The sequence below is a fragment of the Microcoleus sp. FACHB-831 genome (genome assembly GCF_014695585.1).
Classification (GTDB): domain Bacteria; phylum Cyanobacteriota; class Cyanobacteriia; order Cyanobacteriales; family FACHB-T130; genus FACHB-831.
The window spans coordinates 115,344-173,014 of record NZ_JACJON010000077.1 but is presented as its reverse complement, the minus strand read 5'-3'; the positions used below and the strand labels follow the sequence as shown (position 1 = coordinate 173,014).

The following is a 57,671-nucleotide window of genomic DNA, read 5'->3' as shown; positions in this document are numbered from 1 at the left end:
ACGGCATCGCTTAAATCAATTTCTTGCCAAAACAGTGAACTTTTTTCATTTATAACCTGTACAGGTGTTTTAACTCCTGTTGGTTTTAAGAAATGAGTCCGGAGGATTTCTTGACGGCTGACAACTTGTTCTAAAGCTGATTTAAGGATATCTTTTTTTAGATTACCTTCTAAGAGAATAGCAGCTTGAACACAGTAAGCTAAACTGTCTTCTTGTAAAGACCAAACCCGCTTTTGTTGAGGGGAAAGACGAAAACCGTTAATGATTCTTTCTTGGACTTGCATTGTGTTATTTTACCTATTTATTAAAACCCCGCCGGCTTTTATCGTCAGTCCGCGCAGGCGAACTTTGTTTGTGTAGCTTTACCCTTAAGGGTTTGGGCTTATATTTGGCGCAACTTTTATATCTTTACTATTAACAATTTCGCCCATGGTAACAACAATTTTACGCTGCCCTACATAAGGATTTCGTGCGTGTGCAGCTAGCATATTGTCCAGCATAATAATATCGCCTTTCTGCCAAGTAAAAGCAACTTCAGCTTGCTTGTAAATAGCAGTGATTTCATCAATTGCTGATTGTTCAATTGGCGTACCATCACCGTAATAAACGTTACGTGGTAAGTTTTCTTCACCAAATAATGAAAGTAAAGATTCGCGTACCGATGTATCTAAATAAGCAATGTGATGCAACATGATTTGGTTGAAAAATACCCATTCGCCTGTTTTGGGATGTTTAGCGATCGCTTGCCGAATTTCTCTTGTTTTTAAACCGCCATCTGCTTTCCATTCCAACTCAATTCCGTTCTGATCGCAAAAGCTTTCAACTGCTGATTTATCGCTGGTATGGAAAAAATCTTGCCAACTTACATCTAATCCGTTGGTGTAGTTGCGAACATACATTAAGCCTTTTTTGGCAAATTTATCTCTAACTTTAGAGTCGAGGAGTTGATAAATTTTGCGACAATCAACTATTGGCGTTTCTCCCCGTTCCTGCGCTGGCTGTACACAGTAAAACCAAATTTTCATTGGCCATCTGTGCATATGTGAGCTTTCATTATGAAATAAAATTGCTTTATCGGCTGGATAAGGAGTAGAACCGTAAACTTTACCACCTACTCCTTCGCGGGGTAAGTCGCCATATTCAGCAAATAATTCTGAGCAAATAGCTTGAGCAAAGTTTTCAAAATCGGCAACCGCAGTTGCGTTAAATCCTCTGAATAAAATTGCGCCGTGTTTTAATAATTCTTGTTCAATAAATTGACGATTATTTTTAGCCCAATCTATTAAATCTATATCTGCTACATTTGGCTTAATCACCAAAGGTAGTTTTTGATCAGGCTGGAAATATTCAGACTTAATCAATTCTTCTTGGGGGAAGGCAACAACTTTGGGTTTAACAAATTTAAATTTCTTACGATTTGCTTCTTGTCGTTGTTGTTGTTCTTGAATTTGTGTCATCTTTTCTGATTCAGTAAGAAGTTCTAAGGTATTGATTCTGGCATCAGGTTGAGCAGAAATGCTAACTAATAAGGTCTCCAAATATTTAGATAAGCGAGAAATTGTGCTGCTGTTGAATAAATCTGTGTTGTATTTCCAAGTGCCGATGATTCCTGTTTCGGTTTCTTCAGCAAATAAAACTAAATCGAATTTAGCTGTTTCATTACCGACTTCTAGAGGAGCCAAGGTTAATCCTGGCAGTTCTAAAGCTGGCATCGGTGCATTTTGCAAGACAAATAACACCTGAAATAGGGGTGCTTGGCTTGATTTACGTTCCGGTTGAAGTAATTCGACTAGCTTATTGAAAGGTAAATCTTGATGTGCATAAGCTCCTAATGATTTCTCGCGTACTTGTTGCAATAATTGCCGAAATGTAGGATTGCCGCTTAAGTCACTGCGTAAAACTAAGATATTAATAAAGAAGCCAATTAAGGGTTCAATCTCGGCACGATTCCGGTTAGCAACATCAGTACCAATAGCAATGTCATCTGCACTTGTATAATGGTGTAGCAGCGTGTTTAAAGCTGCTAGCAATGTCATGAATAAAGTAGCGTTTTCCTGGCGGCTTAAAGTCTTAAGTTTAGTAGTTAAGTCAGCAGGTAAGAGGAAAGAGTGAGTAGCTGCTTGGAAGGTAGGCGTAGGTTTTGGAGGCAGTTGGTCGGGGAATTTGAGAACAGGTAATTTACTGCCTAATTGTTGCTTCCAATAATCTAATTGGGTTTGTAGGGGAGAATAGCCATTTTCTTGGGTAGTTTCTAGCCAATTTCGCTGCCAAACAGCAAAATCAGCGTATTGGATCGATAATTCTGTTAAAGGTGAAGGTTTACCAGCAGAGAAAGAGGTGTAGAGTGCTGCTAATTCTCGAACTAATACACCTATTGACCAGCGATCGCTAATAATATGGTGCATAGTAAATAGCACTACATATTCTGTTACATCTATCTGTAGTAAGGTAACTCGCAGTAAAGGTGCTTGCGCTAAGTTAAATGAACGTTGCGCTTCATGTGTAGCTAATTGCTGAATTTTTTGCTCGCGTTCACTTATAGATAGTTCTCGCAAGTCTACTATGGGGATATCTAGGGTGATAGATTCAGCAATAATTTGAATCGGTTGTGCTTGTGCAAAACCAAAGCTGGTTCTTAAAACTTCATGCCGTTTGATGATCTCATTGAGACTTTGCTCTAATACTGTGATATTTAACGCACCTTTAAGACGTACAGCAGCAGGAATATTATAAGCAGGATCTCCAGGTTTTAATCGATCTAAGAACCACAAACGCTCTTGAGCAAATGACAATGGTAGAGACGTTGTATACAACGTCTCTACATGGCGAGGGACGTGCTGAATAGCGGGAATTTCTAGTTTTTGCTGCGTGCTATTGCTGTTGATATATTCGCTTAAACCAGCGACAGTAGGCGATTCAAATAAACAGCGTAAGGGTAATTCCACCTCAAATGTTGCGCGTAGATGGGAAATAACCTGAGTTGCTAATAGAGAATGTCCTCCCAACTCAAAAAAGTTATCGTGAATTCCTACTTGCCGAACTCCTAAAACTTCCGTCCAAATATTAGCAATGATTTCTTCAACCTCAGTGCGAGGTGCAATGAAATTATTATCTAATTCCAGATTATTATTTTCAGGAGCAGGTAGAGCGCGACGATCAATTTTGCCATTGGGCGTGAGAGGCAATGCTTCTAACAGCACAAAAGCTGAAGGTATCATATATTCTGGCAATTTCTCTTTTAGAAATTGGCGTAGAGAATTTGCTGGCAATGCTTCGCCATTAGTGACAATATAAGCTACCAGTCGCTTATCACCTGGATGATCAATTGCAACAACTACAGCTTGTTGTACTTCTGGGTGGTGAGTTAGTAACGCTTCAATTTCACCTAATTCGATGCGGAAACCACGAATTTTAACTTGATGATCGATACGTCCGAAAAATTCAATTGTGCCATCAGGTAGATATCGGGCTAAGTCTCCAGTTTTGTAGAGTAGATTGGAACTATCAACTAAATTTTTTGCTTTATAGTTGCATTCTGACAAAAGTAACGGGTTAGCAATAAACTTTTCTGCTGTTAATTCTGGTCGATTTAAATAGCCTCTAGATAAACCACCGCCACCAATATGTAATTCACCAAATACACCTACAGGGACAGGTTGTAAGTAGCTGTCTAGTATGTAAGTCTGGGTGTTGGCAATTGGATGACCGATAGTTATTGGTTGATCTTGGTATTTAATTTCATGGATAGTAGACCAAATTGTAGTTTCAGTAGGGCCATACAAATTCCAAAAGCGATCGCTTCTTGCAAGTAATTGGTTTGCGAGTTGTTGAGGTAAGGCTTCACCACCACAAAGAATATTTAAGTTTTTGCTACCTTGCCATCCTGCTGCTAATAGCATTCGCCAAGTAGCTGGTGTAGCTTGCATAAATGTAGCACTACATTTATTTAATGTTTCTAATAACTGGATGCCATCAGCAGCTACTTCTCGACTAGCAATAACAACAGTAGCGCCAACAATTATGGGTAAAAATAATTCCAGTCCAGCAATATCAAATGATAAGGAGGTAACAGCTAACATGACATCTTTTGTTGTTATTCCTATTTGCTGACGCATAGAACATAAGAAGTTGACCACAGAAGCGTGGTTTATTTGAACTCCTTTGGGTCGTCCTGTGGAACCAGAAGTATAAATTACATAAGCAAGATTAGTGGGTTTTGCAAGGGAATTTATACTTTTAGTTTCTTGCCATTGCCAATTATCTAAACAAACAGTTTGGGCGCTATGGGATGGGAGAGTATTTAATAGATGTTTTTGGGTTAATAATACTGTAACTTCGGAATCTTCCAGCATCAAAGCTAAACGCTCTGGCGGATATGCTGGATCGAGAGGTACATACGCGCCGCCTGCTTTGAGAATGCCAAGCAGTCCGATTATCATTTCTAAGGAACGATCTACACAAATACCTACAGGTATCTCTGGTTTTACAGCTAACTTTTGCAGGTAATGTGCTAGTTGGTTAGCGCGTTGATTGAGTTCTTTATATGTAATCTTTTGGTCAGCAAATACTACAGCAATCTTTTCAGGGTATCTCTCTGCTTGCTGTTCAATTAACTGATGTAAACATTTATTTTCGGAATAAGTTGTTTGCGTATTATTCCAATCTACTAATATTTGCTGCTGTTCTGTAGCTGTCAGTAACGGTAATGTAGAAATAGGGCAATCGGGATTAGCAACAATGCTTTCTAGCAAGATTTGAAAATGTCTTGCGATGCGCTGTATTGTGCTGGCATCAAACAAATCTGTCCTGTATTCAAACACGCCATTAATGCCGTCAGCTTCTTCCCATAAATCTAGTGATAAATCAAACCGCGATGTTTTGCGTTCTAATTCTTCAGGTGTAAGAGTAACTTCGGGTAGTTCTAAAGTCGGCATTTTGATGTTACGCAAACCAAACAATACCTGAAAGATTGGGTTATGACTGAGGTTGCGATTTGGTTGCAGAACTTCAACTAGCTTTTCAAATGGTAAATCCTGATGTTTGTATGCGCCTAAAGCTGTTTCTCGGACTCGCGCTAATAAGTCTTTGAAGGTGGGTGTACCAGATAAATCGGTACGCATTGCCAAAGTGTTAGTAAATAACCCAATTAATTTTTCGATTTCTTGGCGCTGACGGTTGGCAATGGGAGTACCAACTAAAATATCTTCTTGCCCTGTGTAACGGTAAAGCAAGATATTGAAAGCTGCCAGCAGTGCCATAAATAAAGTTCCACCTTGTCGCTGGCTTAATTCTGTTAATGCTTGAGTGAGGTTTGGGGGTAGAACAAACTTTTCTACCGCACCTCGGAAAGTTTGCACTGCTGGACGCGGGCGATCGCTTGGTAAATTTAAAATAGGAAGGTCGCCACTTAGTTGCTTTTGCCAATATTCCAGTTGATTTTCTAATTCTTTTCCTTGTAGCCACTGGCGCTGCCAAACCGCAAAGTCAGCGTATTGGATATTTAATTCAGGTAGAGGCGTAGAGACGTTAGACGAAACTTCTTTACGAGCAAATGCAGTATATAACGTTGCTAATTCTTGAATAAATATCCCCGCAGACCAACCATCAGAGATGATATGGTGCATACAGAATACTAATAAATATTCTGCTTCATTTAGATGTAGCAAGCTGACTCGCAATAAAGACCCTTCTTGCAAATCAAAGGGGCGTTCTGCTTCTCGATTAACGAATAACTGTACTTCCTCATCACGCCGACTTTCAGGCATTTCCCTTAAATCAATTACGGGAATAGTTAATTTCAGGCTAGGAGCAATAATTTGTGCAGGTTGCCCATCGACTACTTTAAAATTTGTGCGTAATATTTCGTGCCGTCTGATGATTTCATTAAGGCTTTGTTCGAGTGCGATCGCGAAGTGCAGCGGCGAAGCGCAGATCGCATTCAATTTTCCAGTTACACGACCCACTGAACAAATATTGTATGTTGGGTTGCCAGGATCTAATTGGTCAAAGAACCACAACCGTTGTTGAGCAAAAGATAAAGGGAAACAGTTAGACTCGCGGCTTTGGCGAGTAATTTCTATGGGGTTGATATTTTCTTGTTTGTTATTCAGTCGTTCGAGTAATAAAGCGCGTTTTTCGGGAGAAAGTTCAGCAATACGATTAATTAAGTTACTCATTAGTTAATCCCTCCATTAGCAAGTATTTTTTGAACTTCCTCCTGGGAAAGTTGTTCTAGTTCTGCGACCATTTCAGCCATCATTTTTTCATCTGCTTGTTCAGATATTTTTTGGGCAATAACTACAGCTAAACCTGCAACAGTAGGCGCTTCAAATAAATGATGTAAAGGTAAATCAATTTGGAAAGCTTGGCGCAATCTGGAAATTACTTGAGTTGCAAGTAAGGAATGTCCTCCCAACTCAAAAAAATTGTTGTAAATTCCTACTTGTTCAATTTTTAAAACTTCTGTCCAAATAGCAGCTAAAGTTTCTTCAATATGGTTGCGCGGAGCAACAAAAGAACCTACTAAATTAGCTTGCTCCGGTGCTGGTAGAGCTTGCCGATCTACTTTACCATTGGCAGTTAAAGGAAAAGTTTTTAGCTGCACAAAAGCTGACGGAATCATATAATCAGGCAGCTTTTGTTGTAAAAATTCTCGTATAGGTTTCCCCTGTTGTAGAGAGGTTGTATGCAACGTCTCTACATTTTCTGAACTTGGAAGAAAGTAAGCAATAATCCGCTTTTCTCCAAGTGCGTCTTCTCGGGCAATTACTACTACTTGTTTTATATCTGGATGCTGTCTAATTGTTGCTTCAATTTCACCTAACTCAATGCGAAAACCTCTAATCTTAATTTGATTGTCAATTCTGCCTAAAAATTCAATATTTCCATCCGGTAAATAACGGGCTGCATCTCCAGTTTTATAAATGCGGGAATTAGGGCGATCGCTAAATGGATTAACAATGAATTTTTCTGCCGTTATTTCTGATTTATTTAGATACCCTCGCGCTAAACTATTGCCACCAATATAAAGTTCTCCTGTTACGCCTATTGGTACAGGTCGAAGGTGAGAATCGAGGATATAAATTTGCGTATTCGCTATGGGGCGACCTATGGGAACCGTCTCAGAAATATGACGTAGGTTATTATCGCTAACTTGATAAGTGAGTACTCCGACAGTTGATTCTGTTGGCCCATAGTGGTTAATAATGAGGCAATCAGGGGCGTATTTCTGAATGCGCTCGATTAAATCCCAATGGCTAGCTTCACCACCTAAAACTAAACGCTTACGAGGTAAGATTGATGCTGCTTTAGGAGAGGTTAATAAAGCTGCCAGATGCGAAGGGACAATTTTAAGGCAATCAATAGAATGATGCTCGAAATATGCTGCTAGTGTTTCGGGATCGGAGGCTACATTTTGAGGGATTATATGTAAGCAACTACCTGTACATAAGGCGGGGAAAATAGCGGTATTTCCTAAGTCGGCAGCAAAGGTTGAAACCATTGCAAAGCTAGAAACAACGGCTAAATCTAACCTGGGTAGGATGCCATATAGATAATTCAGTATTTGCTGATGTTCGACTGCAACTCCCTTCGGTTTGCCAGTAGAACCCGATGTATAAATTACATAAGCTAGATTTTCTGTTGTGGCTATACTGCTGCAATTTTGATTGCTTTCTTGAGCAATTTCATCCCAGTCTGTATCTAGACTAATTATATTAGGAGTGCAATCGCCTAATTTATTTACTAAACGCTGTTGCGTTAATAATACTGGCGTTTGTGCATCCTGCAACATCAGTTTTAAACGTTCCGTTGGCATTGCTGGATCTAGTGGTAAATATGCACCACCAACTTTAAGAATGCCTAGCATTGAAATGACTATTTCCAGGGAACGTTCAAGGCAAATTCCTACAATTACCTCTGGTTTAACTCCTCGTTTTTGTAAGTAATTCGCTAACTGATTAGCTCTTTCATTAAGTTCTTTATATGTTAATTGCTGATTTTCAAATACCAGAGCAATTTGATCTGGTGTACGTGCTGCTTGTTCTTCAAATAACTGGTGAATACATTTATCACTAAAATAATCGACTGATGTATTGTTGAAGTCGATTAATAGTTGTTGACGAGTAGCATCTTTTAATAACTCTAATTCACCAATAGTAAATTTTGGATTGTTAACAGCACTGATTAACAATATTTCAAAATATTCTGCTATCCGTTTGACATCTGTTAAATCATATAAACTGGCATCATAATACAATTGAAAATGAATTTCATCATTTTTTTGTAAACATGACAGTTTGATTTTAAATTTGGTAATGCAGGAATAATGCTTATATATTGAAAACGAAACGCCCGCATTACAAGATTGATTATCTACTTGCTTAAATTCAAAACAAATGGGTAGAAATGGCAATGTTTCTTCTTTGGAGATAAAATCATCCCAGTGAAAATATTCTTGCCATTTACACGCATCACTATCCGCTTGATGAACTTGTTGTAATAGTTGACTAAATGGTAATTGCTCGTCTAACTGACACTGAATTGGCACATATTTAGATAATAAACCTAAAGCTGGCTCTAATTCCTCATATTTCCTACCATTACAAGCGACTCCTACAACTAAATCGGACTGTGCCGTTAGTTTCCAGATTAATACTTGCCAACAAGCTAACACAAAAGTCTCATTTGATATTTCATGACTTTTTGCTAAAGCGGCTAAATCTTTAGATATAGTTGGACTCAGCTTTAAGCCTAACACTTTTGGCGCAAACTCTAAATTAAGAGCAGTTTTACGCTCAAAAGGCAAATGAATCCTGCTTAAATTACTAAGGTTAACTTTCTGCCAATATTCTTTACCTTGGGCTGTATCTTCGGTTAGTAATTCATATTGCCATTCAGCAATATCAGCATATTGAAGTGGTTGTTCCTCAATCTCTTTTCCTGCTAAAGTTGCTGAATAACAACTGCTAATCTCATCAACTAAATTAACCAGTGTAGTCCTATCAGCATTCATCGCCGATAAGCTTAATAATAATATGTGCTTGTCTGCTGACCAAGTTACTATAGATGCAGACAAAGTTGAGCCTTTTTCTAAATCCAAAGGCTGTTGGAGCATTTCCTGAAAAATAAAATCAGTTTTGTTTTCTTGAATTTCTAATTCTAAATTAGTTAAATCATGTTCATCAATTTCAAGTGGACAATAATCATTAATCACTTGTAACGGGATTGTCATCCCAGGTAAGCACTTAAAATTAGTGCGAAGAATTTCATTGATATTAACTACCTTTTGTAAAACTATATTTAAAACTTCTTTATTAAAATTTCCTTCAATCAGAATCCCAGCTTGTACGCGATAAGGTATGCTTTCAGTTAGTTGTTGTAATGTCCACAAACGCTTTTGTTGTGGGGAAAGTCTAAAGCCTTCTAATGTTTGATTTGACATCTCTAAAATTCCTTCCTTATTTAACTTCCACTCAACAACCAAAAGTCAGAACTGATTAGTTTACAAAAGGTTCAGCCATTCCTACAACAATTTTGCGTGTACCTGAAAATGGCATTCTTCCATGGGTAGCTAACATATTGTCTAATAACAATACATCTCCTTCTTTCCAAGGAAAGATGATTGTTTCTTCCTGATAAACTTGACGAATTTCTACTAATACATCATCTGGGATTGGAGTACCATCGCCGTAATAAGCATTACGCGGTAAATCTTCTTCTTTAAATGAGGATAAAAGCTCTTGACGAATGCTTGGTTTTAAACTGGAAATATGAAATAGATGTGCTTGATTAAACCACACCATTTGTGATGTTTTTGGATGTTGGGCGACTGCTTGACAAACTTGCCTTGTTCTTAAACCGTCATGTTTCCATTCAAACTCAATTTCTGCTTGCCGACAATAATTTTCTACTTCAGACTTGTTATCTGTATTGAAAACATTTTGCCAAGGTAAGTCTATCCCTCCTCCATAGTTTCGCACATACATGACACCTTTTTCTATAAATTTATCTCTAATTTTTTTAGAAATGCGGTTAAAGACTTTGTGGCTATCAGCTATTGGTGTTTCTCCGCCATATTGAGATTTTTTGACACAATGAAAAGCTATTTTCATGGGCCAGTTAAGAGAGTATGACATCTCGTTATGTTGCGGGATGATTTGATCGGCTGGATATTCTGTTGAGGTGTAGATATTGCCGCTAACTTGACTACGTGGGGTTGAGCAAAAAGAGTATTCTAGTAAGTCGCCAGCAATAGTTTTGATAAATTCTTCACAGCAGCTTATTCCATCAATTTTAAAGTTGCGAAGTAGTATGCCTCCATGCCATAACAGTTGTGAATTAATAAATTGCTGATTGTATTCAGCCCAAGTTACTAAATTTAACCCTTCTAGAGTTGGTGCAATTACTAAAGGTAGTAATTTACCAGTGTTAAGATATTCTGTGGTGATTAAGGATTCATGGGAGACACTAACAGCTTTGCGACGGCTGATGTTTCCTAATTTGCTGATTGAGGGTTTTCCGATTTCTGGGTTTGCCATGATTTGTTTTGTGAATTAAGTAGATTTATTGCAAGAATTATAGTTTTTTAGAACGCAGATAAAAGCAGATGCACGCAGATTAACGCCGATGATTTTTTGAGATAATTGTGCTGGTTTAAGCAGTTTAGCTGTGGATGGCTTTGCGTTTGATGCTTTTTAATTTTTGAATGTTAGCAGTTTGCATTTCTTGTTCTTGGCTAAGTTGTTGTTGTTTGTCAGTTTCAGCGATAATTGTTGCTAATTCAGATAAGTTACTGTTGGGTTGAATTACTACTTGGTGTAAAAGTGTTTGAAAAGATTGCGCTATTCGAGATATTGTCGCCCGATTAAATAAGTCTGTTTTGTACTCAAAGGTGCAGTGCCAACCTGATGCACTTTCCCAAATATCTAAAAGTAAATCATGCCTTGCTGTTGTGGTTTTACTATCTAGCAACCTCATTGTTAAGCCTGGAAGTTCTAAGGGTGGAGTGGGGGTATTTTGAAGTACAAACCAAGCTTGATATAAGGGGTTTTGACCGATTTTTCGTTCTGGTTGTAGTTCTTCTACCAGTTTCTCGAAAGGTACGTCTTGATGGGCATAAGCTTGTAAGCAAACTTGGCGCGATCGCACTAACAATTCCCTAAAAGTCGGATTTCCGCTTAAATTGGTTCGCAACACCAAAGTATTAACAAAAAAGCCAATTAAGCCCTCAAGTTCAACACGGCTACGGCTAGCAATCGGCGATCCCAATCTAATATCTTCCTGCTTTGTGTAGCAGTAAAGTAAAGTTTGAAATCCTGCCAGTAAAGCCATGAATAAAGTTACTTCTTCCTGCTGGCAAAGATTTTTAATCGCTTCAGTTAAGCTGAGGGGTATTACAAATAAATGCTGCGCCCCCTTAAATGTGGGAACAGTTGGGCGTATGTCTGTAGGTAACTCTAAAACAGGTAAAGCACCGCCTAATTGTTGTTTCCAATAACTTAACTGTTTATCTAGTTCTTCTCCTTGTAAATATTGGCGTTGCCAAACAGCAAAATCTGCATACTGAATAGGTAATTCAGGTAAATGAGAAGATTTAGCAGTACAAAAAGCTGGATAAAGTGCGGCTACTTCTCGGATGAGGACACCCATCGACCAACCATCCGAGATAATGTGGTGCATTGTAAATAGCAACACATACTCGCTGTCGCTTAGTTGTAACAACTTCCCGCGTAGCAATAACTCCTTGCTTAAGTTAAATGGTGTTTGTGCTTCTTCAACAGCTAAACGTTGAATTTCAGCTTGCTGTTTTGTATCCGCTAAAGCTTGTAGATTAATGATGGGCAGGGTAAAAGTAGCAGTGTCAGAAATTACTTGTACTGCTTCCCCATCTACCAGCGCAAAATTAGTGCGTAAAACTTCGTGTCGCTGGATAATTTCTTGAAAAGTTTGTTCTAACGCCGCAATATTTAGCTGACCTTTGAGAGATACAGCCGCAGGTAAATTGTAGGCGGGATTACCTGGAGATAGTTGAGCCAAAAACCAAAGTCTTTGTTGTGCAAAAGATAGGGGAGAAGGATTTAGTTGAGAACGTCTTGGAATAGTATTGGATTCTTCTGTAATTGCTGCTTCTTCTCGCAACGCTTTTAGAAGTAGTAACCGTTTCTCAGGTGAAAGATTTTTTAATCGTTCTAAGCGATTAGAGGTTGTCATCATTAACCTCCTCATTAAATGTAATCACGGGAAGCTTTGCGGCGGTTTTTATTTGATCGTTCAGTACTGCATCAATATCAGCTTCAGTAGTTAAAGGATTAGCCAGAACTACGCGCAATGCAACAATTGGTACTCCTGCACCATAGGCAGTGTTTTCTAATGTTGTGCGTGAGACGAAAGTATTACCAGCTTGGCGCTGGGCATTTTGCAACAACTCATTAAAGTCATTAATTGCTTGATTGTCAGATGTAGTTAATTTTCCTTGAGCAGTTTTTTGTCTAAATGGTTCTGGAATATAGCGGTATAGCAGAATATTAATTTCTGGTTTAAACAATAATTCAAATTCTGGCTTCCTGTTAATTTCATTAGCAAGGTATTGAGCTTTTTTAATGCCGGAATCAATTAAAAATTCATAACCTTTATGCCCAATGATATTTAATGCAGCTTGTAAAAATAAGCTCATTCCTGGGCGGGAACCTTCTAAGCTGCGTTTACCTAAATCCGGTGATTCTTTACGAACAGTATAACGGGCGGTTTTTTCAATATATTTTGCTAAATGGGGATTTCTTAAAATCACCATGCCTAAACCCATTGGCAAATACAGTTGTTTATGTCCGTCAATTGTGACGGAATCTGCTAATTCTATGCCAGCGAGTTTATGTTGATTTTGTTCAGAAAAAAGAACTGCGCCACCCCAAGCAGCATCGACATGAAAATTGATATTATATTCTTGCGCGATCGCACTCATTTCAAGCAGTGGATCTATCGCCCCAGAATCAGTAGTTCCAGCAATTCCAACTAAAGCAATAATTAATAGATTGCGTTGACGACACTCGGTTATTGTTTCTCGCAGTGCAGCTAGATTCAGCCGATGATTTTGGTCTGTGGGAATTTTAATTAAATTGCGATCGCCTATTCCTAATAATCCCGCAGCTTTCTCAAAAGAGTAGTGCATTAAGCTAGAGCCAATTATCACCGCGCCCTGATATCCATAAAAGTTTAACGCCGCAGCTAAACCTTCATTTTCTACACCACCAAAATCATCTTTTGCTCCTAACAAAGCATTCCGATAGCACCACATGGCGGTAATATTAGCCAGTGTTCCACCAGTTACCATCATCCCCAACGTACTCTCACTATTTTGAGTATGTTGAGTATAAAAATCATCACCAAAACCGTAAATTAAGCGGTGCATCATCGCCAAAGCTTGGCGTTCATAAGGGCTAAATGCTTTGGCGGTTTCCACCTTCACTACATTTTGGTTCATCGCTGTCATTAGCTTCCCTAATGGCTGGAAAAAATAGGGAAGCGAACTTGTCATGTGACCGATAAATCTGGGTGAAGATACATGGATCGAATCAGCGACAACATTAGTAGCTAAATCTTCTATATAACTATCTATGTCAGTTGGAAATAGAGGAAGTTTACTATCAGCAAATTTTTCAACAACTGATTCTAAATCTACGTCTCTACTAATTTGTTTAGCTTCTAAAAAGCTTTTAGTAATTAAGTCAATCCTGGTTTGTAATTCTGTTTCTGCACTTGATTCTTCAGTAGCAGAAAATAAATTAATAATTTGTTCTTCAAACCTGTCCTGCAAACCACCAGATGGTTGCCCACCTTGATAAATTTTTTGCACTTCTATTGTTCCTTCATTCATTTGCTTCACTTCCTAACTTCGGGAATTATCCGGTTACTTAAAGGTGCAATATTATTAACCGGACAGGTTCTCAGTTGATTTACTGCAAAAATCAGTTATTACATCTGTGTATATCTGTATCCATCTGTGGTTAGTTAACAAAAAAATTGCTGTACTAAAACCCTAGTAAATAACTTTTTGATTTTGATCTTATCTACCATTAGTAAGAGATAAAAGCTTCTGGACTTCTGCTTCATCAAGGTTTTCCATCTGGTCTAATAGTTCATCAATTTTTGCACCATTCGATTTAATCAAAATTTGTGTTTCCACTATTTCAGCTAAATCTTTAATAGTGGGAGATTTAAAGAACTCTGGCAAACTTACATCCACTCCAAAATTTTTCTTAACCCGCGAGATTAATTGAGTCGCCATTAAGGAATGACCTCCCAAATCGAAAAAGTTATCTTTAATTCCCACCTTGTCTAAACTTAAAACTGCTGTCCAAATTTCCGCAATTTCCTGTTCAATTTGTGTTTGAGGTGCTACAAAAACTGACTCTTGCTCTGGACGATAATTATCAGATGCAGGTAATGCAAGACGATTGATTTTTCCATTTGGTGTTAGTGGTAAAGCCTCCATTTGTACAAATGCAGCAGGAATCATATACTCTGGCAAATGTTGTTTTAAAAAGCTCCGCACTTCCTGAGTAATATCGGTTTTACTGACTACATAAGCAACTAGGCGCTGATTACCAGGCGAATCTTCTCTAACAATTACAACACTATCTGCAACTGCGGGATATTGATTTATTAACGCTTCAATTTCACCTATTTCTATACGAATACCGCGAATTTTTACTTGATGGTCAATTCTACCTAAATATTTAATTTCTCCATTAGGTAAGTAACAACCCAAATCCCCAGTTTTATACAACTTCTCGGAAATCTCAATCTGAGAATTTAATTGAGTTGTTAACGGGTTAGTAATAAATTTTTCTGCCGTTAATTCGGGACGGTTTAAATAGCCGCGTGCTAAATTTGCCCCGCCGATATAGATCTCACCTTGTACACCGATGGGTACTGGTTGTAAATTGCGATCGCATATATAAACTTGGGTATTAGCAATTGGGCCACCAATAGGCACAAAATCACTAAATTCACTTGTGCTAGTATCGTGCCAAGTAACGTCAGCAGCTACTTCTGATGAACCATAAAGGTTAATTAATCTGCTGTTAGGCAGTTGTTGGTAAAAACTTTGTACTAAATCTACAGAAAGTGCTTCACCACTACTAACCCAATACTTAAGTTTAGGTAGACGTTTATCTAAATCCGTGAACGTATCTAATATTACCCGCAACAAAGAGGGAACTAAAACCAAGCGAGTAACATTTTGTTCAGAGAGAGTTTTAACTAATTGTTCGGGATATTTAACTGTTTGATCGGGAATAATTACTGTGGGTATACCGTGAATTAATGGTGCAAAAATTTCCCAAACCGAGTCTACAAAGTTAAGGGAAGTTTTTTGGCAACAAATTTCATCAGGTGAAAATGGGTAAGGATTCCATGTTAAGCGATTAACGGTGTTGCTATGTAAACCTAAAACACCTTTAGGCGTTCCAGTAGAGCCTGATGTATATAGAACATAGGCAAGGCTAGAGGGATTTAAATTTACAATATTAGTATTTACTGGGGCGGTTTCTATAGCTTTCCCATCTGTATCTAAACAAACAACATTAGCGTTATGTTGAGGCAGAATTTCTAAGAGTGCTTTTTTGGTTAATAGCACTGACACTTGAGCATCTGCCAGCATAAATGCTAAACGTTCTTGGGGATAAGTGGGGTCTAAGGGAACGTAAGCGCCACCAGCTTTTAGTATACCGAGTAAGGCAATTATAGTATAGAGCGATCGCTCTACACAAACCCCTACCAAAACTTCAGGTTTAACACCCAAAGATTGCAAATAAGAAGCTAGTTGATTTGCTTTCTGATTTAGTTCTCGATAAGTAAGTTGTTGGTTCTCACAGATAACGGCAACAGCATCTGGTGTTTTTTCTACCTGTGCTTCAAATAATTGAGTAATTGTACAATTATTAATTGTAGATCGCGTTTGATTAAACTCCACCAAAAGCTGATGTAATTCATCCTTTGTCAGCATTGGCAGCGTTGCCAAAGATTGATTCGGTTCCGCAACCATACCTGCTAACAATGTTTGCAGATGTCCTAAAATTCGCTGAATTGTAGCAGCATCAAATCGCTGAGTATCGTACAACATCTTTAACGATAACTCTGCGCCTGGTACTGCCATTACAGTTAGTGGATAGTTAGTTTTTTCAAAAGATATAACATCCTTAATTTGTAAATCTTGATTTATCTGCTGAACAGCCGCATCTAAGGGATAATTTTCAAAAACTATCAAACTTTCAAATAAAGGCATACCGCCAGCAACTTCACTCCATCTTTGGATTTCAGCTAAGGGAGTATATTCATACTGACGCGCATCGACTTGTTGCGCTTGTAGCTGTTTTAACCAAGATAAAAGAGTATCTGACGCGCCAATCTTAACCCGTACTGGCAGAGTATTAATAAACAACCCTACCATCGCATCTGAGCCAATTAAACTAGGCGGGCGACCAGAAACAGCAGTCCCAAAAACAACATCATTTTCGCCACTATAACGACTTAATAACAATGCCCATGCTGCTTGTACTAATGTATTAAGTGTTAACTGATGCTGTCGCGCTAGAGATTGTAAAGCTGTGGTTGTAGTTGCTGATAAATGAATTTCTTGGTCGTCGTAACTTGATTGAGTATCTCCAACACTCAACTGATTTTGAGTAATTTTTAAAGTTGTAGGCGATCCAAATCCTATTAATTTTTCCCGCCAGAAAGCCTCAGCCTGGGATAATTTCTGTTGATGCAGCCAAGCAATATAATCTCGATAAGGACGGGGGCGAGGTAAAGATAATTCTTCACCTTGACAAAATGCAGAGTAATAATCAAAAATTTCCTTTAACAATATAGGATTTGACCAACCATCTAACAAAATGTGGTGGTGACTCCAAATAAAGCGATAACTATCTTTGCTTAACCTAATTAATGTTAAACGCATGGGTGGCGTTTGCTTGAGATCGAATCCTTGTTCTCGATCTGCTTGTAAGAAAAACTCTAATTTTTGTTGCTGTTCAGTTGTGGGTATTTCTTGCCAATCATATTGCTGCCAGGGCAATTTTACCTGGCGCTGGACGGCTTGCACAGGTTCTTTGATGCCTTCCCAAATAAAGCAGGTGCGTAAAATCGGATGCCGATCAATTACCTGCTGCCAAGCGCGTTGGAAAAACTCTACATTCAAGTTGCCTTGGATGGTACAACTTAGCTGTTCAAAATAAACCCCAGAATTAGGTTCATAAATTGTGTGGAAAAGCATCCCCTGCTGCATGGGCGAAATGGGATAGAAATCTTCAACGTTACCTTTGCCCATTTCAAACCTCTCCTATTGCTGTTAAAATTTCGTCTAAATCTGTTTGGCTCCATTGACTCCACTGAAACTCTGAGAAGTCAGAAGGGGTATAGCCTCCAGCTTCGGGAGATTGACAGTGGGAAATAAGCGATCGCAATTTGTCTAAATAACTCTCAGCTAAACGCTCAACTGTTGCACGTCGATAAATTTCCTCGCTATATGTCCAATCAATTTGTAGTTTTCCACCGCTAACAAAACCGTTAATTTCTAATAAATAAGATCGATTTCCTTTAGGGCTAAATGCCGAACCGCAGGGATCTTGAGTTAATCCAAACAAAGATGATTCTGGTAAAGCTTGGTCAAATTGTCCAAAGTAATTAAAATTGACCTCTGCCTTTGGACAGGTTTGTAGTTGTTGAGCAATGTCGCTCAAGTAGCGTAAAATCCCATAGCCGATGCCACGATTGGGAATACTACGCAACTGTTCTTTTACTACCTTCAAAGTTTCTCCAGGGTTAGCTGCATCTGTAAGTTGCAACAACACTGGAAATACAGAAGTAAACCAACCAACAGTACGCGACGAATCGACATCATCAAAAATTTCTTCGCGCCCGTGTCCTTCTAAATCTACGAGTAATTTACTGTTGTTTGTCCACTGGGCAAAAGCTTGAACTAATGCTGTTAGTAATACATCATTAATTTCTGTGCGATAAGTCTTAGGAACTTCTTGCAACAATGCTTGAGTTTCTTCTTGACTTAGTAATACAGAAACATTAGCGGCTGTTGCTACTGTATTAGTTCCTTCTGGATAGTCTACTGGTAAGCAACTAACAGGTTTTTGTAATGCTAACCAGTAATTTAACTCTGAGTGCAAGGTTGGAGATTGTGCATAGTCTACTAAACGTTCAGCCAAATATTTAAAAGAAGTTGTTTTCGCTGGCAGTTTTATAGTTTCACCACGATTTAACTGTTCGTAAGCTGTTTGTAAATCGGATATTAAAATTCGCCAAGAAACACCATCAACCGCTAAATGATGGATCACAATTAATAAGCGGCTTGCTTGTGCGCCTAAATCAAACAAAGCTACCCGTACTATTGACCCTTCAGCTAAATTTAAACTAGCTTGGATTTCGCTGGCGGTAGATGCGATCGCATTTTTTTGTTCATCTACTGATAATGCTGATAAATCTATCTGTGTAAATGGCACAACATTATCTGGTTCTGCATTAAATTGTTGCCAACCAGATTCTGATTGCACAAACCTTAAGCGTAAAGCATCGTGATGTAACAATAACTGCTGTATGGCTTGTTGCAACAAAGTTAAATTAAGTGGTTGTCGTACTTCTAACAAAACTGCTTGATTCCAGTGATGAGGATCGACAAAATCTTCCTCAAAAAACCAATGTTGAATTGGTGTTAGGGGTACTTGACCAACTATTAAATTTTGTTCAGATTGAATTGTTTGGTTTGTACCTACTACTGCTGCTAATTTCGCAATTGTTTGATGTTGGAATAACAATTTAGGAGTTAGTTGTAATCCTGCTTGATTAGCCTTAGAAATAATTTGAATACTCAGGATAGAATCGCCACCCAACTCAAAAAAGTTGTCATGGATACCTACCCGCTCTATTCTTAAAACTTCACTCCATATCCGAGCTAATAATTCTTCTGTCGTAGTTTTGGGAGGAACTAAATCAACTGCTGGAGCAAGTTTATCTTCGGGTTTTGGTAGAGCTTGCTTATCAACTTTACCGTTAGGAGTAAGGGGTAGCTTATCTAGCAGTATAAAGCTAGCAGGCATCATGTATTCAGGAAGTTTTGCATTTAAAAAACTTCTGATTTCGCTAGAATTTAAATCCCGAGCAACCTTGGGAACAATGTAAGCGACTAATCGTTTATAGCTAGTCTCATCTTCCCAAACTAAAACAACTGTTTCTTTAATTTCAGGATATTGCAGTACGGCTGCCTCTATTTCCCCTAATTCAATCCGAAAACCTCTAATTTTTACCTGATTATCAATCCGTCCTAAATACTCAATATTTCCATCTGGGAGATAGCGAACTAAATCTCCTGTTTTATACAGAATCTCTGACGAATAAGGATAACTATCCTCTGCATGAGCATAAGGATTAAGGATAAATTTTTCTGCTGTCAGTTCAGGACGATTTAAATAGCCTTTTGCTAAACCAGCACCGCCAATATATAACTCGCCTGGAACACCAATGGGAACCAGTTGCAAATTGCCGTCTAAAATATATATTTGAGCATTAGCAATAGGTTTACCAATAGGAATATTTACTGTATTAACTACTTCTGGTGGGGATAACTCGTATTTAGTTGAAACAATTGTTGCTTCTGTTGGTCCATAAGTATTAACCAAACGAACGGAATTATCTATATGTTTTTTCCAAATGGCAACTTTTTCAGGTAGTGCCTTTTCACCACCAATTAGAATTAAGCGGATTGATGGAGGTAATTTTAAATTTTCTTGCTGTATGGCGTGAGTTAATTCATGCCAGTAAGCTGTGGGTAAATCTAAAACAGTAATTTGTAAATCAAGGCATTTTTGCAGGAATTGAGATACTGCCCCTAACATCTCATCTGTTCGCAATACCAGAGTAGCCCCTGTAGTGAGTGCTGGAAAAATCTCTTCTGCACTGGTATCAAAACTTAAGGAAGCAAATTGCAGAATGCGTTCGCGTCGCGTCTCCGCAGGAGAATCGCACATTCCAATCCCATATTCCGCTACTGCTGCTTGTACATAATTTGCCAAGGATTGATGGGCAATCATCACTCCCTTGGGTTTACCAGTTGAACCGGAAGTATAAATTACATAAGCGAGATTTTCTGCTGTGGAATTAACAACAGGATTTTCCTGGTTTTCTTGATTAATTAATTGCCAATGTGCATCTAAATAAACAACAGATGTTTGATGTTGAGGTAGTTGTTCTGATAAATGCTTTTGAGTTATTAAAATCGGTACTTGGGCATCTTCTAACATTAATGCCAACCGATGTCGAGGATAAGCAGGATCTAAGGGCAAGTAAGCACCACCTGCTTTAAGAATGCCTAGAATACCGATAATTGTATCGAGCGATCGCTCTACACAAATCCCCACTAAATCATCAGCACCTACTCCCAATTTTTGTAAGTAATGTGCTAAGGAATTAGCTTTTTGATTCAGTTCTATGTATGTTAGAGACGCGATATATCGCGTCTCTACATCTTCATAAACTACCGCGATCGCATCAGGGGTACGTTCTACCTGCTGCTCAAATAACTGATGAATTAATACTTCTGGATATGCAATTTTAGTATCATTCCATGCTAATACTTGCTGCTGTTCTACCTGTGTCAGCAACGGTAAATGAGAAATACTTTGATCGGGATTAGCAACAATACCTTCAAGTATTGTTTGCAAATGCCCCAACATTCTAGTAATAGTTGCTGCGTCAAATAAATCAGTGCTGTATTCAATTGATGCCTTTAGCCTTTCTCCTACTTCCTCCATATCTAAACTTAAGTCAAACTGGGTTGTTCCCCGCTCAACTTCCAACAAACTTAAATTTAATCCAGGTATTTCTAAAGCAGGCATAGGCGCGTTCCTTAATTGGAACATTACCTGAAATAAGGGATTACGGCTAAGACTACGAGTAGGCTGTAATTCTTCAACTAACTTTTCAAAAGGTAAATCTTGATGATTGTATGCTCCTAACGTCACCTCGCGCACTCGTCGCAGCAAATCACGAAAACTGGGATTACCTGATAGATTTGTACGCAGAACTAATGTATTAATGAAAACTCCAATTAATCCTTCAATTTCTGAGCGATTGCGGTTAGCAATTGTAGAACCTACAACTATATCTGTCTGTCCTATGTAGCGACACAGCAGCGTTTTAAATGCCGCCAACAAAGTCATAAATAAAGTGACATCTTCCTGTTGGCTGAGTTTTTTCAGTGCTGTAGTTAATTCTTGGGGTAGTAAGATTGATCGCGTACCACCGCAACTTGTTTGGATTGCAGGTCTAGGTCTATCAGTCGGCAGTTCTAATAAAGGTGGCAATCCCTCTAATTGTTGCCGCCAGTAAGATAGCTGATTGTTCAGGACATCACCTTGTAGCCACTGCCTTTGCCAGATAGCAAAGTCTGCATACTGAATTGGCAACTCTGGTAAATTAGATTGCTTACCAGTAGAAAAAGATTCGTATAATGCTGCTAATTCTTTAATCAGCACTCCTATCGACCAACCATCTGAGACAATGTGGTGCATTGTCAACAGTAAGACGTATTGCTGAGCATCTAATTTCAGCAACTTGGTTCGTAATAATAGTTCTTTTTCTAAATCAAATGGTTGTCTATCTTCCTCAATAGCCAAACGCTGAATTGTTGCTTGTTGTTCGTTTGGTGCTAATTGAGTTAAATCAATAATTGTTAAATTTAAGTGGCAAGCATCCGCAGGCGCGATCGCTTGAATTAATTTACCATCAACGTTAGTAAAATTAGTTCGTAATGCTTCGTGACGCTGTGCGATCGCATTAAAACTTTGCTCCAAAACGGCTACATTTAACTGTCCTTTGAACAGCACAGCACCAGTTAAGTTATAAGCCGATGCCCCAGGATCGAATTGCTCTAAAAACCATAACCGTTGTTGAGCAAATGATAACGGAATAGAATCGCTTTCTTGTCGGCGCGGAATTCTTTGATTAGATGAAGCTTCTACTCCTTGTTCTTTGAGCAATAATTCCAGTAATGCCCGTCTTTTAGAGTTAAGTTTAAAATTACTCATTGTTTAAGCTCCTACTCCGATTAGTGCTGTTTTTTCCGCCAGCATTTTTTCTACTTCATCATCAGAAAGTTCAGTTATGCTCATTAGTAATTCCGCAGTCTGTTCTACTTTGAGCCGTTGCTGTGGAGCGTGGAGAATGTTTGTAACTTGACCCGCAATAGTAGGTGTTTCAAAGAAATCGCGTAAAGGTAGTTCAATGTTGAAAGTTTCGCGCACTTTGGCAATTAATTGAGTAACTAAAATCGAATCGCCGCCTAAATCAAAGAAGTTATCGTAGATACCTATTTTTTCCACACCTAGAACTTCAAACCACAACCTCGTCAATATTGTTTCGGTAGGGTTACGAGGTGCAATGACAGTAGAATCTAACTCTTGAACAGCACTCGGTATCGGTAAAGCTTGACGATTAACTTTGCCATTCGCTGTTAGTGGTAAGTTTTCTAACATTACGAATGCAGTAGGAATCATATAAGCTGGTAGTTTTTCACTTAAAAAACTACGTAGTTCATCTGATGGTGGATTTTGTAGAGAATCAAACACAAGATAAGCCACTAATCGCTTGTGAGTGGGTTTGTCACCAACTGCATTAACTACTGCTTCTTTAACTGCGGGATGTTTGAGTAATGCTGCTTCAATTTCACCTAACTCAATCCGATAGCCACCAATCTTAACTTGAAAGTCTTCTCTACCTAAAAATTCGATATTGCCATCGGGGAGATAACGCCCTAAATCGCCAGGTTTATACAGTTTTTCACCTGTACGGGGATGGGTGATGAAACTAGCAGATGTTTTTGCTTCATCTCGCCAATAGCATTTAGCTAATCCAATTCCGCCAATATAAAGTTGTCCTGTTACCCATATCGGACAAGGTTCGAGGGTATGATTTAAAACATAGAAACGCTGATTTTGTAGGGGTTTACCGTAGGGAATGCTTTTCCAATTGGGGTTAACTGATTCAATCGGATAGTAGATTGACCAAATAGAAGCTTCTGTTGCACCACCTAAACTAATAACGTCGGTTTCTGGATTTAAAGCTTTAATTTGATTGGGTAGATTTAGCGGCAACCAATCACCACTCATCATTACTAAGCGCAGATTTTGGAAGATAGCAGGATTGTTAGTACCATAATCCACCATCATTTGCATTAAAGCGGGTACAGAGTTCCAAACGGTAATCTTTTCTTGCTTCATTAATTCTGCCCAGTGAGAGGGTTCTTGGACGGTGCAAGCATCGGGAATAATAATTGTGCCGCCAGCAGCTAAAGTTCCGAAGATGTCATAAACCGAGAGGTCAAAGTTAAGGGCAGAAAGGGCGAATACTTTGTCTGAAGTTTGGACATTAAAGCGGTGATTGATATCCAGAATTGTATTAACTGCGCCGCGATGGTCGATCGCTACGCCTTTAGGCAACCCTGTAGAACCAGAAGTGTAAATTACATAGGCGATATCTTCAGGTTTTTGGATTGGTTGTAGAGACGAGATATATCGCGTTTCTACATTTTTGCTATCGACGCAAATGCGCTGAATACCTTCTGACCAATACAATCGTTTGTCAACGCAAGGTTGAGTCACAACTAGCTGAATATCTGCTTGGGCGAATAAATGGGATCGCCTTTCTTGGGGTAATTTAGGATCGATAGGCACATACGCTGCACCAGACATCAAAATCCCCAACACAGCTACAACTTGTTCCCATCCTTTCTCCATCACAACTGCAACTAACTGATTTGGTTTTGCGCCTAAATCTCGCAGTTTGTGACCAAGTTGATTAGCAAGACGGTATAACTCTGCATAAGTGAGGGTGCGTTCGGTCGTAATTACAGCCGCTTTTTCTGCCTGTAAATCTACTTGCGCGGTAAATAAGGTGTGCAGTAGGGGCGGTACCCCTGTGTCCGCCCAAAGCGAAGCATCAGTCGCATTAATAGCTGCCAATTGCTGTAATTGCCTATGCGGAATAAGTTGGGGATGAATTTCTTGCCAGTTTTCCTCTTTTTCCGCCAGACTTTCGAGGAAGTTGCAATAAGCAGCAAACATATCGTCCAACATTCCGGCCGGAAAAATTGCTTCTACCGCATCCCAGTTGAAAACTAATGCGCCTGCTTCTTCTGCAACTTGATGGTCGAGGAAAACTTGCGGCGTTTGAGTAATACCATAAGTCATCTCTCCCAACCAATCTAAGGGAAATTTCTGTTCTCCTAAACCTTCCTGCGTTAAAGTACTGGTGAAGACTACAGGCATTAAAGCACTAGAAAGTCTGCCTTGAGTTCGGGCTAATTCACGCAAAACTTGCACGCCACTAACATCACGGTGGTCTAAATCTTCCCAGAGTTGCGCTTGCAATCGACGGGCGCGATCGCCAAAACTATCTTCTGTTGAGTTGTCCACTGCCAAAAGGCTGAGAGATGTAAAGTCTCCTACCAATTCGTTAACTTGCGAATGCAGAGGCAAGCGATTAAATAAGGTCAGTGTGAGAGTGAAACGCGGACTTTTACTCCAAACTGTCAATACTTCAGCGAATGCAGCTAGTAATACCGCAGAAGGTGTAATTCCCACTTTGCTGGCGTAGTTCTTCAGTTGAAGCCATTTAGCCGCTTCTAATTTGCCACTATGACGGACAAAGCGCGGATGTTTAATTGCAGAGGGATTTTGCGCTAAAGGTAGTTCTGGCGGTGGCGGCAAGGTAGTGAGGCGATCGCGCCAATACTCTTGCGATCGCTGATACTGTTCCGATTTACGACAATTAACTTCACCTAAAACATAATCTCGAAAAGAAATTTGCAATGGTGTTAATTCAGCTTTGCGATTTTGATATAAAGCTGCTAATTCGCGCCCAATAATTTGGAAACTCCAAGCATCAGCAATTAACAAATCAAAGCTGAAATGTAAGCGGGTACGATGTTCATCTAACCTAGAAGCAGAAATTTCAAATAAGGGGAATGTGTCGCTAGGTAAGATTTGATGAGAAAGGCGATCGCGTACCTTTTTCAACTCGCCATTTACTACTTCCGCACTTTGTCCCCGCAGATTCAACACCTTAACTTGATAGGTTGGTACTTCTTTAAGGATTTGTTGCTGTCCATCGGGGAGAACGATCGCCCGCAGCATATCGTGACGTTCAATTGATCGCTGCCAAGCTTGGTTAAAGCGTTCTAAATCTAAATCAACAGCATCAATTTCTACATAGATATGAGTGGCAATATTCCCTAATTCAAACGCGGAACTTCTACCCACCCAGTAAGCTTGCTGGATATCGGTAAGCGGGAAAGGTTGATATTTGCGATCGATATCAGGTGTTATTGTCGATACTAAATTAGCTGATTTCGCTGTTAAATCAGTTTGTTGTTGCGTAATTTGCGCTGCTAAACTTTCCACTGTTGGCGATTGGAATAGGTAGCGCAAAGGCAATTCAACCTGAAATGTTTCCCCCACTTTAGCGATTAGTTGGGTAGCGAGTAAAGAATGTCCTCCCAATTCAAAGAAATTATCGTAAATTCCTACTTTGGCAACACCTAAAACCTGACTCCAAATTTCTGCCAGTTTCTTCTCTTCAGTAGTGCGAGGTTTTACAAAACTTGCCGTAAGTTCAGAATTAGTAAAATCTGGTGCTGGTAAAGCTTTGCGGTCAAGTTTGCCATTAGGAGTAAGCGGTAAAGATTCCAGGATGACAAAAGCTGAAGGAATCATATACTCAGGTAATTTATCTTTCAGGAATGTCCTTAAATCCGCTACTTCTAAATTCTTTTGAGAACAAACCAAATAAGCAATTAATCGTTTATCTCCAGGTTGATATTCTTTCGCTACAACTACAGCTTGTTGTACTGCTGAATATTGATTAATGACAGATTCAATTTCGCCTAACTCAATACGAAAACCACGAATTTTAACTTGATAGTCAATACGACCAATATATTCGATATTTCCATCAGGTAAGTATCGTGCTAAATCTCCAGTTTTATAAAGCTTGGCTGCTGGTTCATCAATAAACGGGTGAGCAACAAACTTCTCTGCTGTTAATTCAGGACGGTTAAGATAACCTTTAGCCAAACCATCACCGCCGATGTATATTTCTCCAGGTACACCAACAGGAACTAATTGCTGCTGAGAGTCAAGAATATAAACTTGCGTCTTGGCGATAGGACGACCAATCGTGATAAATCTAGCATCCCGTTCCAATAAAGTATATGTGGAATAAGTTGTATCTTCCGAAGGCCCGTAAAGGTTGAAGACGCGCTCAATTGTTGGTAACTGATACAACTGCTGCACTAACTGTGGCGGTAATGCTTCACCAGCTAAATTAATAGTGCTAACTGAGGCAGGTATGCTATTGGTTTGTAGTAATTGAGCGATCGCACTTGGTACTGTATTAATCAGTGTTACTTGTTCTGCGCTTGGTAAACTCGGTAAATGCAAGGCAGTCTCTGCCAGAATTACTGTACCGCCCCAACTTAACGGCACAAATAACTCGAATACTGAGAGATCGAAACAAATTGAAGTTGATGCCAATACCCCTGTTAATTCAGCAGAAGTAAATACTGATTGCGCCCAATGTAATAATATGGCAGCATTGCGATGTTTAATTGTTACTCCTTTAGGTAAACCAGTAGATCCAGAAGTATAAATTACATAAGCAAGGTTATTACTATTAACATTACTGATGCAGTTATCTTGATTTGCTGATTCAATCAGATGCCAATCAGTATCTAAACAAATAATTTTAGTTTTGTTTTCCTGTAGAGAAGTTTCATAAAACGTCTCTACAAACTGTTGTTGCGTTAACAATACAGTAGCTTGCGTATCCTCCAACATGAAAGCTAATCTTTCTTGGGGATAGGCTGGATCTAATGGCACATAAGCTGCACCTGCTTTAAGTATGCCCAAAATTGCGACAACCATTTGTGGCGATCGCTCTACACAAATTCCTACTAAAGATTCTGGTTTAACTCCCAGTGTTTGCAGATATTTCGCTAATTTATTTGCTTGATAATTTACTTCTTGATAAGTAAGTTGTTTATCTTCAAAAATTACGGCAACTGCATCTGGTGTTTTTTCTACCTGTGCTTCAAATAATTGATGAATACATTTATCCTGGGGATAATCTACGCCAGTATTATTCCACTCCAATAATAACTGATGCTGTTCAGTCGCAGTTAGTAATGGCAAAGTAGAAATAGTCGCTTCTGGGTTATCAATAATTCCAGTTAATAAAGTTTGTAAATGTCCAATTAATCTTTCAATTGTACTGGATTTAAATAAATCAGTATTGTATTCAAATGCTCCAATTAAACCTTGTGCAGTTTCTTCTAAAAACAGCGTTAAATCAAATTTAGCTGTTTTCGTATCAACTTCTTTTAAGCTTAATTGTAGGTCTGGTAATTCTAAAGTTTGTGTTAATCCATTTTGCAGCGCAAAGGAAACTTGAAATAAGGGCGAGTAACTTAAATCCCGCTCTGGCTGTAATTTTTCTACTAACTTTTCAAAAGGTAATTCTTGATGAGCATAAGCACCTAAAGCTGTTTCTCTCACTCGGTGCAGCAATTCCTTAAAGCTAGGATTGTCACTAATATCAGTTCGCAAAACTAAAGTATTGACAAAAAAGCCAATTAAGTTTTTAATTCCGGCGCGATCGCGATTAGCAATTGGCGCACCAATTAAAATATCTTCTTGGCCTGTATACCGATAAATTAATGTTTTGAAAGCTGCCAGCAAGGTCATAAATAAGGTTGTCCCTTCCTGCTGACTTAATTTATTTAATTTCTGGGTTAATTCTTGAGGAATTTCAAAACTTATTCGGGCGCCGTTATAAGTTTGAACTGCTGGACGTGGGTAATCAGTAGGTAAATTTAAAACAGGCAAATCACCGCTTAATTGCTGCTTCCAGTATGCCAATTGCTTGTGTAAAATTTCTCCTTGCAACCAATTACGCTGCCAAACTGCATAATCAGCATATTGAATTTTTGGCTTTTTATGCAGAGACGGTTCATGAACCGTCTCTGCATATAGTGATGACAATTCCTGAATTAATATACCCAGGGACCAACCATCAAAAATAATATGCTGTGCAGTTAAAAGCAATTTGTATTCTGTTTGAGAAAGACGTAATAATGTACCCCTTAATAAAGGTGCTTGACTTAAATCAAAGGGCGATCGCGCTTCTTTTAAGCATAGGTTTTCTATTTCTGCTTCTCTTTCCTCTGCTGAAAAATCAGCCAAGTTTATAATGGCCAACTTAAAGGTAATTTCATCCAAAATAACTTGAACGGGTTTGCAATTTTGACTAACAAATTTAGTCCTGAAAATTTCGTGCCTTTTAATGATTTCGTTGAGACTACGAATTAATGCTTCTACGTTTAGTTGTCCTTGTAAATGCACTGTAGCAGCAAGATTATAACAGGGGTTCCCTGGTTCTAATTGGTCAAAAAACCATAAACGTTCTTGTGCAAAAGACAAAGGTAAACTTTGATTGCGATAAACTGGTGAAATCGCTGATAAAACAGGTGCTTCTACGGTAATTTGCTTAATAATTCGTGCTGCTAATTCATCAAGGCTAATTCCCCCGAACAGTTCAGTTACAGATAAAGTAATTTCAAAATCGGTTTCAAGGCGATTTTTCAACTCAAAAATTTTTAAAGAATCAAGCCCAACTGCACTTAGAGAGTGATTAACTTCTGATTTAACTTGCAGAAGATTATCGACAATCTGTTGTATATATAATTTCAGAACTTTTTGCTGTTCTTGTGAGGTTACTGCTAGTAGTGATTTGCGGTTAAGAGTGCGATCGCTTTCTTTCCACTCTTTATTTCCAGTTACAATACTACCTAAAACTTCCAAGTCACCTGCTAAATATTGAGCGCAAGTTGCACGACGCTGAATTTTACCACTGGAAGTTTTTGGAATAGTACCAGCTTTAATTAAAACAACTGCATAGACTTGAATTTCATGTTCTTCAGCAACCGCTTGCCGAATAGCAGTTGTAACTTCTTCTATATTTGGTTGTTGGCGAAATTCAACTTCTTGAACAATTACTAATTGTTCCTCACCCGCGACTTCAACCGCAAAACTTGCAACGCTTCCAGCGCGTAAAGAAGGATGACTGCGTTCTGCTGTTAATTCAATATCTTGAGGATAGAGATTACGTCCGCGAATAATAATTAAATCTTTGGCGCGTCCCGTAACAAATAATTCACCATTTTGTAGGAAGCCTAAATCGCCTGTCCTGAGAAATTTTCCTTCTTTAGTATCAGCTGTATAAGCCTGAAAAGTGTTATTTATTTCTTCTACTTGATTCCAATATCCTTGACCAACGCTAGGACTAGATACCCAAATTTCCCCGACTTCATTTGGCTGACAGCGAGTTAATGTTTCGGGATTAACGATTAAAATGTTCTGATCCGCTATAGTTTGACCGGAACTAACTAAAGTACGAATATTCTCATTACTAATATCAGCTTCAACAACTTGGTTGCGTTCTAATGCAACTTCATCAATAGTCCTAACAACTGGCATTTCAGATTTACGGCTACCAGTAACCATTAAAGAAGCTTCAGCTAATCCATAACAGGGATAAAAGGCTTCTTTCCGAAAGCCACAAGCGGCAAAAGTTTCGGCAAATCTATTTAATGTATCGTTGCGAATAGGTTCTGCACCGTTAAAAGCGACATCCCAACTGCTTAAATCAAGGGTTTGCTTTTGTTCAGGAGTAATTTTTTGAACGCAAAGTTCGTAAGCAAAATTAGGTGCGCCGCTTGTGGTTCCCCGATACCGAGAGATAGCTTCCAACCAACTATAAGGGCGCTGCAAGAATGATGTTGGTGTCATGAGTACGCAAGGGAACCCACCATATAACGGTTGTAGTATCCCGCCAATTAAGCCCATGTCGTGATAAGTAGGCAACCAAGACACAAATTTACTGTTGGCAGAATGTTCCATACATTGATATGTCACAGCAGTATTGTGAATTAAGTTGCCGTGAGTTAACATCACGCCTTTAGGCGTACCCGTCGAACCAGATGTATATTGCAGAAAAGCTAAAGTATCAGAATTAATAATAAGTTTTTGCCAATTACCCTCTATCCCTAGTGGGAGATTATCAGTAGTTAGCCATTGCAGATTAGTACCGCCGTGTAGAGAGGCGCCATAGTACGTCTCTACACCTGCGGGGATTTCAGGTTCAAGTAAGGACTGAATTCTAGATTTAATAGTTGTCGTAGTAAGCGCGATCGCCGCCTCTGAATCCTTTAGAATTGCTTTAATTCTGGGCGTATTGCGCTTGTTACGAGGTGGATAAGCGGGAACGGCTACCACACCTGCATACAGACAGCCGAAGAAAGCTGCTAAATAATCTAGTCCCGGTTGATATAGCAGTAACGCCCGTTCTCCAGTTAAACCTAATGCCTGTAATTGGGATGCGATCGCCCGACTGCGCCGATCTAAGTCTTGATAAGTCCAACTCGTCTCCTCAGTTTCTCCATCCTGTAGGAATGTAAAAGCTATTTTTTCTGTTTGATGCAGAGATCTGTAACTTAAAAGGTCTACTAACGTAGAGAAATTAAGGGAGAGTTTAGATTCGGGCATTTTTCCTACTCACTCAAACCTGAAAATTTGGCATAAAGCTACGTCAAACGCAGAGATACAAAATCTCACGCCTGTACGCACCTATGTGGAGTGACGAAAAATCAAGGCTTTTTGGCCTGAGTTAATGGCTCGCCAACTGCTAGGACTTTTTTTTGCTTTGACTTTATCAACGTACACTACTTGCAAGCATTTCTCAATAAGCTCTAAGAAAATTTGTACGTTTTGACTAAACTTATAGAGAATAGTTATCAATTGATTTAAATGGTTGCCTTGAGTGTAAGCTAGCTGAAGCCTTCCCAAATCGTAGTTTCACACGATTATGAGCGACTGCTTTAGGCCTTAAGCTCAAAAAATAATGAATAATTTTTGCATTAAGCCCTTGGGCATAGCACAGAGCAGAGCGGAAATTAATTAGAAATAGTTTTATTTGGTATATGAAAAATATTTTGCTTATTTAAGCACTTGTCCCAGCTATAAATGACACAAGACACTTCACCGACCAACATGAGGACGTTCTCAATCCTTTGGTGCGGGCAAATGGTATCGACTATTGGCAGTTATATGACTGCTTTCACCCTAACTATTTGGGCTTGGGAATTGACGGGACAAGCAACGGCATTAGCTTTAGTTGGCTTCTTTACCCAAGTACCGCGCGTTTTGATTTCTCTTTTTGCAGGGATAATTGTCGATCGCTACAACCGCAAGTTACTGATGATGGCTGGTGATGGGGTGGCAGCTTTCTCTAGTCTTGCTATTCTATTGCTGTTTCTTACAGGTCATTTACAAATTTGGCACTTATATGTAGCTGGGATACTAGAGGGTACTTTTGGTCAAATTCAAGAACTCGCTGCCACCGCATCCATAACGATGCTAGTGCCTAAACAGTATTACGCCCGCGCTACTGGCATGATTTCCACAGTGCATTACGGTTCTAATATCCTCGCTCCAGCTTTAGCCAGCGTTCTTTATACTGCAATTGGGTTGGGCGGAATTTTAAGTATTGACTTAATTACCTTTGTAGCTGCGGTTAGCACTGTAGTGTTTGTGGATATACCGCAGCCACACCCAGAAGACAATCAAAATAAACCCAAAAGCCCAAAATTTAGTTGGAAAGAAATTATTTTTGGCTTCAAATACATTTTTTCTCGCCCCAGTTTATTGGCTCTACTAATTGCAGCTGCATTGTTTCAATTTGCCCACGATCTAGGTGCGGCAATCTATTCACCTATGATTTTGGCTCGTTCTAGTAATAATGCTCAAGTTTTAGGAAGTGTTGCGGCAGCCGCAGGCGTTGGCGGCGTTGTGGGAGCAATTTTTGTTAGCACTTGGGGTGTACCTAAGCACAAAATACACGGGTTGTTATTAGGAATGATCGGTGCAGGCTTGAGCAAAATAGTATTTGGTTTAAACCAAATGCCTTTAATTTGGATTGTGGCGCAGTTTTGTTCGTCTTTAAACTTCCCTTTGATGGGGAGTTGTCGGGATGCAATTTGGCTGAGTAAAGTAAACCAAAAATTTCAGGGGCGGGTATTTGCTAGCCGTTCAGCAATCATGTTAGTTATGGCTGCGATCGCGCCCTTAATTGCTGGGTTTTTAGCAGATAAAGTTTTGGAACCAGCAATGATGCCAGGTGGCAATTTAGCAAATATCTTCGGCTCAATTTTTGGTACTGGGCGTGGTGCAGGAATAGCACTGCTATACGTTCTAACTTCTATCTGCCTGCTACTTGTAGGTATGTGCGGATACGCCTTTAAAAACTTGCGCGAAGTAGAAACTAACTTATCTGACAGTGTATTAGAAACCGGACAATAGCCACCTATCAAAGTTTTAGCAAAAACCATCTACTCATCTTATGTGGGTTTATCTGCGGTTTCATTAATCAAAAATATGTTTTTTACTTTATCTAAACGCTTCGCATTCCGCCTTCTTTCATTCATCCTCGGATTAAGCTTTTTTATTGCGATCGCAGCCACTCATCATCCTGCTTTAGCCCAAAAGCCCACTGAAATTCTTTGGGATACCTACGGCGTTCCTCATATTTACGGCAAAGATACTAAAGGTTTATTCCGTGCCTTTGGATGGGCGCAGATGCACAGTCACGGAGACTTAATCTTACGCCTTTACGGTCAGTCCAGAGGACGGGCAGCCGAATATTGGGGTAAAGAGTATTTAGAATCCGATCGGTGGGTGCGAACGATGGGAGTCCCGGAACGCGCCAAAGAGTGGTATCAAGCTCAAAACGAAGAATTTCGGGCTAATCTCAACGCCTTTGCTGAGGGGATTAACACCTATGCCAAAGAACATCCAGAATTGATTGATGACGCTGTTGAAGCAGTTCTTCCAGTTACCGGAATAGATATATTAGCCCACTGCCAACGTGTGCTAAATTTTACTTTCGTGGTCGATCCGGATACTGTAGCGGGTATCGCTAACGCTGATAAATCAAAAGGTTCTAATGGTTGGGCGATCGCGCCTTCGCGTTCCGCTAATGGAAAAGCAATGTTGCTCGCAAATCCCCACCTACCTTGGTCAGATTTATATCTTTGGTATGAGGCACAACTAACAGCGCCAGGGGTAGATATTTACGGCGCAACTTTAGTGGGTCTGCCAGTTTTAGAGATTGCCTTTAACGATTTTCTTGGTTGGACGCACACTGTTAATACTCACGATGGTTGGGATGCCTACGAACTGAAATTAAAAGATAATGGCTATCTTTGGGACGGTAAAGTTAAAGCATTTGAAACGCAACAGCAAGTAATTAAAATTAAGCAGGATGATGGCACTCTAAAATCAGAGTTACTGCCAATCAAGCGCTCAATTCATGGTGCTGTTGTTAGCCAGAAAGATGACAAAGCGATCGCCATTCGCGTAGTTGGTTTAGAGCGACCGGGTGGATTAGAAGAGTGGTGGGATATGTCCCGCGCCCACAATCTAACCGAGTTTGAAAATGCGCTTAAGCGCTTGCAAATCCCTATGTTTACCGTGATGTATGCAGATCGGGAAGGACACATTATGCACCTGTTTAACGGTCAAGTTCCAGTCCGTTCAGGAGGCGATTTTAAATACTGGCAAGGCGTTGTTCCTGGTGATACATCTGCCACACTTTGGACAAAACTCCATCCTTATCAAGATTTGCCTCGCGTTGTCGATCCTCCTAGCGGCTGGTTGCAAAATGCTAACGATGCGCCTTGGACAACCACATTTCCACTAGCAATCAATCCTGACAATTATCCGCCTTATATTGCACCACGAGGAGGGATGAGTTTGCGATCGCAGCGATCCGCACGGATGCTGATGGAAGACAAAAACATTTCTTTTACAGAATTGCTCCAATACAAACACTCAACGAAGGTAGAACTGGCAGATCGAGTTATAGATGATTTGATTGCTGCCGCACGTCAGTCTGGAAGTAAATTAGCACGACAAGCGGCTGATGTATTAGCAAAATGGGATCGCAATACTAATGCTGACAGTCGCGGGGCAGTTTTGTTTGCCACTTGGAGAGAAAGTGTAGATCGCAAACGCTTATTTGCAGTGCCTTGGAGTGAAAACGCGCCTTTAACTACTCCCAAAGGAATAAACGATCTTGCTAATGCAGTCATCGCACTCGAAACTGCGGCTAACCAAGTGCAATTAATTTATGGTTCCTTAGATGTTCCTTGGGGTCAAGCGTTTCACCTTAAGAATGGCAAAACTAATTTGCCAGCTAACGGCGGTTACGATGGTCTCGGCGTATTCAGAAACGTCTGGTATGCACCTGGAAAAGACGGGCAACGGCAAGCGATTGGGGGAGATTCATTTGTAGCGGCGATCGAGTTTTCTAATCCAGTTAAGGCAATGGTATTGACAACTTACGGCAACTCAACACAACCCAATTCAAATCATATCAACGATCAGTTAGAGCTATTTGCTAACAAGCAATTGCGCTCGGTATGGCGATCGCGTACAGAAATCGAAGCACATTTGGAGTCCCGAAAATTGTTTTAATCAAGAGAAGGCGATCGCGGGGGATGCGACTGCAATAGCGACTTACACTTAAAAGTGTATTATATATGTAGCATTGACTATTGGTGGCAAGGAATGCTTCTGAGCATCACAACGACTCATGCACCTGCAACAGATTTGGGCTACCTGCTGCACAAACATCCCGATAAGTGTCAGGAGTTTGAACTCTCGTTTGGCAAGGCTGCTGTATTCTATCCAGAAGCCAGTCTAGAACGTTGTACGGCTGCGCTGCTGTTGGATATCGATCCGGTAGGGTTGGTGCGGGGAAAGCGGGGAGGATACGCGCTAGAGCAGTATGTGAACGATCGCCCTTACGTGGCGTCGTCGTTTTTAAGTGTAGCGATCGCCAAAGTATTCGGCACAGCTTTATCAGGCAATTGCAAAAACAGACAACAACTTGCAGAAACCGCGATCGCGCTAACAGCAAAGCTGGCAGTTTTACCCTGTCGTGGCGGCGAAGCATTTCTGCGGCGGCTGTTTGAACCACTCGGCTACACTGTCACCGCACAGCATCACCAACTGGATGCCAATTTTCCCGATTGGGGAGAGAGCAATTACTTTACAGTGGAACTGGAAAACACAGTCCGCTTGCAAGATCTTTTATCGCATCTTTATGTACTTATCCCAGTTTTGGATGATGACAAACACTACTATATAAATGACGATGAAGTGGAAAAACTATTGCGTCATGGTGAAGGATGGTTGTCATCTCATCCAGAACAAGAAGCGATCGCTAAACGTTACTTAAAACGGCAGGGACGATTAGTTAGGACAGCCTTAGCACAGTTGGTTGAAGAAGATAATCCAGATCCCGATAGTGCAGAAGAAAGCCACGCGCTAGAAGAAGCCGCAGTCGAGAAACCTATCAGCTTGAATCAACAACGACTAGAGACAGTTTTGGCAATACTTAAGGAAACTGGCGCCAAACGAGTTCTAGATTTAGGTTGTGGTGAAGGAAGGCTTGTAAGGACACTGCTGAAAGAAAATACTTTTACAGAAATTGTAGGCGTTGATGTGTCCTATCGCTCTCTAGAAATTGCACAAGAAAGGTTGCATCTAGATCGGTTGCCTGCAATGCAGCGCGATCGCGTTAAATTAATTCAAGGTTCGCTAACCTACCGCGACAAGCGTTTGAGTGGATATGATGCTGCCACTGTTATAGAAGTAATTGAGCATTTAGATCCGCCGCGTCTTGCCTCATTTGAGCGCGTATTATTTGAATTTGCTAGACCAAATTTTGTAGTGATGACGACGCCAAATGTAGAATACAACGTCAAATTTGAGAATTTACCTGCGGGGAAGTTGCGGCATAAAGATCACCGCTTCGAGTGGACGCGAAAAGAGTTTCAAATGTGGGCAAATCGAGTAGCAGAACAGTTTGGCTATTCGGTGCGGTTTCTACCAGTGGGTACGGAAGATCCAGATGTGGGTGCGCCAACGCAGATGGCAGCATTCTCCCTTGATTAATTTTCAGTCGGAAATGGAAATTGATGCGATAAATACTAACAAGCAAGGGATGGTATTTTTATGGGTAGAATGACTTCGGGGGACGCTAGGTAAATCTTCATTATCAAAGCGGAAAAGTGATAGTAATTTTAACAATAATATCTACCGCTTTGTAGAAGCGCGATCGCTATTTTGTAGCCTGAAAGATGCTTCGCTATCGCACCCTACCCTCCTAAGCCAATAAAGTGCGATCGCGAAGCGTGCCGTAGGCATCTCGCTCAACTCTAACCTGCGCTGACAGGCTCTAAACTTTCTTGCGATCGCAGCAGCAACAAACCATACTCAATCCCCTCAACAACCGCCTGATAAGAAGCTTCCAAAATATTGCTCGATACCCCTACAGTCGTCCAGCGCTGAGAACCGTTACTCGACTCCACCATAACGCGAGTTTTCGCCTGCGTCCCCGCGCCTCCATCCAAGATCCTCACTTTATAATCTGTTAGCTGAAACGCCCCAATTTCTGGATAAAAATTCACCAAAGCTTTCCTTAAAGCCGCATCCAGCGCCGCGACTGGGCCATTTCCTTCAGCAGATTCCAAAATATCTTTGCCATTAACAGCAACTTTCACAGTAGCCAGCGCCTCGCTATTACCGCTTTCCGTTCCTTGCACCATGTCGCAATGAACTTGAAAACGCTTAAGTTCAAAAACCTGCTGTCGTTTTCCCAGCGCTTCCCGCATCAGCAAGTCAAAACTTGCCTCCGCCGCCTCAAATTGATAGCCATCATTCTCCAACTCTTTCAGGCGTAGCAAGATTTGGCGACATCTTGTGTCTTGTTTATCTAGCTCCAACCCAAAGCTACGGGCTTTGATCAAAATATTGCTTAAACCAGATTGATCTGAAATTACAATCCGGCGAATATTACCAACTTGCTCTGGCTTAATGTGTTCGTAAGTTAGCGGATTGCGTTCAACTGCACTAACATGAATTCCACCCTTATGAGCAAAAGCAGATAACCCTACAAATGCAGCGTGTTCGTCTGGCGCGAGATTAACAACTTCACTAATAAAACGGCTAGATTCTGTTAGTTTGGCTAGTTGCTCTTCTTTGATGCAGTCGTAACCCAGCTTAATTTGCAAATTGGGAATTACAGAACACAAATTAGCATTTCCGCAGCGTTCGCCGTAGCCGTTCATCGTGCCTTGAACCATCGTCGCACCTTCCATCACCGCCGCGATCGCATTCGCTACCGCCATATCAGAATCATTGTGCGTATGAATCCCAATTGGCACTTTTCCAGCAGTCGCTTCAACCACAAATCGGCAAATTTTACCGATTTCGTGCGGTAAAGTACCCCCATTCGTGTCGCACAAAACCAGCCATTCTGCACCAGCAGCGATCGCGCTTTCTAACGTCTTCAGTGCATATTCAGGATTTCGCTTATATCCATCAAACCAGTGTTCGGCATCGTAAATCACCCGCCGCCCCTGACTCCGCAGATACTCAATCGTATCCCCGATCATCGCCAGATTTTCTTCTAAACTGGTCTTCAGACCCTCTGTAACGTGCAAATCCCACGATTTGCCAAAAATCGTCACCCAGCGAGTCCCCGCCGTCAGAATTGCTTGCAGCAGCGAATCCTCAGCCGCCCGCATTCCCGGTCGTCGGGTAGAACAAAACGCCACAACTTCCGCCTGAGTTAGGGGTTGCTCTTGCAGTTGCCAGAAAAATTGTACATCCTTGGGATTCGCCCCAGGCCATCCCCCCTCAATAAATGGAACGCCCATCTGGTCTAACTTTCGGGCAATTCGCAACTTATCTTCGAGGGATAGCGATAGCCCTTCGCGTTGGGCACCATCGCGCAGCGTCGTATCGTAAATCCAAATTCGGTTTGATTTATCTGAAGTCATGGGGAGAGTGGGAGAGTCAATAGTCAGGAGTCCAGAGTCCAAAGTCCGGAGTCTGGGCAGAGGATTTATAATCCTATTTTGTAAAGAAGTGTAAAAATAAATAAATTAAAGACAATTGATTAGCGGAGTCGTTGGATAAAACATTATGCCAAAAGTGACAGCACAAGGTAAAACTATGATGTGCGATCGCCAGTCAAATCTTCGCAAAGTTTTGATGGACAATGGCATCGAACTCTACAACAACAACGCCAAAATTATAAACTGCATGGGAATTGGCACTTGCGGCACGTGTGCAGTCCTTGTAGAAGGCGAAGTCAACGAACCAAATTGGAAAGATAAAGCGCGGCGATCGCTTCCTCCCCATTCTCCCACGAGCGATCGCCGATTAGCCTGTCAAACCCAGGTGTTAGGCGATGTCAAAGTTACCAAATTTGATGGCTTCTGGGGACACGGTTCCGAACCCGTGTGGAAACCAGAGGCTTAAGGCAATTTTAGATTTTGGATTTTGCTCGCGCCTGAAGCGCCAGGTAAATAGAAAGTATCGGATAGATTGAGTAAAATGGCGATAGGTTAATTGCTTAAAGAACGTGAAACTTGGTTCACTATACCTAATCAGCGGAAGGGAGAAACTGCAACCTCCGCAAAATCTAACATATAAAATCTAAAATCGATGATGCGATCGCCCCTTAGTTCGTCCCCCGCTCAAACTCGTCAAACCAGACAGCAATTTGCCAATCCAGAGGATTACTTATCCTTTGAGTTGGGTAAAGCAGTACAAGAATTACCGCCAATTTACACGCGGTTGTTATCGGGAACTATTAGCCTTTTAGTATTTGGCGCGATTGGATGGGCGCACTACAGCAAAGTAGATGAAGTGGCTGTTGCGCCTGGTGAATTAATACCATCGGCGCAAGTACGACCAGTGCGATCGCTCGGTGGGGGTACGATAAAAACGGTAAAAGTCACAGAAGGCGATCGCGTTAAAAAAGACGACATACTAATAGAACGCGACCCAGATATACCACAAGCCGAAGTTGACCGCCTAGCAAAATCAGCCGAGTTAATTAAGCAAGACTTGAGTCGTCTGGAAGCAGAACGAAGTGGCAAAGGAACAGCCGGAACCACCTTACAAGACCAGTTGCTAACTTCACGTTTGCAAGAATATGATGCAAAAAGAGCAGCCGCGATCGCAGAAGCAAATCGCCAAATTGCCGCAATAAACGGTGCCAAAGTTCGGCTAACCCGTCTGCAAGAAAACACCGCCAACGCCAGAATTAACCTCGCCAACGCACAAAGCAACCTCGCCAACGTTAGAAGCATCCTCCCCAAAGCCGAAACCAACCTCGCGCTTGCTCAACAAAGGGAAAAGGGACTACGCACCCTCATATCTCCGGAAAACGGTGCAATCCCTAGAGTCGATTACATTGATGCACAAGAAAGAGTAAATAGAGCTACCACAGACCTTACTAGAGCTAGAGACGAGATCGTTAACGCTCAAAACAAAGTTACTGAAGCGCGAGACAAAGTAGAATCCTTAACCAAAGATGCAGCCGCGCAACAGCAAGAAATTCGGCAAGCAGAACTAGCATATAAAGCTGCTAGCAATCAAGCCGCTCGTTTGACATCTGAACGCCAGAGCGAAATCTTAACCACTCTAAACAAGCGCAAAGAAGAACTGGCTAGCGTTGAAGGTCAGCTAGAGCAGGCCAAAAAACAGCGACAAGTCGAAACCATCACATCACCATTTACTGGTACAGTTTACAGCGTCAAGGCAACCAAGGGGCCAGTACAGTCCGGCGAAGAATTGTTATCCATTCTTCCAGAAGGGGAAGAGCTGATGCTAGAAGTTAAAGTCCTCAACCGTGATATTGGCTTTATCCGTGAGGGAATGAAAGCCAAAGTCAAGATGGCAACTTTTCCCTTTCAAGAATTTGGCACTGTTGATGGTACGGTTGTTAAAGTTAGCCCCAATTCAATTACTGACAAAGAACTAGGCTTAGTTTTCCCCACTAGAATTAAGCTCAGCAAACACTCAATCGAGGTGCGGGGTAAACAGGTAGCATTTACTCCAGGTATGTCAGCTAGTGGAGAAATTGTGACTGGTAATAAATCCGTCCTCACCTTCCTAATTGAGCCTGTAACTCGCCGCTTTAGCGAAGCATTTTCAGTGAGGTAAGTTGATTGTTCATGGTTCATTGTTGATTGCTACTACAAAATTGTTATGAACCACGAATAGCGTTCCAGATAAGATTAATTCTGCCTCATACTCACATATCGGTACGGGTGATTAAGCCGCCTGCGCGGTCTTTGTATGTATAGCCGCACCCTTTAAGGTGACGGCTTACTCACATTGACGGGAGAAGAACGCAAAGTGTAATTACGACCATCTAACTCGTAAATTACAACAGCTTCTACTCGCTCTAAATTTCCATACCCTTCTAGATTAGAAAGCTGGTAGCGCTGTGGAGAAATTTCCAAAGGGTTAAGGGTTAAATCTCTCCCAGGTATCGACATTAATGCTTGTTTATAACCTATAGACCGCACCTCTATTGTTTGCAATTTCAGAATAATAGGCTGTTTGCTTTTATTTTCAAATGTCCAGTTTAATTGGGCAAAGCCAATTGGACGCTTTGCCATTGAGCGATCGCCTGGAGGAATTAGTCTAGGATCGTCTTGCCAAATCTGAAGACTAAGAGGCTGAGTAACAATCATTTTGCTTGCAGGGTAATTTTGACTTGTGTCCTCAGAAATTATCTTTTTTCTACTATTTTGTGAGGCAGATATTTGATTGTCCGCAGGCGATATGTACAAACTTAATTTATTAACATCACCCAGCGCCAAGCTCATTAATAAAAAACTATCTAGCATTCATTTCCTTCCTAATTTTAAAGCTGCGTTTTGTAGTGACAAGACGCAGCTTTAAAAAGTTAGTTCCGACTTTAATTATTAAGCAACTTGAACCAAATTGAAGTAAGTTTTAAAGTCGTTGTAAGAAATCGTCTTGTAACCTGCATTGTCGCCTGTCTCCGCGCTCGTATCTGCCCAAGGGTTGTACATGGTCAGCATCCCAGTAGTTGTATCGGCACTGAGAATTATGTATTCATGGCTGTAGACAATGCCAGATTTAGGGTCAACATCTGGGGAATTATCGCTAGGTTTAGCAATTGTACCTCCCACGATCGCCACCCCACTTGCTATCTTACTAGCAATGTCTGACAAGCTTAGGAAACTTCCCAGGTAATTACCAAAATTAGTGTAGTTTATATCAGAGTAATAACCTCCATTAATACCTGAAATAGAAGGCATTACGCGGAAACTCCACCCCGTTTCAATGCTGCCATAACTGTTGGGAACGTAACCATTAGACTCAGCAATACTTTGAGTCAAACCTTGCTCGGCAAACTGGGAGTATGCTTTTTCTGCTAACCCTACCCACAACCCTACATTTGCATTATCGTAGTTGGCAAATATCTGTCCAGAATATATACCATCTGAGACATTTGTTGGGAGATATCTGTCAACAGTCACATAATCAGCAGCAGTCGTTACAGTTCCGCCATTCTGACCATAGAGACGTACTGTAAAAGTCCCATCTCCGTTGTCAATAAACATATTAGAGATCGTCGATGGACGTTGTACAGCATTAGCTCCCAAAGCAGCAAGGAAGTAACAATCTCCCAAGTAACCTTGGATAATATCTGTATAGCTAAACGTTCCATCGCTACCGAACAAACTGCCTGAATTATACTCATAAGTCATGGTAAATCCAGATGGTGCAGTCGGGCGATCGCTCCCTCGGAACCACTTGTTAATTAGATTCTCAAGGTGAGTGTCGCTGCTGCCAGCATACAAGTTCCCTAAAGCGCCACCCTGATAATACGCATTAGCCGTATTTCCGTTGGCAATTTTATTAGACAAAACCCGCACGTAGTCTGGAATTGCTATATAGCTAGTGTTGCTGACTAATGTTCTGAGATCCGTTAGCTCAGTTGCATCTACTACACTACCGTCCTTTGCATCAGTAAAGATCGCAATCATATCATTGCGGTCTAAACTTCCGTCTGCAAACCGCGATCTACCTTCTACACGAAGACTGGCATCTTGAATGTTTTGGTCAAACCAGTCACCAATACTAAAGCCCTTCTGTACGCTATCACTGTAAGTTCCTGACGAGTCGTAGGCAACTGCCCATAACTGATAGTTACCTATCGCTAAATTGGCCAAACTGTAGTTGAAGCCCCCCCAATTTGCATCGCCGCTGTAGGGTGTAAAACTGGTAGCGTCACTGATATCCTGCCAAGCTCCGCCATCCTTCTGCAACCAAACATCTACTTTTGAAAGGTCGCTGAAGCCATTGCCATCATACACCCAAGCATCTGTTAGACTAACAGTTTCGCCCGGTGTATAAGTACTCTTGGATATATTGAATTGCAGTGACGATGGCTTAATATTCTCAACAACACTAAACTCTTTCTGTACGCTATTACTGAAGGCTCCACTAGCATCGTAGGCTGTAGCCCATAACTGATACTTCCCAATAGAAAGCCCGCTCAAATCGTAAGTGAAGCCGCCCCAATTTGCATCACCGCTGTAGGCTGTAAAACTGGTAGCGTCACTGATATCTTGCCAAGCTCCGCCGTCTTTCTGCAACCAAAAATCTATTTTTGACAGGTCGCTATATCCATTCTTGTCATACACCCATGCACTTGCAAGGCTAACACTTTCCCCCGTCTTATAGCTGCTCTTTGATGTATTAAATTGCAGTGATGATGGGGCAGAGTTTGCCGATAAACTCAGATTATAAACAGCTTCTCCAACGTGTGAATAGACATGTATATAAAAACTACCGCTATCGAGATCGGTATTGATAATTTCAGCGGTTGTTCCTCTCTGAGTTGAACTTGCAATCAACTCTCCAGTACTGTTGAGAATTGCTACATCTGCATCTGCACTTAAACCATCAAGTCCTAGATTGAAGCTGCTCCGACCGCTAAGGGTAAAGCTGTAGTAATCATTCGCATCCAATACTCCCACATAGTCTGCAAACGTCTTAGTAGTGGGAGTTATATTTAAACCCTTAGCTGTACTTAGACTATTGTCGCCCCCAGAATTGGTCAACATGGCGATCCCCTCCGCTAACAAACACCAGCCCCTATTTGATTATCAGCTTTTATATACCAAACAGGATAAGTATTTATGCGTAATATAGCTGAAAATTTACACTAACTTCACACAATCTTTAAATTTCCTGCATCTCATATGCGGCGGACGTTAAATTATCGCTCCCTAGATCCTGTTATGTTGCAACACGTCTGAGTAAGGTTCGTTTAAGCACGCACAGTCGCTGTTCCAAAGTGAAAGCAAAAATAAAGCTAAAACTTTGAGCAGGAATCCTCCCATTCTGATGGCATTAATTGATACCGGGGAAGCCCTGATCTATTTGACTAAACAATCTTTCTATATAATTCCTGGTAAAACTGCATACAAGCTGAGTATTATTACTTAAAACTATTTGCCTTAGAACCAGGTTCCCGCTTTGTTGGTGGAATAGTATGGGGAAGGAGCGATCGCTCTCTACCACTTCAAAATCCATAATGTTGCGTTTTGTAACAATTTTCTAGTTCTCCGCCTCATGGCTCCAGACCGTGCTAAAATCGTGCATGAGAGTTAATTCGGTTGCAGCGTTTGTTCTTAGTATTGACAGGCATTTTCCTTTTGGTCTTGACAGGCTTCTCTCCGAACTATAAATCTCTACACAGTTTTGATTTTGGAGAAAATCTATGTCAATTTATGTAGGCAATCTTTCCTACCAAGTTACGCAAGAAGACCTCAATGGTGTTTTTGCAGAATACGGCACCGTCAAGCGGGTTCAGCTACCCACTGACCGCGAAACTGGTCGCATGCGCGGCTTTGGTTTTGTGGAAATGAGTACAGATGCTGAAGAAACCGCAGCCATTGAAGCCCTTGATGGCGCTGAATGGATGGGTCGCGATTTAAAAGTTAACAAAGCGAAGCCCCGCGAAGACAGAGGTTCATCCTTTGGTGGCGGCGGCGGTGGCGGTGGCGGTGGTCGGAGAAACGATAGATTCTCTGACCGCTACTAAGCTTCAAGGCTAAACTTTATTAGCCCCTATAAATCCCTCCAGCTCCTCTTACAAAGATGAGTTGGGGGGATTTCTCCATAATTAGTATCAATTTGCTCTAAATAGGCTCAGACAGCAATGTATTAGCCTACAGTTCGGCTACACCAGTGCCCGTATTTCACGCCTAGAAAAATAAGATAACAATTGGCTAAGAGCAACACAGCTTTGCTAGCGCACCAACAAGCGCCCTTGCCCGCTAAAATCATAAAACAATTCTTGGTAAAGTCAATTTGCCGAACAAATTTGGTTATCCTTCCAAGCAAGGCAGGCGATCGCGCTGTCATATCCCAACTAAGCAGACCTTGGTAAAGAATCTTTTAAAATTGTGTAGATAGGTATACAATTTTTGAAGCTTGAATAAGCATCGGAGCTGAATATTACCGTCTATGCAAACACTTGCTGCACCTACTTTCCAGGCGTTACATCAAGCGAATCCCCATCCCCTCAAGCTCGTTGTACTGGGAGATAGCATCGTCTATGGATTCGGCGATCCTGAAGGCGGCGGCTGGGTTGAGCGGCTGCGACGCCGTTGGATGTCGCCAGACAGCCCCGGCCATGTTTTATATAATTTAGGCGTCCGGGGCGATGGCGTGAGGCAAGTGTCGCAACGATTAGAAAATGAATTTCGCCATCGCGGCGAACTCAGAAATCGCGTCCCGGATGCCATCATTCTGTCCGTAGGCGTTAACGATTCCGCACGCCTGCGCCGTCCCAACGGCAATAATTTTACTGAGTTTGACGTATATAAAGGAGAACTTGCCAACCTACTAGAGCAAGCTTCTAGGCTTTGTCCCGTCCTATTTGTGGGGATGGTTCCGGTTAATGAAACGAAAATGCCATTCCTAGATTGTTTTTACTACAGCCACGCCGACCAATACCGCTACAAAGAAGCCACGCGCCTAGCTTGTCAGAAAAAGCAAATTCCTTACTTAGATATTTTTGAACTATGGCAGCAACGCGGGGAAAATTGGTGTCGTCAGCACGTTTGTGAAGACGGACTGCATCCCAACGTAGCCGGATATCAAACCTTATTGCAGGATGTCCTCAACTGGGAGCCAATAGCCCAATTATCTGCTGGCAAGTTAGCTTATCTCGCGTAGAGATAGGTGAAATCAGCACCAAAGACAGTCTTATTGTAGAGGCGCGATCGCGCAACTAAGCAAAAGCAGGCGTTGCAAACAACATCACCCAGAACCATGCCAAACCCAGCAACAAGCTTATTGCCAGCAAACGAACAAAAAAGTTTTTAATCGCTTTTGCCCTTAAAGGTTGCATCCTTAACCCACAACTCTGCCCTTAAAGGAGATAGGGATTGGCAGTCCGGCGTCCGGAATTCCAACTCACCAAACCCATTCCCCCTTTTATATCAAAACTGCTTACCAATCCAATCTTTGCCCACCCGAATAGTCAGGTCAGATTCAAGATCGCCAGTCGAATCCGGCTCAACCTTGCCCAAACCCAAAACTTTTTTAAGAACATTTGCTGCATTAAAATCGCCTTGCTGCACAATAATTTGAGTTTGGCGCTGCAAGTCTGGCCAATCCGCCGCCACATATACATTCTTAAAACCCTTTTCTTCCAGATACTCCGCAACATTGTGGCCCTGGTTCGGCTGACCAGAGGCGTTTTGAATGGCAATTCGCACAAGATTCGGTGCCTTATTTTCAGGAACTGACTTGGCAACTGCCGATGTTTGGAAAAATTCGCCCATCACGCGGTCTTTCGCCACCGGGTCCATAATCCAATAACTAGCCGCGTACTCGTTGACTTCGCTGAATCGACCGGGCAACATCACCATTCTCACGTCATCGTGTTCCAGGCCAAGGCCAAAATTTGCCAGCGCCAGCGTTTCTTCCAAGCTGAGGTTTGTGTCAACATATTTCCACATCACCTGCACAATCTGGGGCAAACGAGCAAGCACAGTTGGGTTCTGGAGACGCTGCCGCAAAGACTTGAGCAGTCCTTGCTGCCGCTGCACCCGACCGATATCGCCATTCTGGTCATTACGGAACCGAGCAAACTGCTCCGCCTGGTCTCCATTTAGCGTTTGCCAACCTTGTTCTAGGTCAATTTTTAGATGCTGGGTTTCGTCCACATAATGCATCGGATGGGGAACATATACTTCCAGCCCGCCCACCAAGTCCACCAGTTCCCGAAAAGCCCCAGTGCTGACGCGCACATACCTGTCAATCGGCACATTATTCAGCGTGTTGCTGACCACCCGTGCCGCCATAGTTGCACCACCATCGACATTCGCCTGGTTGATTTTAGCTATAGTCAGCCCCGGATATTCCACGCGGGTATCGCGTGGAATCGAAAGCATTTTCACCAACCCTTTCTTGGTTTTATCAGTCTGTTTCTCGTCTTGCTGGGAAGTCGGGTCTAGTCGCAACAGCAGCATAGTATCGCTGCGACCGGAGAAAATTTCTCGCGAATTATCAGCGACATCCGGCACGCGGTCAATGCCCATAACTAGGATATTCACAGGCCGTGCCAGACGGTACTGAAAGCCATGACGCCACAAATCATCGTTTTGCCCTTGTGCTTGGCGGGGGGCAACGAAGGATGCTAGTGGGGTAAGCAGCGCTAGCGATGCTCCCACACCCGCAGAAACCAGCGCCGTGACAACAAACGCAGCAGTCCAGAAAAACTTCCCGGTGAGGTGCGAGCGTTTGTGCGATGATGCCGCCACGCTAGGGGGTGGCGGGATAGGAATAGTGGAGGGATCTTCAATAACCCCCTCGCCATCTGAGGAATTGCCAAGATCGTTAGATAATTCGGCTGTAGAGACTTTGCGTGCAACATCTCTACTCGTTGCAGATTGTTCGACGTTTTCTTCCACCTTCACCTCACACCTTTGCTCATTGTTTATTGCTCATTGTTCATTGATGACTTAAAAATATGAACTATGAACTATGAACCATTGCGTTTTGTATACTTAAGCTCAACGTGGATTATAGCTTGAGGCTGGGGAGACACAAGAATGCACTTTATACCCGTTATTCTCGCAGGTGGCAAAGGGGAACGGTTTTGGCCTCTCAGCCGCAAACAGCGCCCCAAGCAGTTTTTATGTTTGGATGGTAGCGGCAGGAGTCTCTTGCAGGCAACGGCTGACCGACTTACGGAACCCTCGTCTGGTGGTAAGTATGACGATCTTTGGGTGGTAACGTCGAGCCTGTTGGCGCAAGGGGTGCAAGAACAGCTACCTTCTTTGCCCGTAGAGAATTTACTGGTGGAACCGGAAGGACGCGATACTGCACCGGCTGTTGCTTGGGCTACTCTAGAAATTGCCAAGCGCTATGGCGAGAATACTGTTATTTGCTTCTTCCCTGCGGATCACTGGATTGGCGACCAAGAAGCTTTTAAAGATACTATTTCTGCGGCTACTCAGTTGGCTGCATCCCAGAAGGCTATTGTGACTCTGGGGATTACTCCAAGTTATGCTTCGACTGGCTACGGCTATATTGAACAAGGTGAATCTATTGGCAGTTTTAATGGACTCCCAGCTTATCGGGTGAGTCGGTTTACTGAAAAACCAAACCGAGAAACTGCGGAAAATTTTTTGGCAACTGGCCGTTTTAGCTGGAATAGCGGGATGTTTTTCTTCCAGGCTGGGGTTGTTTTAGAGGAACTGCACGCCCACGCGCCAGAGATTATTGTGCCTTTGGAAGAAAAAGGTGCGGCGGCTTATTCAGAGCTAGCCAAGAAGAGTATTGACTATGCGTTGATGGAGAAGACGCAACTAGCGTATGTATTGCCAGCGTCGTTTAGTTGGGATGATTTGGGGGATTGGAATGCGATTGAGCGTTTGCTGAAGGGAGATAAGCCGAATGTGGAGTTAGCCAAGCATGTGGGTTTAGATACAAAGGGGGCGATTCTTTACTCCAGCAGTGAGGATGAAGTGATTGTGACGATTGGGTTGGAGGATGTAGTGATAGTGCGCGATCGCAACGTTACCCTAATTGTCAACAAAGAACGCACCCAAGAAATTAAGCAGGTACTTAAAACCCTGCAAGATGACCCCAACCTGCAAAATCTGCTGTAATTTCCTCCCCAGGTGCATTGGCAGGCACCGCTACTGAACGTTACAACAATCAGCAGGATAAGAGATACGCTCTCATTCCCAGGCTTCCGCTTGGGAATGTAGATTCGGTAGGCTCTAGCCTCCTGGAATAGAGGCGGCAGCCCAGTTACAGGCGTTCGCAGGCTCCAGCCTGCGAACGAGAATTACGATAATTCATACTTCATACTTTTAGAGATGTTTAGCTTAACCCAAACCACTTCTAGACAGAGAGACATAATCGAAGTAGTATTACGCAACGGTTGGGACTATATGCGAGTGCTGCTGACGGGCGGCAAAGCTGACGAACCAAAATTGCCTACTCCTGCCGTTTTGCGTAATATTTTGGTGGATTTAGGCCCCGTTTATATTAAACTTGGGCAGTTGATGAGTACCCGCCCCGACCTACTGCCAGCCGACTACATTGAAGTCCTTTCTACTCTACAAGCAGAAGTCCCGCCCGTTCCCTGGTCAGAGGTAGAAATCGTCATTAGGCAACAACTGCGACTACCCCTAGAAGAAACCTTCGCCAAAATTAATTTTCAACCAGTTGCAGCAGGTTCCATCGCACAGACCCATAGAGCAACCTTAGCTGATGGTCGTGAAGTCGCGCTGAAAATTCAGCGTCCTGGGATTGATGCTATTGTTGCCCAAGATATCTCGCTGCTAAAAACTTTGGCGGAATTAGTAGCGAGGACAGATTTTGGACAAACCTTCGATATTGTCTCCATAGCTGACGAATTTAGTAACGCGCTGCAAGCAGAACTTGATTTCACCCAAGAAGCAGGTTACACCGACCAGTTGCGGCGCAATCTTTCCAAAAGCCGCTGGTTCGATCCGAAGCAGTTGGTAGTACCAGAAATTTACTGGGAGTTTACGACAGAAAAGTTACTGGTGATGGAGTGGCTGCACGGCGTACCGCTACTATCGGCAGATTTAGTCACAAAAAACGGTAAAGATCCCAGGACGCAAAGGCGAGAAATTACAACTCTTTTATTACGCGCTTTCTTTCAGCAATTGTACATTGATGGATTTTTCCATGCTGACCCGCATCCGGGGAATTTGTTTTATCTAGACGATGGTCGCGTGGCGCTGATTGACTGCGGTTTGGTGGGGCGACTCGACCCGCGCACGCAGCAAATTTTGACTGAGATGCTGTTAGCAATTGTCGATTTAGATGCCCAGAGGTGTACTCAGCTAACTTTGCAGTTGTCTGATTCATCGGGTGCGGTGAATTTAGTTCGTTTGGAAAATGATTATGCGCGGATGCTGAGAAAGTATTTTAATCTCAGCTTGTCGCAGATGAATTTTTCTAAGATATTTTATGAGGTGCTGCAAACTGCTAGGAATAATAAAATCAGGATGCCTAGCAATTTGGGTTTGTATGCGAAGACTTTAGCTAATTTGGAGGGAACGGGTAGGATTTTTGACCCGGAACTTAATCTGATTGAGGAAATCAAGCCTTTGATGACAGATTTGTTCCGGCGTCAGCTACTTGGAGAAGATCCGTTGCAAGCTCTTTTAAGAACGGCGCTGGATATTAAAAGTTTGTCGCTGCAATCTCCTCGGTTGACGGAGTTGTTGTTAGATAGGGTGACTTCGGAGACGTTAAAATGGAATTTGACTATTAAGGAAATTGACCCTTTGCGCCGCAGTTTGGATGATTCGGCTAATAGGCTTTCGTTTAGTATTGTGGTGGGTTGTTTGATTATTGGTGCGGCGATTATTTCTAGTAGCGCTCAAACGAATCAGTTGTCTTTGATTAGTAATGTTTTGTTTGCATCTGCTAGTTTTTTGGGGTTGTGGTTGGTGATTACTATTTTGAGATCGGGGAGATTGAGGAGATAATAGCCCGCGCGACTGAAGTCGCGGCTATACGAACAAAGCCCGCCTGCGCGGGCTAGGGAGCGATCGCATGATTATCTAGTATCAACCTAGTTTTAGGTTGGGAGTTTTGCGCTGGCAGTAACTTGCACGATCTGGTTCCTGTCTTGCGCTAATTGTTGAAGTATCTCAGCAGGCGTACTAGAGTTGTGAGCGATCGCGTAACGTTCCCACCAAGATGGCGAAGCAGCGGTTTCCTCCAGTATACTAACAGGAATTTGCGAATGAAAGAGAGCAACCAAGCGGGTAAAGTTAGCAGAATAGTTTGCACAAGTTGTCAGAAATAATGGCAAACCTTGGGGATGCTGAGTAACTGCTAGACGCACATCTTGGTTTTCATCCTGCAAAAATTTCTCTAAATCATTGACAGGTGTATTTGGGTTTTTAGCGAGGTTAGCACGGACGGTAAGGCGGTTTTTTTTAGCAGCAAGACGAACTTTTTCATCCTCATCTTCTGCCAACAGATCTAAAACGCTTTGTGGGGTATTTAGATTTGTAGCGATCGCCATACGCACCCCCAATAAGTAGCGCGAGTAATTGTTAGTTCGTTCGATTGGAACAGTCTTAGGTGCGATGAACTTCGTGCAGGGATATGATAGGTTACTCTCTGTTGATAACTGCTCTAAGATGCTTGCAGGAGTTTTAGGATTTTGGGCGATCGCTTCACAGACAAACAGATTTTTCCTATCTGCCAACTTTTGCAAAACACCTTCAGGCGTGTTGGGGTTACGAGCAACAGCTTCTTGTATGTAGAATTTTAAAATCGTGATGGAGGTCGTCTCCATATTACCGATTTTGGTTTCATCATCAGCCAGTTTTGCCAGCGCACTTGCTGGTGTATTAGGATTCTTCGCAACAGCTTTGCGAGTCCCCCCTTCTTTATCTTCTGCCAACCTCTCTAGCACGTCAGCAGGCGTGTGGGGATTGTTAGCAACACCTCTGCGGGGGTCGTTGTTTGGATGGTTAGCTAGACGACGAAGCGTTTCCTCAGCCGTATTTGGATTTATTGCTACACCAGTGGGATGACGTTCTACTAACTGCTCCAAAATGAGTGCAGGTGTTTTGGGGTTACGGCTAACATCGCTACTGACGTGATATTCAGAATCTTTAGCCAAACGTTCTAAAATATGGACGGGTGTATTGGGGTTTTTGGCAACAGATTCGCGGACAGGAAACCTAGAGTCTCTAGAAAGTTGTTCCAAAATACTCACAATTGTGCAACTTTGACCTACAGCGCAACGTACATAAAACTCCTCATTTGCTGCTAATTGCTCAACCGTTTTGATAGGGGTGCTAGGATTGGCAGCAACGCTACTAATGATACGCATCTCTCGACTCTTGGCTAACTCTTCCAAGGTACTTACAGGCGTGTTGGGGTCTGCCGCAGCCGCTAACTTGGGAGGTTCTTGAACGTGCTGCGGGATGACTTCTAACAGCTTTATCCGCACATTTCCGGGTGTATTGCGATGTTTGGCAACGGCTCGACGGATGCTTTCATAAATATCATCCGATAAATGTTCTAGTGCTTTGCTAGGAGTATTGAGATTTTTAACTAAAGCCGTGCGAACATCCAGATTTCTATCTTTTGCCAGCTGTTCTAGTGCATCGACGGGAGTGTTAGGATTAGCGGCTGCGGCTTCACGAACGTACTCATCTTCATCGCTTGCCAAGTGTGCTAGTAGGTGAGGGGTTGTGTTGGGGTTTTGGGCGATCGCTACCCGAATTTCTGGGTTAATTGCTGCTACGAGAAAATTAGGAATAGCATCAATGGCAGCTAAGTCACACAACTGCTGCCGATCTTGTTCTAGTGGGGTGGTTTTTAGGGCTGTAGCCGCTTCAGAATGCCAACCTTCAGTCATCTCTTGTGCCCCCTTTTCAGGCAATTACGCCGCGACTTTTGCAGGCATGATAGTATATTTGTACTAATTAGTCAATTGATTCAGGGATAAACGACATGAACCGCGATGAACTGCTCAGACGCTACGCAGCAGGGCAAAGAGATTTTTCAGGTGTTGCATTTTATGGTTCTCAGGGTGGGGAAATTAACCTGAGTGGTGTTAATCTAAGCGATGCTAATTTGAGTGGTGCAATTTTAAGCCATGTCAACCTGAACAATGCCAATCTGAGAAATGCCAACCTTAGAGGTGCCAGATTGAACGGCTACCTAAATGATGTTGACCTCAGCGGTGCTGACTTGACAGATGCTCAAATTAGCCCTTGTCACCTGAATAAAGCTAACTTGAAAGGAGCTAACTTAACTAATGCTGACTTTGGTGCTAATGGCACTGGCCCTTGCGATGCTGACCTCAGCAACACCGATTGTACTAATGCTAAACTAACTGGCGACTTCATGGGTGCGAACTTTAAAGGAGCAAAATTAGAGGGCGCAATTTTTCGAGAAGCAAACTTGTATTGGTATCGTGCAAAGTTAAGTCGTGCCAACTTGAGCGAACTCGATTTGAGTGGGAAAACCTTTGCTGAATTAGATTTGAGTTATACCAATTTAAGCAATTCTAACCTCAGTGTTACTAATTTTAAATATGTTAACCTTACAAATGCTAATCTCAGCGGCGCTAACTTGATTAATGCTGATTTAACAAAAGCTAACCTCAGCAATGCAAACTTAATTGATGCCAACTTGAGTGGCAGCAACTTGACAAAGGTTAATTTAACTAATGCTGATTTAAGCGGCACAAATCTCAACAACACCAACCAAAACGGAGTTATCTGGACTGGAGCAAAAATTGATAATGTTAGTGGTTTAACAGACAAATCCTATTTAGTGTGGCGAATTGTCAATCAGCAAGCGACTGGTCAAAATTTGATAGATGCCGACCTTAAAGGAACTAAACTGGAAGGCGCTAACCTCAGCGGTACTAATTTAAGCGGTACTGACCTCAGCGATGTTATCTTAGTTGATGCTAATCTGGAGCAAGCTAACCTCAGTAATGCTAACCTGAGCGATTCCGATTTGAGCCGTGTCAATCTTACTCAAGCTATCCTTAACGGGGCTAACCTGAGTCGGGCCAACCTGAACCAAGCGAACCTGAGTAATGCCAACTTCATACAAGCTAACCTCAATCAAGCTAACCTAATCAATGCTAATCTTAGTAACGCTGATTTGAGCGATGCTAACCTCAGTCAATCGCTGCTCAATGAAGCTAACCTGAGCGGTGCTAATCTGAGTAATGCTAATTTAACCAAGGCTGTCTATTTGGGAGCTAACCTGACAGATGCAATTAATTTTCCATCACAGGAAGCGATCGCAACAAACCAACTCAAAACACCTCTGACAGAAGTATTAGATAGAATTTTAGACTATTTTCTGGAAAATCAACCCGATATTGCTTCATCTTTGCAACCCGGTTTAACCCGCGAACAAATTGATGAAAAACTCACAGGTTTCTCTTGTCGCATACCAGAAGAAGTCTATCAACTATACCAGTGGCGTAATGGGATGCAAGAACTGAGAGAAGGTTGGCTTGGATGGGCAGCTTTCGTCGATACCCAGAATTTTTTACCGCTGGAAAAAGCAATAGCAAAATCTAGAGGGTTTGCTACTGATTATGGCGATGAAGGGGACGCGCACTGGCTTTTCGTTTTTGGTGAGGCGTCTGATAATTGTGGTGCGTATGTGGTTGTTTTGGGAAAAGAAGAAATAGCACCTGTACGCAACTTTGACCCAGAATATAAAGATTACTCAATCCAATACCCCAGTCTCACTCACATGATGCTGAAAAAAGCTATTAACTGTAGTCGTAATCTGAGTGACGCTTATTTAAAAGGTGTAAACATGAGCGGTTTTCAACTAAGTAAAGTCAACCTGAACAAAACCAATTTGTCAGGTGCGGATTTAAGCAGAACCGATCTAAGTAGAGCCGCTCTCAGTGGAGCTAATTTGAGTAGTGCTAACTTGTATCGCGCAGGACTATTTCAAGCCAATTTAGAAGGTGCAAATTTGACTGGCGCTAACTTCAGCGAAGCCGATTTGTATGATGCTAATCTGAGTCATGCCATATTTAGCAACACCATTATGCCAGATGGGAGTATTCGGAATGATAGCTAGTAGAAATGATGAATTTTATCGGTTTCTACTGTTGTAACGCGATCGCTATTGCCGGGGCTTCGCTACCGCGCTTTTTATGAAGATGGCGATCGCTCTCCAAAAGCACCAGCAACCCTATCCCAGTATCTCATCTACAGTTAAATTAACATCAGGGAACGCTTGAGGGGAAAGACATTGACCCCGGTAGAACTTCTGCACATTTATATAGCCATTGGGTGCAGGCATCAGGTAAACTTCAACGCATTGCTCGTTAATATTTACCAGCCACACTTCACAAATGCCGCTTTGAGCATAGTTAGGAATTTTTACATCTCTGTCAGATTCAACTGTGGTATCTGCTACTTCAATTACTAGCAAAATATCATCTGGCTGGGGATGTCCTGATTCGTAAAAATCGGCGCGTGGTGCAAGCAATGCTAAGTCAGGCTGGGGTTCGGAGTAGTCATCCAATTGAACTGGATCTTGCACGCTTACCAAGGCGCGATCGCCTAATCTTTGAGACAATAGTTTGTTTAAGCACTTCACACAAGCTGCATGGCGTCTGCCTATAGGGGACATCCTAATAATTTCTCCTGCGATGAGTTCCACTCGGTCATCCTCATTGAGGATACCAGCATCAACCATCTGGTGATATTCCTTGACTGTGAATAGGCGTTTTAGTAGTTTAACTGACACGATCGCGCCTCCAATTTTTTATAAGTTTGTCACAACCTAATTATGTCTTGAATTCCTAAATAGAAGTTTCTAAGACAGTGGTTTAGCTAGCGATCGCGCCTTGACTCCTCAGTTGAGAAAGATCGCTTGTAAATGGCGATCGCGCTATATACCCGCGCAAGACTTCCAGCCTTTCCGGTAAGATAAAGTGCGGAAGACTTGAGGGCATAGGGAGAAGTTCAGATTGGCTACACTCGGCGTCAACATTGACCACATCGCCACCATCCGCCAAGCGCGTCGCACCGTCGAACCAGATCCCGTCGCGGCGGCGGTGTTGGCAGAACTCGCTGGTGCTGATGGCATTACCGTGCATTTGCGCGAAGACAGGCGGCACATTCAAGATAGGGATGTGCGATTATTGCGGCAGACGGTGCGGACTCATCTCAATCTGGAGATGGCGGCTACTGATGAAATGGTAGCGATCGCTTTAGACATCAAACCCGATTACGTCACTCTCGTCCCAGAAAAACGAGAAGAAGTAACAACCGAAGGCGGTTTAGATGTTGCGGGTCAAGTCGATAAAATGACATCTGTTGTCACCAAATTGCAAGACGCTGGCATCCCAGTCAGCTTATTTATCGATGCTGATGCAGACCAGATTAGAACTGCTGCTATTATCAAGGCAAAGTTTATTGAACTGCATACGGGTCGCTATGCCGAAGCAACTGATGAAACCAGTCGCCACAAAGAATTAACCTATTTAGCCAAAGGTTGCGAACAAGCGATCGCTGCTGGCATTCGCGTCAACGCAGGTCACGGCCTCACTTACTGGAACGTCTACCCCGTTGCTTCCCTACCAGGTATGGAAGAATTAAACATTGGCCATACTATCATCAGTCGGGCGGCTCTTGTAGGTATCGAAAGAGCAGTTCGAGAGATGAAACAAGCCATGCGGGGAGAGTTATGAGTTTTGAGTTACTCATATGAGTTATGAGTATTTTTTGGTAATTCAATACTCAAAATTCTGAGGCGATCGCCCACGTCTCTACAAGTTAACATTCAGACGCGATTTATCGCGTCTCTACAAGTCACCACTCAACATTAACCCATGAAAACTTACTACTACATTTTGGCTAGTCAACGCTTTTTGCTTGAAGAAGAACCCTTGGAAGAAGTGCTGAAAGAACGCAGGCGCAACTATCACGAACAAGAAAAAGAAATTGATTTTTGGTTAGTAAAGCAACCAGCTTTTCTGGAGGCACCGGAAATGGCAGAAATTAAGGCTAAATGTCCCCAACCTGCTGCTGCTGTAATTTCCACAAATTCTCAATTCATTACCTTTTTAAAACTGCGGGTGGAGTTCGCTACGACGGGAGAATTTCAGGCTCCGTCCCCGACCATTCCCGATGCGATCGCATCCTTAGCTATGTCTCAGAGCTAGAAAGCATTTTTGATTGGCTATTGACTGCTAAAACATCATATCTAAGAGAGTTTTAGCGTTGGCTAATTCAATTGCTGTGTAGAGTAGAAATCAACTATCAGTAAAGGGAGGTATTAACAGAATTGACAATTAGCCTTAGAATGCATAATTAATTCCTTACTCATAGCTCAGAAAGGTCATGCGTCAAAGTGGTGTGAAAGGGTTTTTGACCTTAACGTGGGCATCAATTATGCGGCCCCTACTGGGTTCGGCTCTGGTAACAGCTGCCGGATTGACTGTTGCAGTAGACTTTGTAGTAGCTCAAGCGCCGCCGCAGCAATGCCAGCCGCCGCAGCGCGGTGAGTATTTGGTGTTGGTGGTCAGCGAGACAAGGGAGCGTCAGGAACAACTGCAACGCACTTTGCCTGCAAACACCAAGACTAGCGTTTGTAGATATTTGAACAATATTGTCACTCGCATTAGTGGCTTGAGAACTGTTGAGGATGCCAACGGTTGGGCGCGTTTTGTCAATGAAATTGTTGGATTAGAGGCGTCCGTCGCTCGACCCGCAGAGCCACCCCCTACCCCGGCTGCACAAGCCTATAACCCTCAAGCTTTGGGAGCTGGTTATGCTGTTTTGGTAGATTACTCCAACAGGCCAGAAGTGGCAATTCAGGTGCGTCAGTTGTTAGGAGCAAATGTAGGGCTGGCTTCATACGCACAGCGCCCTTATTTGCTGGCGAGTTATACAACTAACCAGACTGAAGCGAATTCTATTTTACAGAGGTTGAGCGATCGTAATTTCTTGGTGATGATAGTCGATAGTCGCAAAGTCACCCTGATTAGACCTGCTGTTAATTTTTAGCAGATAAAATAAAAAGGCAAAAGATAAAATTCTTTCTTTTGCCTTTTTACTTTTCACTTTTTACTTTTAATAAGCGGGGCCAGCTAACCAAGAAATCGCCACGCCCAATATCGAGCCTACAATTACCTGAACGGGTGTGTGTCCCAGTAACTCTTTAAGGCGGGCTTCATTAAACTCTGGTTTTTCCTGAAAAAACTCATCAATGATTTGGTTGAGAATGCGGGCTTGCTTGCCAGCAGCCTGACGGACGCCAGCGGCGTCGTACATAACAATGATGGCAAAAATGGTAGCGATCGCAAACTCGGCGCTGTCCCATCCCACCGTCTGTCCGACACCAGTTGCTAAGGCTGTTACCAATGCTGAATGCGAGCTAGGCATTCCCCCAGTTGTGACTAAAACGCGAAAATTAAATTTGCGATTTTTGGCCAGTTCGATGACAAGCTTAGATGCTTGTGCAATTAAACAAGCCAGGAGAGCAACCATCAGCACCTGGTTATTTAGGATGTGGTTAAAGTCATGCATTCGGTTCGCGGCTTCGCCTGCTACTAATAACTAA

Annotated in this window: 30 protein-coding genes (1 of these 30 only partly in view); 13 read left to right on the top strand and 17 right to left on the bottom strand. The window is 42.0% G+C overall.

What is annotated here, in order from left to right:
* The 9 genes from H6F77_RS25230 to H6F77_RS25190 all read right to left on the bottom strand — a co-directional run.
* Window positions 1–284, bottom strand: partial view of a non-ribosomal peptide synthetase gene (locus tag H6F77_RS25230; protein ID WP_190491666.1) — the 5' portion only. It extends 3,784 nt beyond the left edge of the window; the window shows 284 of its 4,068 coding nt (coding positions 1–284); its start codon is at window positions 282–284; its stop codon lies off the left edge, out of view.
* Between the two features lie 84 nt (window positions 285–368).
* Window positions 369–6,176, bottom strand: a complete 5,808-nt coding sequence (locus H6F77_RS25225; protein WP_190491665.1) for a non-ribosomal peptide synthetase — start codon at window positions 6,174–6,176, stop codon at window positions 369–371.
* The gene (locus tag H6F77_RS25220) at window positions 6,176–9,484 is read right to left on the bottom strand and encodes a non-ribosomal peptide synthetase (protein ID WP_242022608.1); all 3,309 of its coding nucleotides are present in this window, start codon (window positions 9,482–9,484) and stop codon (window positions 6,176–6,178) included. Before H6F77_RS25220 ends, H6F77_RS25225 begins: the two co-directional genes overlap by 1 nt.
* A gap of 13 nt (window positions 9,485–9,497) precedes the next feature.
* Entirely contained in the window at window positions 9,498–10,538 is a 1,041-nt protein-coding gene (locus H6F77_RS25215) for a TauD/TfdA family dioxygenase (protein ID WP_190491664.1), read from the bottom strand.
* A 124-nt stretch (window positions 10,539–10,662) separates the two neighbouring features.
* Window positions 10,663–12,210, bottom strand: coding sequence for a condensation domain-containing protein (locus H6F77_RS25210; protein ID WP_190491663.1), 1,548 nt, complete (start codon window positions 12,208–12,210; stop codon window positions 10,663–10,665).
* Window positions 12,197–13,870, bottom strand: a complete 1,674-nt coding sequence (gene panP, locus H6F77_RS25205; RefSeq protein ID WP_190491662.1) for a pyridoxal-dependent aspartate 1-decarboxylase PanP — start codon at window positions 13,868–13,870, stop codon at window positions 12,197–12,199. The genes H6F77_RS25210 and panP overlap by 14 nt, the downstream gene beginning before the upstream one ends.
* Before the next feature lie 189 nt (window positions 13,871–14,059).
* Window positions 14,060–17,326 carry a non-ribosomal peptide synthetase gene (locus tag H6F77_RS25200; protein ID WP_190491661.1) on the bottom strand — a complete coding sequence of 1,089 codons (3,267 nt, stop codon included), beginning with the start codon at window positions 17,324–17,326 and terminating at the stop codon, window positions 14,060–14,062.
* 1 nt (window position 17,327) lies between these two features.
* Window positions 17,328–22,091, bottom strand: coding sequence for a non-ribosomal peptide synthetase (locus H6F77_RS25195; protein WP_190491660.1), 4,764 nt, complete (start codon window positions 22,089–22,091; stop codon window positions 17,328–17,330).
* 3 nt (window positions 22,092–22,094) lie between these two features.
* Entirely contained in the window at window positions 22,095–30,662 is an 8,568-nt protein-coding gene (locus tag H6F77_RS25190) for a non-ribosomal peptide synthetase (RefSeq protein WP_190491659.1), read from the bottom strand.
* Window positions 30,663–31,139: 477 nt separating this feature from the next.
* Between H6F77_RS25190 and H6F77_RS25185 the strand changes: the two genes are divergently transcribed.
* The 3 genes from H6F77_RS25185 to H6F77_RS25175 all read left to right on the top strand — a co-directional run bounded on the left by H6F77_RS25185 (window position 31,140) and on the right by H6F77_RS25175 (window position 36,134).
* Window positions 31,140–32,474 (top strand): MFS transporter, encoded by a 1,335-nt coding sequence (locus H6F77_RS25185; protein ID WP_242022605.1) that lies wholly within the window; start codon window positions 31,140–31,142, stop codon window positions 32,472–32,474.
* A gap of 75 nt (window positions 32,475–32,549) precedes the next feature.
* Window positions 32,550–34,649 carry an acylase gene (locus H6F77_RS25180; RefSeq protein WP_190491658.1) on the top strand — a complete coding sequence of 700 codons (2,100 nt, stop codon included), beginning with the start codon at window positions 32,550–32,552 and terminating at the stop codon, window positions 34,647–34,649.
* 93 nt (window positions 34,650–34,742) lie between these two features.
* Window positions 34,743–36,134, top strand: a complete 1,392-nt coding sequence (locus H6F77_RS25175) for a 3' terminal RNA ribose 2'-O-methyltransferase Hen1 (protein ID WP_190491657.1) — start codon at window positions 34,743–34,745, stop codon at window positions 36,132–36,134.
* Window positions 36,135–36,397: 263 nt separating this feature from the next.
* Here H6F77_RS25175 and cimA read toward each other — a convergent pair whose 3' ends face one another.
* The gene (cimA, locus tag H6F77_RS25170; RefSeq protein ID WP_190491680.1) at window positions 36,398–38,023 is read right to left on the bottom strand and encodes a citramalate synthase; all 1,626 of its coding nucleotides are present in this window, start codon (window positions 38,021–38,023) and stop codon (window positions 36,398–36,400) included.
* A gap of 145 nt (window positions 38,024–38,168) precedes the next feature.
* On the opposite strand from cimA, the gene H6F77_RS25165 reads away from it, so the two are divergent.
* Together H6F77_RS25165 and H6F77_RS25160 are read left to right on the top strand one after the other, a co-directional pair.
* On the top strand, window positions 38,169–38,507 hold the full coding sequence (locus H6F77_RS25165) for a 2Fe-2S iron-sulfur cluster-binding protein (RefSeq protein ID WP_190491656.1): 339 nt from the start codon (window positions 38,169–38,171) through the stop codon (window positions 38,505–38,507).
* 186 nt (window positions 38,508–38,693) lie between these two features.
* Window positions 38,694–40,199 (top strand): beta-barrel domain-containing protein, encoded by a 1,506-nt coding sequence (locus H6F77_RS25160; protein WP_242022601.1) that lies wholly within the window; start codon window positions 38,694–38,696, stop codon window positions 40,197–40,199.
* 152 nt (window positions 40,200–40,351) lie between these two features.
* Here H6F77_RS25160 and H6F77_RS25155 read toward each other — a convergent pair whose 3' ends face one another.
* Together H6F77_RS25155 and H6F77_RS25150 are read right to left on the bottom strand one after the other, a co-directional pair.
* Window positions 40,352–40,891, bottom strand: a complete 540-nt coding sequence (locus tag H6F77_RS25155) for a hypothetical protein (protein ID WP_190491655.1) — start codon at window positions 40,889–40,891, stop codon at window positions 40,352–40,354.
* 78 nt (window positions 40,892–40,969) lie between these two features.
* The gene (locus H6F77_RS25150; RefSeq protein ID WP_190491654.1) at window positions 40,970–43,144 is read right to left on the bottom strand and encodes a C2 family cysteine protease; all 2,175 of its coding nucleotides are present in this window, start codon (window positions 43,142–43,144) and stop codon (window positions 40,970–40,972) included.
* 659 nt (window positions 43,145–43,803) lie between these two features.
* Between H6F77_RS25150 and rbp the strand changes: the two genes are divergently transcribed.
* Both rbp and H6F77_RS25140 read left to right on the top strand, forming a co-directional pair.
* Entirely contained in the window at window positions 43,804–44,127 is a 324-nt protein-coding gene (gene rbp, locus H6F77_RS25145; protein ID WP_190491653.1) for an RNA-binding regulator, read from the top strand.
* 425 nt (window positions 44,128–44,552) lie between these two features.
* Window positions 44,553–45,266, top strand: a complete 714-nt coding sequence (locus H6F77_RS25140; RefSeq protein ID WP_190491652.1) for a GDSL-type esterase/lipase family protein — start codon at window positions 44,553–44,555, stop codon at window positions 45,264–45,266.
* Window positions 45,267–45,532: 266 nt separating this feature from the next.
* Here H6F77_RS25140 and H6F77_RS25135 read toward each other — a convergent pair whose 3' ends face one another.
* On the bottom strand, window positions 45,533–47,008 hold the full coding sequence (locus tag H6F77_RS25135) for an LCP family protein (protein ID WP_309228920.1): 1,476 nt from the start codon (window positions 47,006–47,008) through the stop codon (window positions 45,533–45,535).
* 141 nt (window positions 47,009–47,149) lie between these two features.
* Between H6F77_RS25135 and H6F77_RS25130 the strand changes: the two genes are divergently transcribed.
* Window positions 47,150–48,211, top strand: a complete 1,062-nt coding sequence (locus H6F77_RS25130; protein WP_190491651.1) for a mannose-1-phosphate guanylyltransferase — start codon at window positions 47,150–47,152, stop codon at window positions 48,209–48,211.
* A 213-nt stretch (window positions 48,212–48,424) separates the two neighbouring features.
* Window positions 48,425–50,074: an ABC1 kinase family protein gene (locus H6F77_RS25125; RefSeq protein WP_190491650.1), complete on the top strand. Its 1,650-nt coding sequence runs from the start codon at window positions 48,425–48,427 to the stop codon at window positions 50,072–50,074.
* Between the two features lie 92 nt (window positions 50,075–50,166).
* On the opposite strand, the gene H6F77_RS25120 is transcribed toward H6F77_RS25125, so the two are convergent.
* The gene (locus tag H6F77_RS25120) at window positions 50,167–51,969 is read right to left on the bottom strand and encodes a HEAT repeat domain-containing protein (RefSeq protein ID WP_190491649.1); all 1,803 of its coding nucleotides are present in this window, start codon (window positions 51,967–51,969) and stop codon (window positions 50,167–50,169) included.
* Window positions 51,970–52,064: 95 nt separating this feature from the next.
* Between H6F77_RS25120 and H6F77_RS25115 the strand changes: the two genes are divergently transcribed.
* Entirely contained in the window at window positions 52,065–54,176 is a 2,112-nt protein-coding gene (locus tag H6F77_RS25115; protein ID WP_190491648.1) for a pentapeptide repeat-containing protein, read from the top strand.
* 114 nt (window positions 54,177–54,290) lie between these two features.
* Here the strand turns inward: H6F77_RS25115 and H6F77_RS25110 are convergent, their stop codons facing one another.
* Both H6F77_RS25110 and H6F77_RS28615 read right to left on the bottom strand, forming a co-directional pair.
* Window positions 54,291–54,851, bottom strand: coding sequence for a Uma2 family endonuclease (locus H6F77_RS25110; protein WP_190491647.1), 561 nt, complete (start codon window positions 54,849–54,851; stop codon window positions 54,291–54,293).
* Window positions 54,852–54,933: 82 nt separating this feature from the next.
* Window positions 54,934–55,059, bottom strand: a complete 126-nt coding sequence (locus tag H6F77_RS28615; protein ID WP_255515877.1) for a hypothetical protein — start codon at window positions 55,057–55,059, stop codon at window positions 54,934–54,936.
* A 15-nt stretch (window positions 55,060–55,074) separates the two neighbouring features.
* On the opposite strand from H6F77_RS28615, the gene H6F77_RS25105 reads away from it, so the two are divergent.
* The 3 genes from H6F77_RS25105 (at window position 55,075) to H6F77_RS25095 (ending at window position 57,115) form a co-directional block, all read left to right on the top strand.
* Window positions 55,075–55,797, top strand: coding sequence for a pyridoxine 5'-phosphate synthase (locus H6F77_RS25105; RefSeq protein ID WP_190491646.1), 723 nt, complete (start codon window positions 55,075–55,077; stop codon window positions 55,795–55,797).
* A gap of 141 nt (window positions 55,798–55,938) precedes the next feature.
* A complete protein-coding gene (locus H6F77_RS25100) occupies window positions 55,939–56,271 on the top strand; it encodes an MgPME-cyclase complex family protein (protein WP_190491645.1) in 333 nt (110 codons plus the stop codon).
* A gap of 229 nt (window positions 56,272–56,500) precedes the next feature.
* A complete protein-coding gene (locus tag H6F77_RS25095) occupies window positions 56,501–57,115 on the top strand; it encodes a hypothetical protein (RefSeq protein ID WP_190491644.1) in 615 nt (204 codons plus the stop codon).
* A 66-nt stretch (window positions 57,116–57,181) separates the two neighbouring features.
* Here the strand turns inward: H6F77_RS25095 and H6F77_RS25090 are convergent, their stop codons facing one another.
* Window positions 57,182–57,637, bottom strand: a complete 456-nt coding sequence (locus tag H6F77_RS25090; RefSeq protein WP_190491643.1) for a divergent PAP2 family protein — start codon at window positions 57,635–57,637, stop codon at window positions 57,182–57,184.
* Window positions 57,638–57,671 lie beyond the last annotated feature (34 nt).

Bases quoted from the DNA above. Each gene is read 5' to 3' on its own strand.
- H6F77_RS25140 (WP_190491652.1), top strand. From the start codon at position 44,553: ATGCAAACACTTGCTGCACCTACTTTCCAGGCGTTACATCAAGCGAAT.
- H6F77_RS25190 (WP_190491659.1), bottom strand. From the start codon at position 30,662: ATGCCCGAATCTAAACTCTCCCTTAATTTCTCTACGTTAGTAGACCTT.
- panP (WP_190491662.1), bottom strand. From the start codon at position 13,870: ATGAATGAAGGAACAATAGAAGTGCAAAAAATTTATCAAGGTGGGCAA.
- H6F77_RS25090 (WP_190491643.1), bottom strand. From the start codon at position 57,637: ATGCATGACTTTAACCACATCCTAAATAACCAGGTGCTGATGGTTGCT.
- H6F77_RS25225 (WP_190491665.1), bottom strand. From the start codon at position 6,176: ATGAGTAACTTAATTAATCGTATTGCTGAACTTTCTCCCGAAAAACGC.
- H6F77_RS25200 (WP_190491661.1), bottom strand. From the start codon at position 17,326: ATGGGCAAAGGTAACGTTGAAGATTTCTATCCCATTTCGCCCATGCAG.
- H6F77_RS25165 (WP_190491656.1), top strand. From the start codon at position 38,169: ATGCCAAAAGTGACAGCACAAGGTAAAACTATGATGTGCGATCGCCAG.
- H6F77_RS25195 (WP_190491660.1), bottom strand. From the start codon at position 22,091: ATGAGTAATTTTAAACTTAACTCTAAAAGACGGGCATTACTGGAATTA.
- H6F77_RS25175 (WP_190491657.1), top strand. From the start codon at position 34,743: ATGCTTCTGAGCATCACAACGACTCATGCACCTGCAACAGATTTGGGC.
- H6F77_RS28615 (WP_255515877.1), bottom strand. From the start codon at position 55,059: ATGCCCTCAAGTCTTCCGCACTTTATCTTACCGGAAAGGCTGGAAGTC.
- H6F77_RS25210 (WP_190491663.1), bottom strand. From the start codon at position 12,210: ATGACAACCTCTAATCGCTTAGAACGATTAAAAAATCTTTCACCTGAG.
- H6F77_RS25185 (WP_242022605.1), top strand. From the start codon at position 31,140: ATGACACAAGACACTTCACCGACCAACATGAGGACGTTCTCAATCCTT.
- H6F77_RS25115 (WP_190491648.1), top strand. From the start codon at position 52,065: ATGAACCGCGATGAACTGCTCAGACGCTACGCAGCAGGGCAAAGAGAT.
- H6F77_RS25155 (WP_190491655.1), bottom strand. From the start codon at position 40,891: ATGCTAGATAGTTTTTTATTAATGAGCTTGGCGCTGGGTGATGTTAAT.
- H6F77_RS25150 (WP_190491654.1), bottom strand. From the start codon at position 43,144: ATGTTGACCAATTCTGGGGGCGACAATAGTCTAAGTACAGCTAAGGGT.
- H6F77_RS25180 (WP_190491658.1), top strand. From the start codon at position 32,550: ATGTTTTTTACTTTATCTAAACGCTTCGCATTCCGCCTTCTTTCATTC.
- cimA (WP_190491680.1), bottom strand. From the start codon at position 38,023: ATGACTTCAGATAAATCAAACCGAATTTGGATTTACGATACGACGCTG.
- H6F77_RS25120 (WP_190491649.1), bottom strand. From the start codon at position 51,969: ATGACTGAAGGTTGGCATTCTGAAGCGGCTACAGCCCTAAAAACCACC.
- H6F77_RS25130 (WP_190491651.1), top strand. From the start codon at position 47,150: ATGCACTTTATACCCGTTATTCTCGCAGGTGGCAAAGGGGAACGGTTT.
- H6F77_RS25095 (WP_190491644.1), top strand. From the start codon at position 56,501: ATGCGGCCCCTACTGGGTTCGGCTCTGGTAACAGCTGCCGGATTGACT.
- H6F77_RS25100 (WP_190491645.1), top strand. From the start codon at position 55,939: ATGAAAACTTACTACTACATTTTGGCTAGTCAACGCTTTTTGCTTGAA.
- rbp (WP_190491653.1), top strand. From the start codon at position 43,804: ATGTCAATTTATGTAGGCAATCTTTCCTACCAAGTTACGCAAGAAGAC.
- H6F77_RS25125 (WP_190491650.1), top strand. From the start codon at position 48,425: ATGTTTAGCTTAACCCAAACCACTTCTAGACAGAGAGACATAATCGAA.
- H6F77_RS25215 (WP_190491664.1), bottom strand. From the start codon at position 10,538: ATGGCAAACCCAGAAATCGGAAAACCCTCAATCAGCAAATTAGGAAAC.
- H6F77_RS25160 (WP_242022601.1), top strand. From the start codon at position 38,694: ATGATGCGATCGCCCCTTAGTTCGTCCCCCGCTCAAACTCGTCAAACC.